At 41.6% G+C, this 57,671-nt stretch carries 57 protein-coding genes and 2 other annotated features (2 of these 59 cut by a window edge); of the genes, 49 read left to right on the forward strand and 8 right to left on the reverse strand.

Annotated elements, in window-relative coordinates; genetic code table 11:
• Window positions 1-111: the 5' portion of a hypothetical protein gene (locus tag BK139_RS05330; protein WP_019380294.1), read on the reverse strand. Its footprint begins 81 nt before the window's first position; 111 of the gene's 192 nt are visible here — the first part of the coding sequence; the start codon lies at window positions 109-111; its stop codon lies off the left edge, out of view.
• Between the two features lie 227 nt (window positions 112-338).
• Window positions 339-594 (forward strand) — a binding site (T-box leader).
• 55 nt (window positions 595-649) lie between these two features.
• On the opposite strand from BK139_RS05330, the gene BK139_RS05335 reads away from it, so the two are divergent.
• From BK139_RS05335 to BK139_RS05350, 4 genes are all read left to right on the forward strand, one after another.
• Entirely contained in the window at window positions 650-3,295 is a 2,646-nt protein-coding gene (locus BK139_RS05335) for a valine--tRNA ligase (RefSeq protein WP_076257339.1), read from the forward strand.
• Window positions 3,296-3,364: 69 nt separating this feature from the next.
• Entirely contained in the window at window positions 3,365-4,678 is a 1,314-nt protein-coding gene (locus BK139_RS05340; protein ID WP_076257340.1) for a bifunctional folylpolyglutamate synthase/dihydrofolate synthase, read from the forward strand.
• A 149-nt stretch (window positions 4,679-4,827) separates the two neighbouring features.
• Window positions 4,828-6,477: a sensor domain-containing diguanylate cyclase gene (locus BK139_RS05345; protein WP_076257461.1), complete on the forward strand. Its 1,650-nt coding sequence runs from the start codon at window positions 4,828-4,830 to the stop codon at window positions 6,475-6,477.
• A 132-nt stretch (window positions 6,478-6,609) separates the two neighbouring features.
• On the forward strand, window positions 6,610-9,477 hold the full coding sequence (locus BK139_RS05350; protein WP_076257341.1) for a vWA domain-containing protein: 2,868 nt from the start codon (window positions 6,610-6,612) through the stop codon (window positions 9,475-9,477).
• Window positions 9,478-9,509: 32 nt separating this feature from the next.
• Here BK139_RS05350 and BK139_RS05355 read toward each other — a convergent pair whose 3' ends face one another.
• Genes BK139_RS05355 through BK139_RS05365 form a run of 3 tightly spaced genes read right to left on the reverse strand, consistent with a single transcriptional unit; the run spans window position 9,510 to window position 12,590 of the window.
• Window positions 9,510-11,504 (reverse strand): hypothetical protein, encoded by a 1,995-nt coding sequence (locus BK139_RS05355; protein ID WP_076257342.1) that lies wholly within the window; start codon window positions 11,502-11,504, stop codon window positions 9,510-9,512.
• Between the two features lie 11 nt (window positions 11,505-11,515).
• Entirely contained in the window at window positions 11,516-12,094 is a 579-nt protein-coding gene (locus tag BK139_RS05360) for a hypothetical protein (RefSeq protein ID WP_076257343.1), read from the reverse strand.
• Window positions 12,078-12,590, reverse strand: coding sequence for a type IV pilus modification PilV family protein (locus tag BK139_RS05365; protein WP_076257344.1), 513 nt, complete (start codon window positions 12,588-12,590; stop codon window positions 12,078-12,080). Before BK139_RS05365 ends, BK139_RS05360 begins: the two co-directional genes overlap by 17 nt.
• Window positions 12,591-12,721: 131 nt before the next feature.
• On the opposite strand from BK139_RS05365, the gene BK139_RS05370 reads away from it, so the two are divergent.
• The 30 genes from BK139_RS05370 to pheA all read left to right on the forward strand — a co-directional run bounded on the left by BK139_RS05370 (window position 12,722) and on the right by pheA (window position 40,158).
• A complete protein-coding gene (locus BK139_RS05370; protein ID WP_076257345.1) occupies window positions 12,722-14,002 on the forward strand; it encodes a hypothetical protein in 1,281 nt (426 codons plus the stop codon).
• Window positions 14,003-14,014: 12 nt separating this feature from the next.
• Window positions 14,015-14,749 (forward strand): PRC-barrel domain-containing protein, encoded by a 735-nt coding sequence (locus BK139_RS05375; RefSeq protein WP_076257346.1) that lies wholly within the window; start codon window positions 14,015-14,017, stop codon window positions 14,747-14,749.
• A 19-nt stretch (window positions 14,750-14,768) separates the two neighbouring features.
• Window positions 14,769-16,142, forward strand: a complete 1,374-nt coding sequence (locus BK139_RS05380) for a VanW family protein (protein ID WP_076257347.1) — start codon at window positions 14,769-14,771, stop codon at window positions 16,140-16,142.
• Between the two features lie 21 nt (window positions 16,143-16,163).
• Window positions 16,164-17,825 (forward strand): GspE/PulE family protein, encoded by a 1,662-nt coding sequence (locus BK139_RS05385; RefSeq protein WP_076257348.1) that lies wholly within the window; start codon window positions 16,164-16,166, stop codon window positions 17,823-17,825.
• A 9-nt stretch (window positions 17,826-17,834) separates the two neighbouring features.
• Entirely contained in the window at window positions 17,835-18,890 is a 1,056-nt protein-coding gene (locus BK139_RS05390) for a type IV pilus twitching motility protein PilT (RefSeq protein WP_076257349.1), read from the forward strand.
• Complete coding sequence (locus BK139_RS05395) at window positions 18,877-20,082, forward strand: type II secretion system F family protein (protein ID WP_076257350.1); 1,206 nt, start codon at window positions 18,877-18,879, stop codon at window positions 20,080-20,082. Before BK139_RS05390 ends, BK139_RS05395 begins: the two co-directional genes overlap by 14 nt.
• A gap of 105 nt (window positions 20,083-20,187) precedes the next feature.
• Window positions 20,188-20,604: a prepilin-type N-terminal cleavage/methylation domain-containing protein gene (locus BK139_RS05400; protein ID WP_076257351.1), complete on the forward strand. Its 417-nt coding sequence runs from the start codon at window positions 20,188-20,190 to the stop codon at window positions 20,602-20,604.
• A gap of 6 nt (window positions 20,605-20,610) precedes the next feature.
• On the forward strand, window positions 20,611-21,354 hold the full coding sequence (locus BK139_RS05405; RefSeq protein WP_076257352.1) for a prepilin peptidase: 744 nt from the start codon (window positions 20,611-20,613) through the stop codon (window positions 21,352-21,354).
• Between the two features lie 88 nt (window positions 21,355-21,442).
• Window positions 21,443-22,438 carry a type IV pilus biogenesis protein PilM gene (gene pilM / locus BK139_RS05410; protein WP_076257353.1) on the forward strand — a complete coding sequence of 332 codons (996 nt, stop codon included), beginning with the start codon at window positions 21,443-21,445 and terminating at the stop codon, window positions 22,436-22,438.
• Between the two features lie 3 nt (window positions 22,439-22,441).
• Window positions 22,442-23,101, forward strand: coding sequence for a PilN domain-containing protein (locus tag BK139_RS05415; protein ID WP_076257354.1), 660 nt, complete (start codon window positions 22,442-22,444; stop codon window positions 23,099-23,101).
• Window positions 23,098-23,877, forward strand: a complete 780-nt coding sequence (locus tag BK139_RS05420; RefSeq protein ID WP_076257355.1) for a pilus assembly protein PilO — start codon at window positions 23,098-23,100, stop codon at window positions 23,875-23,877. Before BK139_RS05415 ends, BK139_RS05420 begins: the two co-directional genes overlap by 4 nt.
• 26 nt (window positions 23,878-23,903) lie before the next feature.
• Window positions 23,904-24,350, forward strand: coding sequence for a type II secretion system protein (locus tag BK139_RS05425; protein ID WP_076257356.1), 447 nt, complete (start codon window positions 23,904-23,906; stop codon window positions 24,348-24,350).
• Between the two features lie 128 nt (window positions 24,351-24,478).
• Window positions 24,479-25,561 carry a hypothetical protein gene (locus tag BK139_RS05430; protein WP_076257357.1) on the forward strand — a complete coding sequence of 361 codons (1,083 nt, stop codon included), beginning with the start codon at window positions 24,479-24,481 and terminating at the stop codon, window positions 25,559-25,561.
• Between the two features lie 223 nt (window positions 25,562-25,784).
• Complete coding sequence (locus BK139_RS05435; protein ID WP_076257358.1) at window positions 25,785-26,357, forward strand: Maf family protein; 573 nt, start codon at window positions 25,785-25,787, stop codon at window positions 26,355-26,357.
• Between the two features lie 51 nt (window positions 26,358-26,408).
• The gene (radC, locus tag BK139_RS05440) at window positions 26,409-27,098 is read left to right on the forward strand and encodes a RadC family protein (RefSeq protein WP_076257359.1); all 690 of its coding nucleotides are present in this window, start codon (window positions 26,409-26,411) and stop codon (window positions 27,096-27,098) included.
• A 161-nt stretch (window positions 27,099-27,259) separates the two neighbouring features.
• Window positions 27,260-28,282 (forward strand): rod shape-determining protein, encoded by a 1,023-nt coding sequence (locus BK139_RS05445; RefSeq protein ID WP_076257360.1) that lies wholly within the window; start codon window positions 27,260-27,262, stop codon window positions 28,280-28,282.
• Between the two features lie 331 nt (window positions 28,283-28,613).
• On the forward strand, window positions 28,614-29,498 hold the full coding sequence (gene mreC, locus BK139_RS05450; RefSeq protein WP_076257361.1) for a rod shape-determining protein MreC: 885 nt from the start codon (window positions 28,614-28,616) through the stop codon (window positions 29,496-29,498).
• Window positions 29,495-30,010, forward strand: coding sequence for a rod shape-determining protein MreD (mreD, locus tag BK139_RS05455; protein WP_076257362.1), 516 nt, complete (start codon window positions 29,495-29,497; stop codon window positions 30,008-30,010). Before mreC ends, mreD begins: the two co-directional genes overlap by 4 nt.
• A gap of 257 nt (window positions 30,011-30,267) precedes the next feature.
• Window positions 30,268-30,945, forward strand: coding sequence for a septum site-determining protein MinC (gene minC, locus BK139_RS05460; RefSeq protein WP_048010999.1), 678 nt, complete (start codon window positions 30,268-30,270; stop codon window positions 30,943-30,945).
• A gap of 1 nt (window position 30,946) precedes the next feature.
• Window positions 30,947-31,750: a septum site-determining protein MinD gene (minD, locus tag BK139_RS05465; protein WP_076257363.1), complete on the forward strand. Its 804-nt coding sequence runs from the start codon at window positions 30,947-30,949 to the stop codon at window positions 31,748-31,750.
• A 135-nt stretch (window positions 31,751-31,885) separates the two neighbouring features.
• The gene (locus BK139_RS05470; RefSeq protein ID WP_076257364.1) at window positions 31,886-32,662 is read left to right on the forward strand and encodes a M23 family metallopeptidase; all 777 of its coding nucleotides are present in this window, start codon (window positions 31,886-31,888) and stop codon (window positions 32,660-32,662) included.
• A complete protein-coding gene (locus BK139_RS05475) occupies window positions 32,655-33,521 on the forward strand; it encodes a M50 family metallopeptidase (RefSeq protein ID WP_061791436.1) in 867 nt (288 codons plus the stop codon). Before BK139_RS05470 ends, BK139_RS05475 begins: the two co-directional genes overlap by 8 nt.
• Window positions 33,522-33,575: 54 nt before the next feature.
• Window positions 33,576-35,030 carry an Rne/Rng family ribonuclease gene (locus BK139_RS05480; RefSeq protein WP_076257365.1) on the forward strand — a complete coding sequence of 485 codons (1,455 nt, stop codon included), beginning with the start codon at window positions 33,576-33,578 and terminating at the stop codon, window positions 35,028-35,030.
• 363 nt (window positions 35,031-35,393) lie between these two features.
• Window positions 35,394-35,473, forward strand: a sequence feature (ribosomal protein L21 leader region).
• A gap of 13 nt (window positions 35,474-35,486) precedes the next feature.
• Window positions 35,487-35,795, forward strand: coding sequence for a 50S ribosomal protein L21 (rplU, locus tag BK139_RS05485; protein WP_076257366.1), 309 nt, complete (start codon window positions 35,487-35,489; stop codon window positions 35,793-35,795).
• A 14-nt stretch (window positions 35,796-35,809) separates the two neighbouring features.
• Entirely contained in the window at window positions 35,810-36,148 is a 339-nt protein-coding gene (locus BK139_RS05490) for a ribosomal-processing cysteine protease Prp (protein WP_076257367.1), read from the forward strand.
• Window positions 36,149-36,442, forward strand: coding sequence for a 50S ribosomal protein L27 (gene rpmA, locus BK139_RS05495; RefSeq protein ID WP_009333115.1), 294 nt, complete (start codon window positions 36,149-36,151; stop codon window positions 36,440-36,442).
• A 237-nt stretch (window positions 36,443-36,679) separates the two neighbouring features.
• Window positions 36,680-37,231 carry a sporulation initiation phosphotransferase B gene (locus BK139_RS05500; RefSeq protein WP_076257368.1) on the forward strand — a complete coding sequence of 184 codons (552 nt, stop codon included), beginning with the start codon at window positions 36,680-36,682 and terminating at the stop codon, window positions 37,229-37,231.
• A gap of 142 nt (window positions 37,232-37,373) precedes the next feature.
• A complete protein-coding gene (obgE, locus tag BK139_RS05505) occupies window positions 37,374-38,666 on the forward strand; it encodes a GTPase ObgE (RefSeq protein ID WP_076257369.1) in 1,293 nt (430 codons plus the stop codon).
• A gap of 25 nt (window positions 38,667-38,691) precedes the next feature.
• A complete protein-coding gene (locus BK139_RS05510) occupies window positions 38,692-39,147 on the forward strand; it encodes an ACT domain-containing protein (protein ID WP_053434259.1) in 456 nt (151 codons plus the stop codon).
• 132 nt (window positions 39,148-39,279) lie between these two features.
• Entirely contained in the window at window positions 39,280-40,158 is an 879-nt protein-coding gene (pheA, locus tag BK139_RS05515; RefSeq protein WP_076257370.1) for a prephenate dehydratase, read from the forward strand.
• 49 nt (window positions 40,159-40,207) lie between these two features.
• On the opposite strand, the gene BK139_RS05520 is transcribed toward pheA, so the two are convergent.
• Both BK139_RS05520 and BK139_RS05525 read right to left on the reverse strand, forming a co-directional pair.
• Window positions 40,208-40,750, reverse strand: a complete 543-nt coding sequence (locus tag BK139_RS05520; RefSeq protein WP_076257371.1) for a transcription repressor NadR — start codon at window positions 40,748-40,750, stop codon at window positions 40,208-40,210.
• 63 nt (window positions 40,751-40,813) lie between these two features.
• Window positions 40,814-41,965 carry an IscS subfamily cysteine desulfurase gene (locus BK139_RS05525; protein WP_286147998.1) on the reverse strand — a complete coding sequence of 384 codons (1,152 nt, stop codon included), beginning with the start codon at window positions 41,963-41,965 and terminating at the stop codon, window positions 40,814-40,816.
• Window positions 41,966-42,098: 133 nt separating this feature from the next.
• Here BK139_RS05525 and nadB point away from each other — a divergent pair, with 133 nt between their 5' ends.
• From nadB to yajC, 14 genes are all read left to right on the forward strand, one after another.
• Window positions 42,099-43,676 carry an L-aspartate oxidase gene (gene nadB, locus BK139_RS05530; RefSeq protein WP_076257372.1) on the forward strand — a complete coding sequence of 526 codons (1,578 nt, stop codon included), beginning with the start codon at window positions 42,099-42,101 and terminating at the stop codon, window positions 43,674-43,676.
• Window positions 43,645-44,481, forward strand: a complete 837-nt coding sequence (gene nadC, locus BK139_RS05535) for a carboxylating nicotinate-nucleotide diphosphorylase (protein ID WP_076257373.1) — start codon at window positions 43,645-43,647, stop codon at window positions 44,479-44,481. Before nadB ends, nadC begins: the two co-directional genes overlap by 32 nt.
• 26 nt (window positions 44,482-44,507) lie before the next feature.
• Window positions 44,508-45,614, forward strand: coding sequence for a quinolinate synthase NadA (gene nadA / locus BK139_RS05540; RefSeq protein ID WP_076257374.1), 1,107 nt, complete (start codon window positions 44,508-44,510; stop codon window positions 45,612-45,614).
• A 428-nt stretch (window positions 45,615-46,042) separates the two neighbouring features.
• Entirely contained in the window at window positions 46,043-47,914 is a 1,872-nt protein-coding gene (gene safA / locus BK139_RS05545) for a SafA/ExsA family spore coat assembly protein (protein ID WP_076257375.1), read from the forward strand.
• Window positions 47,898-48,890 carry a phosphotransferase gene (locus BK139_RS05550; protein WP_076257376.1) on the forward strand — a complete coding sequence of 331 codons (993 nt, stop codon included), beginning with the start codon at window positions 47,898-47,900 and terminating at the stop codon, window positions 48,888-48,890. Before safA ends, BK139_RS05550 begins: the two co-directional genes overlap by 17 nt.
• A gap of 114 nt (window positions 48,891-49,004) precedes the next feature.
• Window positions 49,005-49,748 (forward strand): YhcN/YlaJ family sporulation lipoprotein, encoded by a 744-nt coding sequence (locus tag BK139_RS05555; RefSeq protein ID WP_076257377.1) that lies wholly within the window; start codon window positions 49,005-49,007, stop codon window positions 49,746-49,748.
• Window positions 49,749-49,912: 164 nt separating this feature from the next.
• Window positions 49,913-50,461: an intercompartmental signaling factor BofC gene (locus tag BK139_RS05560; protein WP_076257378.1), complete on the forward strand. Its 549-nt coding sequence runs from the start codon at window positions 49,913-49,915 to the stop codon at window positions 50,459-50,461.
• A gap of 235 nt (window positions 50,462-50,696) precedes the next feature.
• Window positions 50,697-51,260, forward strand: a complete 564-nt coding sequence (locus tag BK139_RS05565; protein ID WP_076257379.1) for a tyrosine-type recombinase/integrase — start codon at window positions 50,697-50,699, stop codon at window positions 51,258-51,260.
• 161 nt (window positions 51,261-51,421) lie between these two features.
• Entirely contained in the window at window positions 51,422-52,033 is a 612-nt protein-coding gene (ruvA, locus tag BK139_RS05570) for a Holliday junction branch migration protein RuvA (RefSeq protein WP_076257380.1), read from the forward strand.
• Between the two features lie 52 nt (window positions 52,034-52,085).
• Window positions 52,086-53,087, forward strand: coding sequence for a Holliday junction branch migration DNA helicase RuvB (gene ruvB, locus BK139_RS05575; protein WP_076257381.1), 1,002 nt, complete (start codon window positions 52,086-52,088; stop codon window positions 53,085-53,087).
• Window positions 53,084-53,290 (forward strand): DUF2905 domain-containing protein, encoded by a 207-nt coding sequence (locus BK139_RS05580; RefSeq protein ID WP_048011596.1) that lies wholly within the window; start codon window positions 53,084-53,086, stop codon window positions 53,288-53,290. The genes ruvB and BK139_RS05580 overlap by 4 nt, the downstream gene beginning before the upstream one ends.
• Window positions 53,291-53,318: 28 nt before the next feature.
• Complete coding sequence (gene queA / locus BK139_RS05585; protein ID WP_076257382.1) at window positions 53,319-54,347, forward strand: tRNA preQ1(34) S-adenosylmethionine ribosyltransferase-isomerase QueA; 1,029 nt, start codon at window positions 53,319-53,321, stop codon at window positions 54,345-54,347.
• 60 nt (window positions 54,348-54,407) lie between these two features.
• Window positions 54,408-55,547, forward strand: a complete 1,140-nt coding sequence (tgt, locus tag BK139_RS05590) for a tRNA guanosine(34) transglycosylase Tgt (protein ID WP_048011594.1) — start codon at window positions 54,408-54,410, stop codon at window positions 55,545-55,547.
• 62 nt (window positions 55,548-55,609) lie between these two features.
• Window positions 55,610-55,894, forward strand: a complete 285-nt coding sequence (gene yajC / locus BK139_RS05595) for a preprotein translocase subunit YajC (RefSeq protein ID WP_009333093.1) — start codon at window positions 55,610-55,612, stop codon at window positions 55,892-55,894.
• A 36-nt stretch (window positions 55,895-55,930) separates the two neighbouring features.
• On the opposite strand, the gene BK139_RS05600 is transcribed toward yajC, so the two are convergent.
• On the reverse strand, window positions 55,931-56,317 hold the full coding sequence (locus BK139_RS05600; protein WP_076257463.1) for a TIGR04086 family membrane protein: 387 nt from the start codon (window positions 56,315-56,317) through the stop codon (window positions 55,931-55,933).
• Window positions 56,318-56,515: 198 nt separating this feature from the next.
• On the opposite strand from BK139_RS05600, the gene BK139_RS05605 reads away from it, so the two are divergent.
• Window positions 56,516-57,166 carry a DUF421 domain-containing protein gene (locus BK139_RS05605; protein WP_076257383.1) on the forward strand — a complete coding sequence of 217 codons (651 nt, stop codon included), beginning with the start codon at window positions 56,516-56,518 and terminating at the stop codon, window positions 57,164-57,166.
• Window positions 57,167-57,198: 32 nt separating this feature from the next.
• Here BK139_RS05605 and spoVB read toward each other — a convergent pair whose 3' ends face one another.
• Window positions 57,199-57,671: the 3' portion of a stage V sporulation protein B gene (spoVB, locus tag BK139_RS05610; RefSeq protein WP_076257384.1), read on the reverse strand. Its footprint extends 1,093 nt past the window's final position; the window shows 473 of its 1,566 coding nt (coding positions 1,094-1,566); the start codon falls outside the window, past its right edge; it ends in the stop codon at window positions 57,199-57,201.

The following is a 57,671-nucleotide window of genomic DNA, read 5'->3' on the forward strand; positions in this document are numbered from 1 at the left end:
TATGGTTCTTATGCCTTGAAAAACACAGAACGGGATAATGAATTGTGCACATACATTCCTGAAAGTTCTTAACCAGGGAGGCAGTGTGTATGGATTATATTTTCTTCTCATTTGTGCATACCCCTTTTCCCAATGTTCTTATATATATCCTATGATTCTTTTTTCCGTAAAGTGCCTATTTTCATTTTTTCCCCTATAACGTTCCAGCACCCCGTCAATGAATAAGGGCTGATTTATCAGCACTTCAATGGAGACAGTGAATAATATATAAAAAATTGGGTTATCCTTATTGACTATAACAGTATTTTTTCGGTAGTATATTTTATATATAACTTTATATCGATGCTAAGACAGGGAAGAGTACAATGGCCATTTGCCTTTTAGAGAGGAAAACCAGCAGCTGAAAGGTTATCCAGGCAGAACCGTTGGAAGGTCGCCCCAGAGCATCTTTTGCGAAAGGCTTAAGCCAAGTAGTAAAAGACGGGAAATCCGTTATCTGCATAAGTGTCAATTACTATAAGAATGTCTTTTGGGCTTTTCTATAGTGGTTGAAAAAAAGGTGGTACCGCGAAACAAACTCCATTCGTCCTTTTATGGCGAATGGAGTTTTTTATTTTTGCTGATTGCTTTTAGAAAGGAAGAATGACATATGGATAACAATGAATTAACAATGCCGACGAAATATGATCCGCTGGCGATTGAAAAAGGAAGATATGACTGGTGGCTGGAAGGGAAGTTCTTTGAAGCAAAAGATGACGAAACGAAGCAGCCGTATACAATTGTAATCCCGCCTCCGAACGTAACAGGAAAGCTTCATCTCGGCCATGCATGGGATACGACGCTGCAGGATATCCTCACCCGAATGAAGCGTATGCAGGGTTACGATGTTTTATGGCTTCCTGGAATGGACCATGCAGGTATCGCCACGCAGGCAAAGGTTGAAGAAAAACTTCGCAATGATGGAAAAAGCCGTTATGATCTAGGCCGTGAAAAATTTGTGGAAGAAACATGGAAATGGAAAGAGGAATATGCCAGCCATATCCGCCAGCAATGGTCAAAGCTTGGATTAGGGCTTGATTACAGCCGTGAACGCTTCACCCTTGATGAAGGCTTATCAAAAGCTGTTAGAGATGTTTTCGTTTCACTTTATAATAAAGGACTGATTTACCGCGGCGAGTACATTATCAACTGGGATCCGTCTACGAAAACAGCCCTTTCTGATATTGAAGTTATATATAAGGATGTTCAAGGCGCTTTCTACCATATGAGATATCCGCTGACAGACGGTTCGGGACATATCGAAATTGCCACTACGCGCCCTGAAACGATGCTTGGCGATACTGCTGTTGCAGTACATCCGGAAGACGAGCGCTATAAGCATTTAATCGGCAAGACAGTTAAATTGCCGATCACAGGACGGGAAATTCCGATTGTTGCGGATGATTATGTAGAAATGGATTTCGGATCAGGTGCAGTAAAAATTACACCGGCTCATGACCCAAATGATTTCGAAATCGGAAACCGCCACAATCTTGAAAGAATCCTTGTAATGAATGAAGACGGCACGATGAACACGCGAGCAGGTATTTACCAGGGGATGGACCGCTTTGAATGCCGCAAGCAGATCGTAAAGGACCTTCAGGAAGAAGGAGTTCTTTTCAAAATTGAAGAGCATATGCATTCTGTGGGCCATTCAGAGCGCAGCGGTGCAGTAGTCGAACCATACCTTTCAACACAATGGTTTGTAAAAATGCAGCCTCTTGCAGATGAAGCCATTGCGCTTCAAAATAAAGAGGAAAAAGTGAACTTTGTTCCGGAGCGATTTGAAAAAACGTATCTGCGCTGGATGGAAAATATCCGCGACTGGTGTATTTCACGCCAGCTTTGGTGGGGACACCGCATCCCGGCCTGGTATCACAAGGAGACTGGTGAGGTTTACGTAGGTCATGAAGCTCCTGAAGATAGTGAAAACTGGGAACAGGATAAAGATGTATTAGATACATGGTTCAGTTCTGCATTATGGCCGTTTTCAACGATGGGCTGGCCGGATACTGACTCAGCTGACTTTAAGAGATACTATCCGACAGCAGCTCTTGTAACAGGCTATGACATCATTTTCTTCTGGGTATCAAGAATGATTTTCCAGGGTCTCGAATTTACAGGAGAGCGTCCATTCCAGGATGTATTAATTCATGGTCTTGTTCGTGACTCACAGGGACGCAAGATGAGTAAGTCCCTTGGAAATGGCGTTGATCCAATGGATGTAATCGACCAGTATGGTGCCGATTCACTCCGTTATTTCCTTTCTACAGGAAGCTCGCCGGGACAGGATCTTCGCTTCAGTATGGAAAAGGTAGAGGCAACCTGGAACTTTGCCAATAAAATCTGGAATGCATCCCGCTTTGCCTTAATGAATATGGATGGATTAAAATTCGAAGAAATTGATTTAAGCGGTGAAAAGTCTGTTGCTGATAAGTGGATATTAACCCGTTTGAATGAAACAATCGAGACAGTTACAAGATTGTCTGACCGCTATGAGTTTGGAGAGGTTGGCCGAGTGCTCTACAACTTCATCTGGGATGACTTCTGCGACTGGTATATTGAAATGGCGAAGCTTCCGCTTTATGGAGAAGATGAAGCTGCCAAGAAAACGACGCGCTCCATTTTGGCATATGTTCTGGATAACACAATGCGCCTGCTTCATCCATTTATGCCATTCATTACGGAGGAAATCTGGCAGAACCTTCCTCATTCAGGCGAATCTATCACAGTTGCCCAGTGGCCGGCTGTGAACGATGAATACACAGACAACCAGGCTGCAAATGAAATGAAGCTGCTTGTTGAAATCATCCGTTCTGTCCGCAACAGCCGTGCTGAAGTGAACACGCCAATGAGCAAGAAGATTAAAATGATGGTTAGGGCTAAAGACCAGGAAATTCTTTCTATACTGGAAAATAACCGTGCCTATATTGAACGCTTCTGTAACCCTGAGGAACTGGTGCTGGCTTTAGAGGTTGAAACCCCTGATAAGGCAATGACAGCAGTTGTGACTGGTGCAGAAATTATCCTGCCGCTTGAGGGCCTGATTAATATTGAAGAAGAAGTGGCCAGACTGCAGAAAGAATGGGATAAATTAAATAAAGAAGTAGAACGTGTTCAGAAGAAACTTTCAAACGAAGGCTTTATTAAAAAAGCGCCGGAAAAAGTAATTGAAGAAGAAAAAGCAAAAGAACAAGACTACAGCGAGAAGAGAGCAGCTGTAGAAGCTCGCATTAGAGAGCTAAAAGGAGAATAATAAAAGTTTGGGAAGGCGGGTCCATATCAGGGATTCGTCTTCCTTCCTGTATAACGGAGGTGCATATATATGTTTTCTGCTTATGAGGAAGCACTGGAGTGGATTCATTCAAGTCTGAGGCTGGGGATGAAGCCGGGACTTCAGAGAATGGAATGGATGATGGAAAAACTCGGCCATCCCGAGAGAAGAATTAAGTCTGTTCATATTGGCGGAACGAACGGAAAAGGCTCAACAGTTACATTTTTAAGATCCATTCTTCAAGAGGCGGGTTATTCGGTCGGGACTTTTACATCGCCATATTTTGAGAATTTTAATGAACGTATTTCCCTAAACGGAACTCCAATTGCAGATAAAGATCTTGTTCAGCTTGCCAATGATATATATCCGCTGGCTGTTGAATTGGAACAGACGGAACTTGGCGGACCAACTGAGTTTGAAATCATTACTGCCATGGCTTTTCAATATTTTGGTCATGTAAGACCGGTGGATCTTGTATTGTTTGAAGTGGGGCTTGGCGGCAGATATGACTCCACTAACATCATTTATCCCGTGTTATCAATCATAACAAGCATCGGGCTCGATCATACAGCCATACTGGGGGATACTTATGAGAAAATCGCTTTTGAAAAAGCGGGAATCATAAAACCTGGAATCAGTGTTATTACCGCTGTCAAACAGGAAGAAGCACTCGCTGTTATCCAAGATAAAGCTTCAGGCTTAAAGTCCCCGGTTTATCAGCTGGGGAAGGAATTTGCTATTTCGGATCATAAACCCCTGGTTCAGGGTGAGTTTTTCTCCCTTGAGACAGTCTTTCAGGAGTTCCATGATCTTGAGACAGGGATGAGCGGGAAACACCAGACTGAAAATGCATCCCTGGCTGTAATGGCAGCAGAGTTATTAAATAAGTATTATTCTTTCATTATTGAGGAAAAACACATTAGAGCCGGATTGAAAACTGCCTTCTGGCCCGGCAGATTTGAAATTGTGTCTCATGACCCGCTGGTGGTAATAGATGGGGCACATAATGAAGAAGGGATATCTGCTTTAACTGCTGAGCTGGAGAAGCGTTTTGGAGATCGAAACAAAAAGATTATATTTGCTGCTCTGGCTGATAAAAAGCTTGATAAAATGATCAATAAGCTTGACTCTGCTGCAGACTCCATCACCTTTACAGAATTTCACTTTCCGAGAGCAGCATCAGCTGAAGATTTATATAATCTCAGTGAAAACAGCAGGAAACAATTTCATACAGATTGGAAAGAGCTATTGAAGACTGAAGTGTGCGAAGCAGGAAAAAACAGCGTCCTTGTCATAACCGGATCCCTTTACTTCCTATCAGAAGTGAAGCCAGCTCTTTTGAAACTTTTGGAAAACAAACAATGAAAATATGACAAAAGTTAGAAAATTTGATAAAATATTTTTATTATCAGACTATTTTCCTGAATAAATTGGAGGAGGGGAAAAAGATAGTTAGTTCACGAGCCAAAAAAATAATATGGTTATTATGGATACTGTTATTTCCCGCAGGTTCCATGCTAACCTATCATTTTTACCCTCCCGATCTTTCAGGACAGGGAATCAGCTTATTTGCCTTTTTTATTTTAATGTTTCTCGTTTCTTCCATGCCGATGGTTGTCAATAATACACCAATCTTTTTGATTCAATGGGTTTCCATGGCAGTCTTCTTAACCTTTGGTCTTCTTGCCGAAATGATTATGGTTCAGGTGGGTGTCCTGGTACTTCTTATAAGACTTAAAGTACAAAAAGACCAGCTGTTTCGTCTGCCGCTTAACTCACTTTTATTCTTTACGGTCTCTTTATTGAGCGGGCTGGCTTATTTTGCAATGGGAGGCAAGACAGGCATAGATTTGATTGCTGAACCCCAGTATTTCTGGGTTGCGGCCGCCTATCCGGTCATTCATTTTACACTAAATCAGATATTAATCAGTGTAATTCAGGCTGCATTGTATGGCAGGAGAATATCCTTTCTGGAAAAAGACCTGATTTGGGAAACAGTCACTTCACTCATAACATTCCCGATTGGCCTTATCCTTTACATTCTTTATGCTGAAGTGGGGATTATTGCACTCCTGATTGTAGGTGTGCCATTTGTAAGTCTTTCAATCATACTTCATCTTTATTACTCAAGTGAGAAGGTGATTGATTACCTTCAAAAAGCCTCAGAAATAAGTCATAAAATGGCCGAGCACCTTGATGTTAATGAGGTTATGGAGCTTTTCATTTTGAAATTGAGCGAAATGGTTCCTGTTGATTATGCCTGCATCCTTGATATCAAAGACAATGATGAACTTCACTCCATTTACCGGAAAGAGCATGAACTAATAAAGCCGAATGATCTTATGCCAACAAATAAAAATGAGGGAATCAGCGGATTGGTTTTGGAAACCAGAAAATCCGTCCTTTTTCACTCGAAAAATAAATGGAAAAGCATTGCTAAGGAATTTTTGCCTGAAGATGCTGAGAGCATCATTTGTGTTCCAATCATCCGAAATAATGAAATATTGGGGATTCTGCTGCTTTCATCCACGAAAAAAAGGGCATATGAAAAGTCGCAGCTCATGATTGTCGATATATTATGTTCGCATTTTGCAATAGCCATTGAGAATGCCAGGCACTATGAAGAAACAAAAGCCAAAAGCGAGCGCTGTGCGCTAACGAAACTATATAATTACCGCTATATCGAAGCGAAGCTAAATGAAGAGTTTAGCAGATTGCAAAATGGTTCAAGGGATCTCCTCTCGCTTATCATACTCGATATCGATCATTTTAAAAAAGTGAACGATACGTATGGACATCAGAGCGGAAATGAAATCCTCTGCGAACTGGCTGATCGGCTGACAAATCTGATTGATACGGCTGGAATTACTGCCCGATATGGCGGCGAGGAATTTATTGTCTTAATGCCTGATACCAGCAAGGAAGATGCAATAGGCTGGGCCGAGCTTATCAGACAGACTATTGCCAATCGTCCATTCCTGCTCAAACAGACCATCGATGGAAGAAGCAGCAGTACAAAAGTTTATATTACCGCTTCGATTGGGGTAGCTGCTGCACCGGAAGATGCCGATGATTCACTGGCCCTCATACGCCATGCTGACAGAGCGTTATATGTTGGAGCTAAGCAGGCTGGGAGGAATAGGGTTGCGGAATATGTAAAGTAAAATCCTTTTGCCTGTCAAAAGGATTTTTTTATGAAAAAACAAATCTTTGGACCTATTAAATATATGGTTTTTATAGGTGAATTGGTATAATGGGAGTAATGCATAATACTGGTAAAGGAGGGATTTAACTATATGGCAAAGAAAATACTGCTTAGTTTATTAACCGCTCTTATTATATGCTCCCTATCTGTTCAACCTTCAATGGCATCTGGATTAAATGATGCCAAGTTAAACTTCACCGTTCAGCCTTCCCAGAATATAATCGTTAAACCAGCCGGCAAGCCGGCAGCAGCCAATCTGGATTTCAGAGTAAAGCAGAGCGGAACTGCATCTGATAGTAATAGAGAACCAATGGATATTGTCTTTATTATGGATATTTCCGGTTCAATGAATGATGCAGGTAAACTTGACAGCGCTAAAGCCGCAATGAAAAATGCTCTCGACCACTTTTTAGAGACTGCAAATTCCAAAGACCGATACTATTTAATCCCCTTCAATAAAAAAATCAGCGAGCAAGAGGGATTCTTTTACCCAACGGGAAATGCACTAAATGATCTTGGCATGATAAAAGAAAAAGTCAGGACTCTATCAGCAATCAATGGAACAAATTATAAGGATCCGATAAAAAAAGCGGAAGAGCTATTAAAAGGCGGGAATACGAATAATAATATTATCTTCCTGACTGATGGTGTACCTACATATTCGGAGAATAAACAAATAAGAACTTTTAATAAAAAATCCTGTTTTTTAATATTTTGCGAGACAAATAAAGTAACAGAAGAAGTAACGTATATCGAAGAACTTCTAACGAAAGGCTACACAAAAAATGGGACTTTTTATCCTTATATCCCTTATCAATACTTGGCCGATGAATATTTTCTAGATAATAATAATAGGAGTTATTATCTGAAAAATAATAATGAAAACTATGCATCGACTCAAACTTCTATTAGAAAAGCTATTATTGATGAAGTAAGAAAACTTACTGTTAGTAATATAAAACTATATTCGATCGGATTTGGCAGTGATAATGATATCGATATGAACTTTCTAAACGAGATGTCCAACTATACTGGAGAAACAGCCATTCAGGCGGGCACAGGAAATATTGGGGATATACTCGAACGAATTTCAAGCAGTGTCCTGAAACCTTCAATTACTGCAGAGATACAAATTGACTTAAATCGCTTTAATGGAAAGGTTTCTCTGGCAGAAGGCTCGAATGCCATCCAAACTGAAAATAACATTATAACCAAACAGGTCAATTTCAAATATGATATTGGGAAAGAAACAATAAGCGAACTGGATTTCAGTATTCCACTAAATTTTGCGGAAGAGGGAAAGTATCTTTTTAAAGATAATATTAAGTTAAAATACAAGGATTTGAATAATAAAGAACAAGTATTGGTCCATCCTGAACTGCAGATTGAAGTGAAAGATGATGCCCCTGCATCATTTAAAGGAACCATGCTGCTGGAAAAAGTGCAAAATGATTTACGTGAATTAGTCAAGGAAATGAATTCAAATACTCAATCTAATCATTTCAATATAAAGTATAATTTGGAGCCAACAGGCATTCCTGATAGCAGAGTGGAAGGAAGCCTCAGCGATGTAGTGATTAAACAGCCGCTTCCTGATGGGATTCTCATTGCGGATCCTTCTGTGAAAGAAGTGATGATTAATGGACAAAGATATGCAGTCCTTATTCTGGCAAATCAGCAAACCAGCTATAAAAATGGTGCTTTCACACCGGATCATCTTTCTGCAAAACTAGCATTAAAAGCAGATAGAGCTTTCTATGGATTAACAATGCCGCGTGCACAAGTGTTTTACACTGACAGCAGATTCCCGAACAAGCCTCAATCAACCAGCATCGCTGCTTCCAGCCAAGTAATTGATGCAAAGGTGAGATTATATAGTTTTAATAACATTGCTTATGATGGAGATGCATCAGGCATCATTTCAAAAATTGATTTAAATAATCACGGCAGAAAACTGACGCAGACGGAGTTTCCGAATAATTATGATCTGAAGAATAAACCTGTAAAGAATTTGTATTTTCTTACAGAAACTCAAGCATCAGGCATTAAAATTGAGTACAGCGATGATAGTGTGGCAATGCTTTATTTTGAACCGGATTTTGAGATGAAAGGTCAGGTTTCCGGGAAGGTCCTGTCCCATAGGGATGTTGTTTACGAACCGATTGCCTTCAACTTAAGTAAACTGGTTGCAGGTAAAGATGTAAGTTATTACTACAAAGTTGAGAAAGACGGGGAAAAAGAAGAATGGAAGCCTTTTGCCGCTAAGGACAGTGTGCTTTTAAATGCTCCAGGAACTTATATAATTAAGGTTAAAGCAACTGGAGGATTCGCGTTTGGAAATGAAATCTCAAAGACAATTACAGTTAATAGAAGAATTGAAAGGATATCAGTAGCTCCAGATCCAATTGAATTGGATGTCGAAAAGTCAATATCATTTAAAGTGGAAATTTCGCCAGCTGATGCATCCAATAAAGAACTCGAGGTGCTCATTGAAGATACATCTATAGCTGCATTAACCGATGGTTATTCAATTTTTGGAAAATCTGCGGGTGAAACGTATTTAATTGTAAGAACCAAGGACGGCTCGAACATTGAAAAGAAAATAAAAGTGATCGTAACCGATCCTTACATTGCTTTAGATGAAATAAAGTTTAATAAAGCTGTATATAAAATTGCCAGGGGAGACAGTATCGCATTAAAAAGACTGCTGATTTTTAATCCTTTTAATGCCACAGATCAGGAAATTGCTGAAGTACTCTCAGAGATGCCTGATAAAGTCCGTGCTGTTCAGAGGGGGGCTGAATGGTACATTGAGGGTGTGGAAATAGGTTACTCCAAGGTAACTGCAGCTGCTGAAACGCAAAAAGACGGAAAGCAGCCGAAAGCATCAGCTCTTTTTGAAGTAGTGAATGAGGATGAACAAACTGATGATGGTCCCTCTGGGGAGGGTAAATGGTAAAAGAAAAAGGTGCTTATGTCAGCACCTTTTTCTCATTCTATTAATAGTTCATCAGAAAATATTTGAAGATGTTTTACAATTGGAAGGGTATCTATTCGCTGCAGAAGTACATTTTGATCGTAGTTCACAATAAAACGGGAATACTTATCCAGTTGAGATGATCTTGAGGGCAGCTCTTCGATGGACTTTACTTCACCGCGAATAGCGTTAATTATCAGCTTTTCTTTGGCAAAAATGCCTCCATTGATATAAAACAGCGAACCTACCCCATATAATTCTGCATCTTTTTCTGTATAGAAAAATCCTTTTAAAGGTTTTATCCTTTCATCTTCAGGGACATATGGCATTCCAGCTTCATCATCAGGATCGAAATTGCCGAATTCATTTATGCGTGTGAGCAGTAAATCATCTTTAGCCATCAGAACAAGCTGTTTTGTGTTGTTTTCCGATCCTAAAACATTTACATTCGATATTATTGCACGCTTGCCTGCGTATACAACAGAATCAAAGATTACCTGATCATTTTCTGAAGGTTCTCCAGTTTCATCACCATTTATTGTAAAGGATTCGTTGGAGATTATGGTTCCTGTCATTTCAATCGAAGTATTAAGAGCATTAATAGCTGTGTTTTTGCCTGACAATATATCACCGTTGACCTTAATGCCTTTACTGAAAAGTTCGTCACTATTCTGAGCATAGGATTCTATAATAATATCCTTTGCCGAAATAATATTTTCATTCACCTCAAGCTTGCCATTAAAATTGACTAGGTGAGTTCTCCCGGTTACAAATATATCCTCGTTTATCGTTAAATCTGTAAAATTCACGAGATAAAGGTCACCATAAACAATCAGCTTTTCATTCAATTCAAGAGAAGTATCCTCTGCCATAATCACCACATCCCCCTGAATAAGGCCGTTTAGCAGGGAAGCATCTTTGGGTGTGTTTATAAGGTAACTTTTAAAATCTGATTCATTATTAGTGCCTATTTCCTGCAAGATCTCGGGAAGCCCGGATTGCTTTTTTACTTGTTCCTTAATCAGAGTATTTATAGCGAAAGAAGAAAGAATTCCGGATTTTATCTCTTCTGAAAACGTATGGCCATTTCCGGTTCTGAAGGCAGGAATCCCCTTTGATGATAGTAATTCATTGGCTTCTTCATTCATCGTTTTTTCAAAATCGATATTAATAAACTGGCTGTCATGCTTAAGCTCAGGTACATGGTCTTTATAAAAATTCTTTTTTTCGAGCAGCGGAAGAAGGTTCGCTGTTGAACTATATAAATCCCCATTAATTGAGGACATATTCGTATCCTGTTTCTGATTCCTTCCATCACGCAATTCGTATTCAGCATCATCATTTAATGTTAATCGGTTAGCATACACATTTCCGGAGAAGTTTGCTGAACCATTTAAAAATAGACCGGAGCCATTATCATCAGAAAAAGAGCCGGCAGCATATTTCAAAAAACTAGGAAGGGGAGACAGGATGAGCCTCTTCCTGAGAGTCCGTGTAATCTTACCTTCTGTTTCAACAGGATTTTTAGTAACTATAATGATGTCTAATACTCTTGTAAAATCATTTTCCAGTTCAATATTAAATGTATCATAATCAGATATGTCATCCATGCAAGGTGTGGAGGAATCGATAAAGCTTGCACTGCTTCCTGACAGGTCAATAATATTCAAACAGCTTATATTTTCCTTTGTACTATAACGCAGAATTAAGTCATCTTTCAGCTTATTCTTCAGGTCTATATCAAAGTCACTCCGCACATAAAGTTTTCCTTCAATGTCCTTTCTCCGGTAATCTTCAAGTGGAAGGTTCGGCAGAATTCCTGCCAATTCGGAGGTCAATTGGTCGATTACCTTTACAGAATCATATGTTATGGTGATATCACTCTCCCTCGTTTCCGTTCTTTTGGCCCCTCCCAGAGAAGCTGCCAGAATACTCATTCCCAAAACGGTAAATATAAGGGACATTAACAAAACAGTAATAAGGGTATTGCCCCGCTCATTTTTCAGCAAATGATCACCTCTTAAAATCCAAACTTACTATTAAGCTCTAATTTTTCTTCAAGCCTTTCATGATCGAGCTTTAGCATTAAATCAATCATTCCCTGCGTACATTCTTCCTCATTTTTATCAGTAGACTCAGAACATGAAATTCCTAATGCGGATTCGCTGAAATCAGCTGCAGAAGTAATCTCTGCGCTATCAATTGAGATTGCTTTCCGGCTGCTGTCATTTTCAGAATCAGTTATTTCAATCCTGATCACCTGCTCCTCTTTATTTTCAGTGTTTTGATTTATGGTATAAAAAGTCTGCTGTTCTTTCTCTTGTTTAGTTAAAGATGTACTTGATGAATTTACCAGCTCAATGCAATTTTTTTCGCCGCATTCTCTGACATAGTCAAAAGGAAAAGAATAAAATGTGTTCATGATCATTGTTGCTGTATAATCGGCATCATCCCTAAGCTGCCCTTCAATGCCAATCTTATTGTAGAGCTTGTACCCAGAAGTGAATACTCCATAAATAATCGGAAGGATAATGCTGCTGATAACCAAAACGGCAAGCAATTCATAAAGAGTGGCACCGCGCTCATCGAAGATCTTCACTTTTTATTTCTCCTTCTATTTCTGTAGATTCTTCTTTTCCGTTGATCTCCCAGGTCACTGTCGCTTCCAGAGGCACAAAAAAGGAAGAATGTTCCCCTTTGGCGGGATTAGTATTCTCAACTTCGTTTTTTGGTAAATTAATAGTTATATTGTACTCAATATTATTTACTATAATTGGACTGCAGTTTGGTTCAGGAGTTTCACCATTCCAAAATATTTTATAAGAACGATCACAAATTAGAAGATTAAGGTAATGATCTTTGTCATTTCTAAACTCTTCCCTTACTTCTATAAAACTTTCTTTCTCAATATGCATTAGTGCATTTCTTGCAACATTGACAGCTGCCGTTTTCTTTTCATTCATATTGGTATAAGTGTAAGCCTGAGAAAAAAACTTCATGGTACCCATTAAAACTATCCCTAATATTGTTAGTGAAACAAGTACTTCCACAAGAGTTAAGCCTTTTGAACTAGTAAGTAATTTTTTAAATTTCATAGCCCACTCCTTCTTTCAAAATACCTATTTGTATTATACAATATTTAATAGCAAGATTTGTATTTATAGGTCGAATTATGCATTTTTTGATAGGTTTAGCTGTTAAGTCTTAAAAAGAAAGGAGAGATGGAATGGTCACCCTTGCATTTGCTTTGGCATCTTTAGTTTTCATTATTCCTGCTGTTTATTTCATTCCTTCGGGCTTAACTAAAAAAGGAAAAATGTATGTCATTGTGGTTTCCATTTTGCTGGGCATGTTTGGGCTGACAGCAAAAGAATTGTTTTCTGAATGGCAGGCAGCACTTATTCTTTTGCTGCTTTTATTGACAGGTACCTATCTGGCCCATAATAAAATCACAGGATTATTTCATACAGATGAAGAAACAGGTGCTTTTTCCGCAGTCATTATGGAAACAGGAAATGTAAATGAGAATTTGAATGAAAAACATGCATCTGAGGAGTCTGATAAACCTGCTTTGCGTACCCTTGTTCAGCAGGAATCAGAAGAAGGTACTGCAGAATTAAACTTAATAGATTTTAGCAGCGAAGAGAATACAAATAGTCAATTTGACTTAGTTATAGAAAGTATTATTGCAGATCCTTCAGAAGAAGAAAGTCATCAATATGATCTAAATCTGGATGGAATTGAAATTATGCTGTTTGAAGGAGCAAATGAGGATAATGCTCCGCAAATAGATGAAAAAGATACAGAGGAGAACACGTTGGATCCAGCCATGCCGGAGATCGATTATCTGGCAGAACTGGAAGATATGATAAATGAAGAAATAGGAAGTTCCGTTTATTCTGATGTGGTAATTAATGGAACAGAAGATCTGGCTGTTCAAGATGAGATAAAGGTTTCCGATAATGTACTTGAAGAATACTTTGAAAGTCTTAATCCGATGGACGATTCAGATGATTCCAGATCTGTAAATCCGGCTGGAGAGCATGAATTCGATTCGGAGGATCCTGTTGAATATGACTCTTCCTTATATACTGATGAAGCGGCGTCTGCTGCTGAAACTGAAATCGGAGTAGACGGTGAAGATGAGCAGGATACGGCACTGGAAGAGAAAATGCAGGCTGCCGAACATGAAAACAGAGCAGGATTCCAGAGTCAGATGTTCCAGCTGATTGCACCACAGCTTGAGCTGGCACGGAATAACCTGGATAAAGATAGTTACGAAATGTTAGTGATTGGCTGCCTTAACCCTAATATGCAGCCCTCTGATTATTACACATTTGCGAGATTACTATTTGATCACTATATCATTCATAAAGAGTTTGATAAATTACTGGAATTTGCCGAAGGTCTTGAAGCCAGATTTTCTGCTTATCCTGTCCTTGTTGAGGAAATCAGGTTTATCCAGAAATCCTTTGCTGCTGCAGCCAAGAGAAAAAACTATAGATAAGGTGATGTTAAGATGAAAAAAAGTACGGAAATTACAGGTCTTCCTATTATCTCTATTCAGGAAGGCCAGGAAATTGGGACAGTGAAAACATTAGTCATAAATCCTGAAAAAGGTTCAATCGATTTCTTAACAATCGAGCACGAAGATTGGCAAGTCAGTGTAAAGGCCATTCCATTCAAAAAAATTATTGGTATTGGAGAATACGCGGTAACAGTGGAAAGTGACCGTGCGGTAATTGATTTAAATGAAATCCCAATTGCAAATCAGCTGGTAAACAAAAAGATTCGCATTACCCAGACTAAGGTAATGACACGAAAAGGCCAATTATTGGGGGAAACAGCGGAGTTTTACACAGATGAAGATACAGGAAACATTTTAGGTGTTGAAATTCAGCTTTCAGATGCTTCTGCAGTATTAGCTGCTGAAGAAATCTTAACATACGGTAAAGATATTCTTATTGTAAAAGAAGACGCATCTGAAAGATTTCTAAACAGTGTATCATTGCTTGACCCTGTAATGAGCAATGAAGCTCTTCCAGGTGATGGAGAAAACATGGATCAGCTTCAATCATTGAAAAACAAACAAATGGAATTATTAGTCGGCAAAGAATTAGAAGCGGATATCTATGACTTAAATGGAAACATATTGTTCCCTTCCGGCCGGATTTTATCCGAACAGGATGTACAGATTGCTCAAGAAGAAGGCCCAAATGTGGTTGTAAACCTGTCAATGAATGTGAACGCATAATTGAAGGAGGAAGCTCAATGTGAGGAATCCTCAGATTATAAAGCTGTTTTTGATTACGGCACTCTGTACCTCGTTTATATTTAGCTTTTCATATTTTGGAACTGCAGCATACGGAAAGATTTTTTCTGATCAAAGCGAATTTGCTTCCGGAACTTTTATCGGAAACGAAGATGTAACAGGTATGGACAAGCCCCGGGCATTATCCTATATATCTGAAAAGCAGGCCCAATGGGTTAATGAAATGGTTCTGTCAATGCAATTTCAGGAAGTAACAAAAGAGGTCAAGGACATCCCGTCTTTTTATCAATTTGATGTAGAACAAAGTATTTCTCTGGCAGTGTCAGGCAAAAAAAATCATCTTATCGCAAAAATAGATGAAGAAAAACTCAATGCTACTCTGGAAGAAATACTGCCGGAGCTTTATGCAGAAGGCATCGATCAGGATACTCTCATAGCAGACCTTCTTATGTATGCAAACCTGCTTGAAAGCGGGAATCATACGATAAAACTGCAAAACTATTTACCCGGAGACCTTATTGAGGATGAGGTGATTGCTGAATCATCAACTAAAATCTCCGGAAAAGAAAGTGTTATCAATATGTGGACTGGCAATGAGGCCAGCATCGAAGTTGGTCCGCATTCGCAGATTTCTTTTCTTGATCTGGCTGAAGAAAGAGGAAGTCAGCAGTTCGAGGCAGACGAAATGAGCATCATCTCATCTGCTCTATACAAAGCCCTGCTGAACACCAACTTTATGATTACAGAAAGGCATATAGGAAGGCTGCTTCCGGGATATATTGAACCGGGTTTTGAGGCCAGAGTCGACTCTGAGAAACAAATGGATTTCATTTTTACTAATCCAAATGATCATAAATATGTGATTAATTTTCAGCAGCTTGATAAGCTTTTGTATGTTTCTGTTAAGGGGCCTAAGACGATTTACACGTATCAGCCTTCTCTTAAAGATAAGCAGACCTTTAAGCCAAAAACAATAATTCAAATAGATGCCAAGCTGCCATTTGGACAAAAACGAATCGGAGCTGAAGGCAAAGAGGGCATCCTGGTACATGTATTCCGCGATCAGGTGGATGAAGCCGGAAAAATAATAAGCTCCGAGAAAATAGCGGAAGACTTCTATCCGCCAGTACATGAGGTTCTTATATACAGTCTGGCTATTAAAAAAGATAAGGCGAACACTGATAAGGCGGAAATTGAGCCTGAAAACAGTGGAAGCATTGACGATAAGAAATCAGAATCAGATGATGAAAAACCGTCAGCTGAACAGAAACCTGACAATAAGCAAAATGAAACAGACAGCAACAAAGGAACCAGCAAGAATGCAAATAAAAATGATGAAGATCTTTGGGGACTAGATAATGAAGCCGTCAAATAAAAAGGTAAGGCAGTGGTGGGTATGAAGCAGATGCGCAAGAGACTGGGAGATTTGCTGGTTGACGCCGGCCTTATCACCGGGGAACAGCTTCAAACATCTCTAAGAGAAAAGGATTCCAATCAAAAGCTCGGTGATGTATTGCTTCAAAAAGGATTTATTACAGAACAGCAGCTGATTGAGGTTCTTGAATTTCAGCTTGGAATTCCCCATGTCAGCTTGTATCGCTATCCCTTTGATACAAAGCTTTTCAGCATTGTGCCAAAAGATGTGGCGAAGCGGAATCTTCTCATTCCATTAAAGAAAGACGGAGAGAAGCTATTTGTAGCTATGGCAGATCCTATGGACTTTTACACAATTGATGATTTGCGGTTATCAACAGGCTTTCAAATTGAAGCAGCCATTGCCACAAAAGATGACATTCTCCGGGCAATTAATAAATATTACGATATGAATGAAGGGTTCGAGGAACTGCTGGGAACAGCGGGGAATCTGGATGCAGCAGAAGATAAGCAGATGGCGGATGAAGATTCGCCTGTCGTCCGGCTTGTCAATCAGATTATTGCCAGTGCAGCTGCTTTAAAGGCAAGTGATATCCATCTTGATCCCCAGGAAACAAAGGTGCTGATCAGATACCGGATTGATGGCGTTTTAAGAACGGAGCGTGTTCTTCCTAAGCATATGCAAAGTGTGCTTTCAGCCCGCATTAAAATCATGTCCAATCTGGATATTACTGAGCACAGAATTCCTCAGGATGGAAGAATAAAGATTAATATTGATTTTCATCCGGTAGACTTGAGGGTTTCCACATTGCCCACGGTGTACGGAGAAAAAATTGTGCTGCGTTTGCTGGATTTAAGCAGTGCTTTGAACGACATCCATAAACTTGGCTTCAATAAATTAAATCTTCAGAGATTCATAGAAATGATTGAAAAGCCTACAGGCATTGTTTTAATAACCGGTCCTACCGGTTCCGGGAAATCTTCTACTTTATATGCGGCTTTAAATCGCCTGAACAGTGAAGAAGTAAATATTATAACGGTTGAAGATCCGGTTGAGTATCAGCTTGAAGGAATTAATCAGATTCAGGTAAATTCCAATGTCGGGATGACGTTTGCAAAAGGTTTACGGGCCATTCTGCGCCAGGATCCCAATATCATTATGGTAGGGGAAATCCGGGATAGGGAAACGGCGGAAGTTTCCATTAGAGCATCACTGACTGGACATCTTGTGCTCAGTACCCTTCACACAAATGATTCATTAGGCTCCATCACCCGTCTTCTGGATATGGGTGTTGAACCATTCCTTGTTGCATCGTCTTTGAGCGGAATTGTGGCACAGCGGCTCGTAAGGAAAGTCTGCCGTGATTGTTCAGAGGAACAGCAGCCGGCTAAGCGGGAAATCGAGATCTTTGCAAAAAGAGGCATAAAACTTGAGAAGGTTGTGCGGGGGAAAGGCTGTTCCTCCTGCAACATGACTGGATATAAAGGAAGAATTGCCATTCATGAAGTGCTGGTTATTAATGATGAGATGCGAAAAATCATTATGAATGGTGAATCATTTTCAAAGCTTCGGGATTACGCAATTAGAAATAAAACAGTTTTTCTTATTGATGATGGACTGCTAAAAGTAAAACAGGGCATTACAACTACTGAAGAAGTATTACGGGTAGCTATACCTGATTAGGAGAACGGTATGAAGACAAAAATAGACTATCTGTTGAGGGCTGCATATGAGCTGAAGGCGTCGGATCTGCATTTGACTGTTGGGGTACCTCCTGTCATACGGATTAATGGTGATTTAAAAAGATATGGGAAAGAAAGTTTGCGTCCGGAAGATACCGAGGGTATGGCTAAAGCCATCATTCCTGCGAACATATGGAAAAAGTTTGAGGAGAATGGCGAGCTGGATTTCTCTTATGGAATACCCGGGCTGTCCCGTTTCAGAGTCAACGCTTATTTTCAGCGGTCATGCATCTCACTGGCCATCCGTGTTGTTCCTACACGAATTCCTGCTTTAGAAGAACTGGGGCTTCCTCCTGTCTTAAAGAAAGTGGCGGAAAAGCCTCAGGGGCTGGTCCTGGTGACAGGGCCGACGGGAAGCGGAAAATCAACGACATTGGCTTCAATGATTCATTACATGAATGAGACAATGAGGAAGCATATTATTACGCTTGAAGACCCGATTGAATATCTTCATAAGCATGGAAATTGCATTATTGACCAGCGGGAAGTGGGATTTGATACAAAGCATTTCGCAAATGGTTTAAGAGCGGCTTTGCGTCAGGACCCGGATGTGATACTTGTAGGGGAAATGCGTGACCTGGAAACCATCCAAACAGCCATAACAGCGGCCGAAACGGGCCATTTAGTGCTTGGTACACTGCATACCTCAAGTGCTCCAGCTACGATTAACCGAATTATCGATGTATTTCCGTCCTCCCAGCAGGCGCAAATCAGAATACAGCTTGCCTCTGTATTAGTGTCGATTATATCGCAGCGCCTTTTTCTCACAGCAGACAGGAAGGGCCGTCATGCAGCTACAGAAGTGCTTATGAATAATTCTGCTGTGTCAAACCTGATCAGAAATGAAAAGATCTACCAGATCGTTAATGTGATGCAAACGTCACGCGCCCAGGGAATGCATACACTCGAGACAAGTATTACTTCTCTATTGGAGAGCGGAAAAATCGCCAAAGAATCAGCATTGCCTTACATACAGGAAAAGGTGACTGATCATGCCCCGCTATAAATACAGCGGGCGTGACCGCAAAGGGAAGAAGTCTGGAATCGTGACAGCTGTTTCTAAAAGGGAAGCCATGCTTCAGCTGAAGGAAAGCGGTATAAGGATTCAGGATGTTCAGGAAGTGCCGGAGACGTTTTTAACAAAAGAAATAACAATTGGCAATCCGGTCAAGCTCCAGGACTTTGTCATCTATCTGCGCCAGTTTGCCACTTTGCTGAAAGCGGGGGTCACAGTTGTAGAATCAACCGCTATACTTGCGAAGCAAACTGAAAGCAAAGCACTCAAGAGGGCATTAATAGCTGTCGAACAGGATTTACGTGATGGGCTTCCGCTTTCAGATGCTGCATCAAGGCATAAAAAAATCTTCAGCGGAATGTTCGTCAATATGATCAAAGCAGGAGAAGCAGGCGGAAACATGGACGAAACGCTCGAAAGGCTTGCGGTCCATTTTGAAAAACAGCATTACACAAAGCAGAAAATCATATCAGCACTTGCCTACCCGATAACTGTCGGCATAATAGCTATTGCAGTAGTTATCTTTCTGCTTGTTTCTGTTGTGCCTACTTTTGTGGAAATGTTTAAGGACTTCGGAGGAGAGCTCCCTGCCATTACACAATTTGTTCTCAGTTCCAGTGAGTTTATGCAGCAATACTGGTGGTTTGTCATCATCTTATTCTTGGCATTCTTTATGAGCATTGTGTTTATTCGCAACAATAAAGCCAGTAAATATTATCTTGATTATTTCCTGCTGAGAATGCCGATCTTCGGGAAGATCCTTCAGAAAGCAGCCATAGCAAGAATGACAAGAACCTTAAGCTCATTATTTTCCAGCTCTGTGCCGATTCTGCAGGCTCTCAGCATTGTTGAAAGCATTGTAGAGAATGAGGTAATGGCAAAGGTGATTGCAAAATCCAGAGATTCACTGGAGCAGGGGAAGTCTCTGACGGAACCGATGAAAAAACACTGGGTATTCCCGCCGCTTGTATCGCAAATGATTGCGATCGGGGAAGAATCAGGATCGCTGGATGCGATGCTTGGGAAGGTAGCTGACTTTTACGAAAAAGAAGTAGAAAGTGCTACCGACAGATTAAAATCACTCATTGAACCGCTCATGATTGTCTTCCTGGCCAGCGTCGTCGGGACTATAGTCACATCTATTATGGTGCCAATGTTTGAAATCTTCCAGCATGTTGGATAAAAATTTACAAAATATTAAAAAATTCGACTGTTCACAGTTATAGTATTTAGTATAATAGTACCATAACAGGAAAAATAAACTAATAGTTTGAGAGGGAGAGAAAAAATGCTTAAGAATCTAAGAAAACGACTTAAAGATCAAAAAGGATTAACTTTGATTGAATTGCTTGCGGTTATTGTTATTTTGGGGATTATTGCGGCGATTGCGATTCCTAGTATTGGGGGATTAATTGATAAAACTCGTGATGATGCATTAAAGGCAGATGCAGTTCAAGTATTAAATGCAGCGAAATTATATTCCTCAACGAATAACATTACGGACGAGATAACTTTAAGTAATACCAAGGGAGAGTTAAATCAATATTTAGATAATGCACCAGAAGAATACTCTATAACGATCGATGTTGGTACTGGGAATAAATATGAATATACTAATATTATGGTTAAAAAAGGTGGTAAAACTAAGACTTTTGCAACAGAAAAAGATGCCTTAGATGGAAAAGAAAAAACTACTACAAAGTAAGAATCGATGATTATTATAATATTTTGTATTGGACTTCTCCTAGGCTCCTTCTACAACGTAGCAGGCCTAAGAATCCCGCAAAACCAGTCTATCTCAATACCGCGGTCCCATTGTCCGCACTGTAAGCATACCCTATCACCTTTGGAGCTTGTTCCAGTCTTATCGTATATATTTCTTGGCGGAAAGTGCCGGCGCTGCAAGGCGCCGGTTTCAGCCATATATCCGGGTGTTGAGCTTTCAACAGGAATCTTGTTTGCCGCTGCACCAATGATTATGGGCTGGACTGCTGAATTATTTGTTGCCTGGACGCTGATTTCTCTTGTAATTATTGTGTTTGTATCTGATTTTAAATATATGATTATTCCAGATAAAGTTTTGCTGTTTTTTACTGCTGTCTTAATAGCAGAACGCATTTTTATACCGCTTTCTCCATGGTGGGACAGCATAGCCGGTGCAGGACTCGGTTTTTTCCTTCTCCTGCTGATAGCTGTAATCAGCAAAGGCGGCATGGGCGGCGGGGATATAAAGCTGTATGCTGTCATTGGTATTGCTTTAGGTGTAAAGCTTGTTTTGCTTTCATTTTTCCTGGCTACATTATTCGGAGCCGCCATTGGCGGCCTTGGCATGATAGTAGGAATTGTCCAAAAAGGCAAGCCCATACCCTTTGGGCCATTCATTGGGATTGGGACTTTACTGGCTTATTTTTATGGCAGAGAAATAATTGTGTGGTACTTTCATTCATTCCTATAAAGGGCATGGCATTTTGAAATAAGAGCTGGACTATTCCGGCTCTTATTTTTCCCTAGGCCAATCTAACATAATTAAGGAGTTTTTCATCATGGCAATGCGATTTCTTCCCGGAAAAAAGAAGCATGTAAATTTAATTATCAAAGACCATGTAATTCGATATGCAGAACTGAAAAGTCAGCGTGATTTGGATCTGGCAAGATGGGATGAACGGTTTTTGCCGCCGGGGATTATCAAGGATGGGAAGATCCTGGATTATGATACACTTGCTCTTATCCTTGAAGAATGCGTCAATGAGTGGAAAATAAAAAGCAGGCAGGTATATTTTACTGTACCTGATCCTTTTATTGTATTAAGAAAGCTGACCATACCAGGGGATGTCCAGGAGGATGAGATTAAAGGCTATTTATATATGGAACTCGGCACCAGCATACATCTGCCTTTTGAAGAGCCTGTTTTTGATTATCATGTTCTCAGTTCAAATCAGAAGGGTTCATCCGAAATCCTGCTGTTCGCTGCTCCTGAAGAGATTGTCATGGAATATACAGAGCTATTCGAGGGTGTCAAACTCCGTCCCGCAGCTGCAGATATCTCTTCTCTCGCACTGTATCGTCTTTATTGCAGCTATTTTGAAGAACAGCAATCAGAAGCTATTATGCTCATTCAGATTGACCTGAATTCTGCAGTGTGCAGCATTTTTGAATCAGAAATCCCGGTATTTATGAGAAACATTGCGATTGAGACAGACTTAACCAAGTGGGTAACAGCAGCAATGCCTAATGGAGAAAAGAAGCTGGAATACAGCGGTAAAGAAGAAGAAGTGCTGCATCCTCTATTGGATATCTACAATGACATTGAAAAAGTAATGAATTTTTACAGATATTCATTAAATCAGGGACAGCGCCAAATTAGCAGAATCATCGTAACCGGCGACCACCCATGGCTTGAGAATATTTATAGGGATATAAAAAACAGAATGGAAGTGCCAGTTGCTTCTTTCCAGGACTGCCTGAACAGCGGACAGTATGAGCTGCTGAAGCAATCAGCTTTCCATGTGAATATCGGACTTGGCTTAAAAGAGGGATAGCGCATGCAGGTTGACATTAATCTTCTTCCTCAAAGGGAAAAAAGAACCAAAAACATCTATATTATTTTAGGTACTATTGCTGTCTTGCTTATTGCTGCATTCTTGTTTGTATATCTAACAGTTGAAAAGAAGAACACTGAGCTTCTTCAAATTGAGAAAAGAATAACCCAGACAAATGAAATTCTTGAAGCTCAGCAGGCAAAGCTTGCAGAATATCAATCTTCCAATGCGGCAGAAGAGCTGAAAATTGCTATTGAATGGGCAGAAAAGCAGCCATTTGAATTAGTCTATCTTATGGAACAGATCACAAGGCTTCTTCCTGAACGAGGATTCGTGATTGAGTTTGAGCTGGATGAAGAAAATAGAGTCAAACAGATTGTTCAATTTGACGCGAAAAGCGAGGCCGCCTATTATTTGCATAGTCTGACAGAATTGCCGTGGATTGATGAAGCGATTATAAGCGAAGCTAAAACTGCAGACATCTTAAAAGACGAAGCAGCTGAACTTAGAAAACAGGCAAACATACAGCCGAGATATTATGCAGAATTTGAATTAAGAATTAACCCGGCATTGCTTAATGAGGCCGCCGAAATGGATGAAACCCAAAGTACAGAGGAGAAGGATTCCTCCGCGCAGCAAGGGGAAGGAGCTGATTCTCCGTGAACCGGGAAATTTCCAAAAAGCAGCTTGTATTTGTTTTGCTTGCATTGGTTTTTATAGCGGGAATAGCATTTGGAAGTAATTATCTCTTTATCAAACCGGTGAACGAAAAAATGGCCAGGAAGCAGTCTGAACTGCAAATGGCCACTCAGCAATTAACCATTATTGAGAATAATCTTCAGCAGCTGAATGAGCAGACCGTATTGAGTACGGTAGAGCTTCAAAAGCAGGTTCCTGTCAAAAGGCTTCTGGATCAGCTTCTTTTGGATATCGAAAAATCTGAAATTATTTCAGATGTTAATATCATAGAAATGAAGATGAATGGTACTGAAAGTGATGAAGAAATCGACCTTTCTGAAGAAGAAGGGAATCAGCCTCAGGAAGAAAATTCTGAAACGGAGGGTTCGAAAGAAACCTCAGAAACAGATCCATTGATAGAAGAGAAGCTTCCAAATGGTATTAAAAAGGTTTCGATTGTCCTAAACGGGCAGGCAGATACTTATTTTGAAATGGAAAGTTTCATTAAAAATTTATTGGATTTAAAGAGGATTCTTAGGGTGGAAAGTTTGAAATATACGGGCTTTGATGAAATTGTGAGTGTCCTGCAGGAAGACCAGATGGTTGAATTTGAATTGGCGATAGCGGCCTATTACTACCCTGAATTGACAGAGTTGCAGAAGGAGCTCCCGCCTTTGGATACTCCGAGAATATCAAATAAAAGGAATCCATTAAGCAGCTTCTCTGAACTGGAGGCTGAGGAGGATAATCAGACACCTTAACCAAAAAACGAAGAGAGGTCTAGTATATGATAACTGCTGCTAGACTAAACCATAAAGGGTTTACATTGATTGAAGTGCTGGCCGTCATAGTCATATTGGGCATCATTTCTTTAATTGCCGTCATTTCAGTTAATAATGTCGTTCAAAGAGTGAAGGATCAGGCATTTGTGGGAAATGCTCTTGCATTAAAGGAATCAGCGGAGCTTTATATAAGAAATGAAATCATCAGCGGAGGTATGCTGCCGGAAAAAGTAACATATTCAATGCTCGCTGATGCTGACTTCATTGAACCGATCAGAGATCCTGATACAAAAAATCTGCTGCAGCCTTCGGAGAGTACCTATGCTGTTGTCAGCGGAAAATCGATAACAGCTGTTTGCTTTATAGGAGAAAAGCGGAGTTTATGCTACTCAAATGGCAATGAAGGTATTCCCATAAATAAATTGGATCCAGAATTCATTACTGAGAATTAGCCAAAAATCCGAATGAAAAATTTGACGAAATCCTTCCGTAACAAGACGACAAAAGTCTTGTTATTTTTTTTTTTCATTATGTTAGGATGGAAACAATTCAGGAAACGGTACGGAAGGGAGGATGAGATGTGGACAAGCCTAAAAGCGAAAAAACAATCACGATAAAGATTAATGGCAAGGACCGTCCGTTTCAGGAGAAAAAGGAAGAAATGAAGGAAAAATCATGGGATCCGAGACAGCTGGATAGACAGAAAAAGCAGGATCAAACTGAATTTTTCGCTTCCATACAAACAGCGGCCGGCAAAGAGGCGGATGACAGCTTTGACTGGATTCTGCCTGAGGAAACGGAAGATGCGGATATAAAGGAATATAAAATAGCAGCTCCTCCTAAATTACCAGCTAAAAATGGTCTGAGTACACTGGCCAGGAAATTCCGGGGAAGAAATAAGCAAGGATTCTTAACATCCATTTTTCTCGCTGTCTTTTTTGCGGTCCTTCTTGGGACAAGCTTCGGATTCATCATGCTGAAGCTGGTATTCACAGATCAGGCAGCTGAAACTGTGGAGGCGCCTCCAATTAATGAAAAGCCGGCAGAAGCAAGTCTGCAGACTCCTGCAGGATCTGCGGGTTTAGAAACAATTGCAACATATGTAGTTCAAGGGGGCGTTTTTTCAAACAGCGAAGCTGCTCAGCAAATCAAGGATGCCAACTCTCAAAAAGGGGTTTATAGCCAATCCATAACAATGGGAGAGCAGACTTTTCTTTTCTTAGGGGTATCAGGCAGCCTTGATAAGGCGAAGGAAATAGGAGCTGATCTTAAAAGCAAGGGAATTGATGTATTTGCTAAAGAAGTAACCTTTGAAGGCAAAGCAATTGAAGGAGTAAATGCCGAAGAGAAAAAACTGGCTGAAATTGCTCCTGTTTTATTTCAAAGCCTGTCAGAAGGTGCAGCCAGTGCAACTCTCGGCAGCTCCATAACCCCTGAAACGGCTGAAAAAATAGAAAGCCACATCAAGTCAGTGAATGAACTTCAGGCCGATAAAATTCAAAATAAAAGCCTGATTTCGGTTAGAGAAGAACTATTGAATGCTTCAAAGCAACTGGAAACCTACCAGCAGTCAGGTGATGCTGCAGCAGCAGGTAAAATTCAGGAGCACCTGCTTGGGTTTCTTGCGGCTTATCAGTTACTTCTTCAGTCAGGCGGGCAGTAAGGACCCGGCATATTGTGCCATAAGGTTATAAGATTCGAATATTTTCTGGGAAATATCACATATTAAGCGGAGTCTGTTCGGGAAATTTAGACAGACTCTTTCTTTTTGTCATTATTTGATATGAAAATACCGTAAATTTCTTCTTTAAAATTGTTTGTCTGGCAATTTTTTGATACGATAAACCTGTATCTCCCAATATGATACATAAAGGTAAGGTGATTACATGCAAAACCTCATTTTAGCCTCTTCTTCCCCGCGGCGAAAAGAACTTCTTGAAAATCTTCATTTGCAATTTGAAGTCTCCAGCAGTGATGTCGATGAAAGTTTTGATCCAGTGCTGACACCAGGAGAGATCGTGAAGGAGCTTGCCCATAGAAAGGCAAAGGCTGTATTTAATAAGCACCCTGATTCATATGTAATTGGATCAGATACAGTGGTTGTTAAGGACGGCGCTGTTTTAGGAAAGCCAGACAGCAGCAAGGCAGCCTTCATTATGCTGAAAAGTCTGTCTGGAACCACTCATTCTGTTTACACAGGTGTATCTATCATGACGCCTGGAAAAAATGCCATTACATTTTATGAAAAAACTGATGTGGTGTTCTGGGAGTTAACAGATGAAGAAATTAACTCTTATATTGGCACCGGTGAACCGTTTGACAAGGCAGGGGCATATGGGATACAAGGCATTGGCAGCATGCTTGTAAAAAGTATAAGCGGAGATTATTTCTCTGTTGTCGGTCTTCCTGTCTCCAGAACGGTTCGTGAACTGAGGAAAGCGGGATATTCGCTTCCTTAATATACTTCATTCATCTTCAGCTCCCTGAGCCCAGAGTTTAGGGAGGACAATATGCAAACAGATTCTCTTTTAATTAAAGATTTTCCTCAGGATGAGCGCCCTCGTGAGCGCTTTGTCCAAAATGGTCCAGAGAGCTTGTCCAATCACGAACTGATAGCAATATTACTCAGAACAGGCACGAAAGATGAATCAGTTCTGCAATTAGCGAATAGGCTTCTTACCCAATTTGAAGGACTTCGGCTGTTAAAGGATGCATCCCTGGATGAAATAACGGCCATTAAAGGAATAGGATCGGCAAAGGCAATTCAGTTGCTGGCAGCAGTTGAAATTGGCCGGAGAATTTCAAAGCTCACATATGATGACAGGTATATTATCCGTTCGCCTGAGGATGGGGCAAATTATGTCATGCATGAAATGCGATTTTTGTCTCAGGAGCATTTTGTATGCCTTTATTTAAATACAAAAAATCAGGTGCTTCATAAGCAGACCATCTTTATTGGAAGCCTGAACGCTTCAATCGTACATCCCAGAGAGGTCTTTAAGGAGGCATTTCGCAGGTCGGCTGCGTCCATCATCTGCATTCATAATCATCCGAGCGGCGATCCGACTCCAAGCAGGGAAGACATTGAAGTAACCAAAAGACTTGCAGAGTCCGGAAAAATAATCGGCATCGATGTGCTGGACCATCTGATCATCGGTGAAAATAAATTTGTCAGTTTAAAGGAAAAAGGGTATTTATAACACTATGTTTTTGTTTGACGTTAAGATATAATATTGGTTATGATTTTTGAGATGCCTTGCATTTTTGGAGGCGGATTGTACTAGAAAAATAAAAGAAAATTCCATTAAAAAACCTTACTTAGGAAAATGAGCAATTTGTATCAGAAAGGGAGATACCATTTATGTTTGGAATCGGTACTAGAGACCTTGGAATAGATTTAGGAACAGCTAATACACTTGTCTATGTTAAAGGAAAAGGAATTGTTGTCAGAGAGCCGTCAGTAGTTGCACTGCAGACAGATACTAAAAATATTGTAGCCGTCGGTAATGACGCTAAAAATATGATCGGTCGTACTCCCGGCAATATTGTTGCGCTGCGTCCAATGAAGGATGGCGTTATTGCCGATTATGAGACCACCGCTGTCATGATGAAATATTATATTAAACAAGCCAATAAAAATAAGGGCTTTTTCTCAGGGAAGCCGTATGTAATGGTTTGTGTACCATCAGGTATTACAGCCGTTGAAGAGCGCGCGGTTGTCGATGCAACCCGCCAGGCAGGCGCTCGCGATGCTTATACCATCGAAGAGCCGTTCGCCGCAGCAATCGGAGCTAATCTTCCTGTTTGGGAACCTACAGGAAGCATGGTGGTTGATATAGGTGGAGGAACTACGGAAGTAGCCATCATTTCCTTGGGCGGAATTGTTACAAGCCAATCGATCCGCATTGCCGGTGATGAAATGGATGATGCGATTATCAATTATATCCGCAAAAATTACAACCTGATGATCGGTGACCGTACAGCAGAAACAATTAAAGTGGAGGTAGGCTCTGCCGGTGATCCGGATGGCGTCGAAAACATGGAAATTCGCGGACGCGATCTGTTGACAGGTTTGCCAAAAACAATTGAAATTACTGCTGATGAAATCTCGAAAGCATTGAATGATACAGTATATGCGATTGTGGATGCAGTAAAAAACACTCTTGAAAAAACTCCTCCTGAACTGGCAGCAGATATTATGGACCGGGGTATTGTCCTGACTGGCGGTGGAGCGCTTCTTCGAAATCTGGACAAGGTAATCAGTGAAGAAACGAAAATGCCTGTCCTTATTGCAGAAAATCCATTGGACTGTGTTGCAATTGGGACCGGAAAAGCTCTTGATCATATCGATTTATTCAAAACAAAAGCTAAAGAATCCAGATAAAGTGAAACTTCAATCAGTGGGGGAGGTTTTTTATCCACACTGATTGTTAGTTGAACCAATCGGGCCTTTATGGGCAGTTTGACCCAACTTATCCTCCTGTGATTTTCCGATAAATAATTGAAATGAGGGTACTACTGCCCGTTAGACTGCGATAATAGAGTTCTGAATAAGTAAAATAATAAAGCCCATTCACTTCTTTAAAGTGCATGGGCTCAAATTTGGTTTTTTATTGAGCTTCAAATGATATCTCTGCAGATATATGTTATATTTTGTTGAGCAGTGCCTAAATGGCGCAGGATTTCCTGAAAAAATACTATTCGAGGTGTAAAGAATGCCACAGTTCTTTCTGAACAAACGCCTGATTATTTTGCTTGTCAGCATTATTATTCTCGTGGCATTGATTGGATTTTCTTTAAAGGATAGAGAAAATTTGACCTGGCCTGAACAATTTTTAAAAGATACTACCGGGTTTATACAAAATGCTGTTTCCAGCCCCGTGAATTATGTGGCAGGATTCTTTGAAAATGTCGAAGACTTGCAAAATACATACAAAGAAAATAAAGATCTGAAAAAAAGGCTGGATGAACTTGCAAGACTTGAGTCTGAGGTTCAGAGGCTGAAAAAGGATAATACGGAACTTCAAGAGATTTTGGATAAGAAAGATTCTTTAAGTGAATTTGAGCCAAAGCAGGCAACAGTAATAGGAAGAAATCCCGACAGATGGCATGAGTTGCTTATTATCAATAAGGGGAAAAATGCCGGAATTGAACCGGACATGGCGGTCATTACCTCAAAAGGCCTGATTGGCAAAGTAAAAAGCAGCAATACATTTACTTCAACCGTCCAGCTTCTTAGTTCAATGGATCCGACCAATCGCATCTCAGCTAAGATTCAGGCAGGCGAGAAAAACTTTTTCGGTCTGATTGAAGGCTATGATGATGATAAAGGTCTTCTTTTGCTTAAGAAGATTCCTTATGATGCGAAGGTTGAAAAGGATCAAAACGTTATTACATCAGGTCTGGGCGGTGTTTTCCCTGAGAGTCTGCCGATTGGGAAGGTTGTAGATGTTGTTCCGGATGAATTTGGTCTGACTCAAACTGCATATGTTAAGCCAGGAGCAGACTTTTATGATATCGGACATGTAATGGTCGTTAAAAGAGGGGCATCACAGCCTGAACTATTGGAAATGGTTGATGAGAAGGAGGAGGAACTGTGAGAAGATTCCTTCTTCCTCTCATTCTCCTGGCCTTATTTATTGGTGAAAGCATATTTGTTCAAGTAACTCCGCATGATTTATTAGGCAGCGGAAAAATAGCAGTTCCCCGCTTTCTGATGGCTGCATTGCTTTTTTTGACCATTTTTGGCTCGAAAAAGCATGGAATTCTTTACGGCCTATTATTCGGGATGCTTTTTGATATTGTATATGTTGAAATTATCGGCATTTATTTGTTTCTATTTCCGGTCATTGCTTTTATTACAACCAAACTAATGAGAATTCTTCAGACGAATATAGCGATGGCTTCCATAATTGTGCTTTTGGGCATCACCCTCCTTGAGGCCGGTGTTTACCAGATGAACTTACTAATTCACCATACTGATATGGAATTTGCAGTCTTTCTTTCGTCCCGTCTCCTGCCTACTCTGATATTGAATGCCATTTTTATTATTATAGCTGTCTACCCATTTAAAAGACTTTCTGAAAAATTTGCAGATAGCTTAAACGAATAATTGTCTGAAGTGATATAATTTCACAATGAGAGAAAGAAACCGGATTACTCCGGTTTCTTTTAAATGAATAATTTTCAGTAAAAAAGGGATTTAGAAGGTTTCTGTCGAATTCTACCTTTATGTGCAAATAAGGATAAGGAAAATCGACATACTTTTTATAAAATCTCTCGGCGGGCTGTATTTGAAGTAAAAGTCTGCTTAAAAATAGAGTGCATCAGCACGAATGTGTTTCTTATCATTGAGGTGAACATCTTGAAATGAAAAAAAACCAAAACGTTACTATAAAAGGCACGAAAGATGGACTGACTTTGCATCTTGATGATTCCTGCTCTTATGGAGAGCTTAAGAAAGAGCTTGACAGAAAGCTTTCAGAAAACTCCAGATCTGTTGAAGACCGGCTTCTTTCCGTTAGGGTACAAGTCGGCAACCGTTATCTCACAGAAGAGCAGCAGGAAGAATTGAAGGAGTTAATCAGGCAAAAGAAGAACCTGATTGTTGAGTCTATAAGCTCCAATGTCATTACCAAAGAAGAAGCTGAAAAACAGAAGGAAGAAAACGAAATTGTATCTGTGGCGAAGGTGATTCGTTCGGGGCAGGTTCTCGAAACTCCTGGAGATTTGCTTCTTATCGGAGACGTAAATCCAGGAGGCACTGTTATGGCAGGAGGAAACATCTTTGTTATGGGGGCTCTAAAAGGCATAGCCCATGCCGGATGCCATGGAAATAATGAAGCCGTGGTGGTAGCTTCTCTTATGAAGCCGTCCCAGTTAAGAATCAGCAATTGTATTAACCGTGCCCCTGACAATGATCAGGAGGAAGAAAAACGGGAAATGGAATGTGCTTACATTGATGAAAATGATCAAATTACAGTAGATCGATTACAAGTTTTGATGCATCTAAGACCTAATATAACTAGATTGCAAGGGGGAAGCTAGGATGGGAGAAGCGATTGTCATTACGTCCGGAAAAGGCGGAGTCGGAAAAACGACTACTTCCGCAAATGTAGGTACTGCTCTGGCCCTTCAGGGAAAAAGAGTGTGCCTGGTGGATACAGACATTGGCCTTCGAAATCTTGATGTGGTAATGGGGCTTGAAAACCGCATTATTTATGATCTGGTCGATGTAGTGGAAGGCCGGTGCAAAATACATCAGGCTGTGGTTAAAGACAAACGATTTGAAGATCTGCTGTATTTGCTTCCTGCTGCTCAAACAAGTGATAAGACAGCTGTTACACCCGAACAAATGAAAAAGCTGGTCGATGAATTAAAGCAGGATTATGATTATATTGTTATAGACTGCCCTGCCGGAATAGAGCAGGGGTACAAGAATGCGGTTGCCGGTGCAGATAAAGCAATTGTTGTAACCACTCCGGAAGTTTCAGCTGTGCGTGATGCCGACCGGATTATCGGCTTGCTTGAAAAAGAAGAAAATGTAGAGGCTCCTAAACTGGTAATAAATAGAATTAGAAGCCATATGATGAAAAATGGCGACATGCTTGATGTTGATGAAGTAACTGCGCATTTGTCGATTGATTTAATCGGAATTGTGGCAGATGATGATGAAGTAATCAAGGCATCAAATCATGGTGAGCCCATTGCTTTAAACCCTAACAGCAAAGCTTCGGTTTCCTACCGTAATATCGCCCGCAGAATCCTTGGTGAAGCTGTACCCCTTCAGCCTCTTGAAGAAGAGAATAAAGGTGTATTTTCAAAACTGAAAAAGTTTTTTGGAGTAAAGTAATAATATCAATTGAACCAAAGCCGGGGAGCCATCTCCGGTTTATTTTTTTATTCAGGACACCACTTCAAGTCATACTCTATTTGGACAACTCATAAACTTGTACAAATAGAGTTATATAGAAATGGTGGGGATATCATGAATTCAAGAGCGGATGAAATACGCAAGAGAATCGAGCGGAGAAAAAAGGACAAAGAAAGATTCTCGAAAAAGAAAGACTCAACGGTTCTGTGGACAGAAGACGAAGAGCGGTACGGGTTTAATAAGCTGCCCTCATACGAAAGCAAGCTTGAAGAGGGACACCACCCTTTATTTCGCAAAGAACTATTTTTTTTCAAATTGCTTGCTTCTGCCTGTGTTTTTTTATTCGCTGCCATTCTTTTTAAAAACCAGGCAGCGACTTTTGATCCTGCAAGAGATTTTGTAAAGACAGCAATGGAGAAGGATTTTCAATTCGCCGCTGTTTCCGGCTGGTATGAAGAACAATTTGGTAAACCGCTTGCTCTGCTGCCATTTTCAGATGGCAAAAGTGATGAGAAGAACGTTGAAGAAAACAGCGAATATGCATTGCCTGCTTCTGCAAAGATCCTGGAAGAATTTGATGATAATGGACAGAGAATAACAATCGAAACAGGAAAGGAAGCTTCCATTGAAGCAATGAGTGAAGGGCTTGTGCGGTTCGCCGGAAAGAAGGATGGTTTCGGAAATACGGTCATTATTCAGCATGGTGATAAAAGTGAGTCCTGGTATGGCAATTTGGCTGAAATTAATGTGAATTTATATCAATACGTCGAAAAAGGAACAGGTATTGGTACGGCAGGTGACGCCGGTAATGCTGAAAAAGGCTCTTTTTATTTCGCGATTAAAAAAGATGATGATTTTATAGATCCGATCCAGGTGATCCCATTTGAATAAAATAACAGGGTTAATTACACATATTCATATACATCCTTTGTTATGGGCGATTATCGGACTATCTGTTGCGACTGCTCATTTTATGGAATTATGCATGCTGCTGCTGATTATCTTTGTTCATGAAATGGGCCATGCCGCAGCTGCATCCTTCTATTCCTGGAGAATAAAAAAGATTGCCCTCCTGCCATTTGGCGGTGTAGCGGAAATGGATGAACACGGGAACCGGCCGCTGAAAGAGGAGATTATAGTCATTATAGCAGGGCCGCTTCAGCATATATGGATGATGGGGGCGGCGCTGCTATTTTATGAGCTTTCCTGGCTGTCTGCTGATATCTTTCATCTGTTTATTCAATTTAATTTAATGATTTTAATTTTTAACCTGCTCCCTGTCTGGCCATTGGATGGAGGAAAGCTTGTTTTCTTATGGCTTTCTCTTAATCAGGCATTTCCGGAAGCGCACAGAAAAACACTTTTCATTTCGGCTGCGGGTCTAATCAGTTTTATTATACTAACTTTGCTGACCTCTCCGGTTAACTTGAATATTTGGGTAATCCTCGCTTTTTTGGTGTTTTCGCTATATCATGAATGGAAGCAGAGCCGGTTCGTGTTTATCCGTTTTCTTCTCGAAAGGTATTATGGGAAGCACAGCGACTTTCGGACATTGAAGCCAATCGTTGTCCGGGAAGAGGAATTGGTTATTGACGTGCTGGAAAGATTTCAGCGAGGATGCAAGCACCCCATCATTGTTGAAAAGGACGGGAAAGAAAAGGGTGCATTAGATGAAAATGAACTGCTGCATGCATGCTTTGCGGAAAAAGTGCTGACAGCTAAAATAGGGGATTTACTTTATGTTTACTGAAGAGCAAATTTTGATTAACATGAATAAATAATGTTTTAAAGTGAGGAAATCGTTTTGGATAAGTTAGTTGTAAATTATGCATCAAGAGAGCGCCGGTTTGTGCATTTAAAAGATAATAGAGTCGAAAAGCTATTTATTGACCAGCCGAAGCATCGTTCAGCAGTTGGGGATATATACTTGGGCACCGTTGCAAAAGTAATGCCTGGATTGAATGCAGCTTTTGTAGAGATAGGTGAAGATCAAAGCGGATTCCTTCACCGGGACAAACTGGCATCTTATGTTTGTTCTGCCGAGGATTTGCAAGTGAAGGAAAAACGGAGCATTTCTTCTTTTGTCCATCAGGGAGAAAGGATACTTGTTCAAGTTGAAAAGGACGCTGCGGGCACGAAAGGACCAAGATTGTCTGGTTTAATTGAATTTTCAGGAGAGTCACTGATATACATGCCAAACGGCCGTTATGTTGCTGTTTCCAAGAAAATTGAGGATAGTAAAGCAAGAGAAAACTGGCGTCAATTTGGCTATCGTGCTAAAGAAGAGAATGAAGGTCTGATTTTCAGAACATCCTGCGTCAGCAGGAAAGAGTATGAGCTAATGGATGAACTGGAGAAGCTCAGGCTGGAGTACAGTGACCTTTTAAGAGAAGCGGAAATGAAAAAGAAGCCGGGAAAAGTGTATGAAGCGGATTCTTTTATTAAGGAAATTATCGAAGAGGCGAAGAAAATGGCTGACGGTGAAATCACTGTGGACGATTTATCACTGAAGAATGTGCTCGTGAAAAACACGGGCCTGCCAGTTCAGCTGTACACGGGCAAGGAAAATATCTTTTCTGCTTTTAATGCCGAAGCTGAAATTGATAAGGCGCTGAAACGAATTGTCTGGCTTGAAAATGGGGCATATCTTATTTTTGATGAAGCAGAAGCTTTAACAGTCATCGATGTCAATACCGGGAAGTTCGCCGGTAAACAGGACCGCAGGGACACTGTGCTAAAAACCAATGAAATGGCGGCGGAAGAAGCTGCAAGACAGATCAGGCTCCGTGATATTGGCGGCATGATCCTAATCGATTTTATTGATATGAAAGAAGCATCCGACAGGAAACATATTCTTGCCATAATGGAAAACGCGCTGAAAAAAGATGAAAGACGCACGAATCTTGTTGGATTCTCCCCTCTAGGGATCCTTCAGATGACCCGCAAGAAAACGAGACCGGCCATTTCAGAATCACTTACTAAAAGGTGCCAAGTATGCGAGGGCACCGGAAGAGTGCTGAGTGCTGAGACCATTGCCTTCAGGCTGGAAAGAGAACTGTGGGAACATCGGGGCAATGACCATGAAGCTGTCCTGATCGAAACCACCACAGACACAGCAGCGGTATTCTCAGGGGAAGATGATGACCACAAAAAAAGAATCGAAGACAGCATTGGCTTAAAAATTATTTTTTCCATTAAGGAAAATAGCAGGCCGTTTTATGAAATCCGAAAGTTTGGCAGTGCTAATGAGCTCGGATAGTTCAAAGCAGGCTGGGTTAAGCGACCCGCCTGCTTTTTTTACAGATAAGAAAGTATAACTTTGACTTCGATAACTGTCTAGCGCAAGCAGCCTGCCCCCTCGAGGTGAGGCCCGCAGGATGCGGGTCATGCAGACTAAGATTGCCACAGGACGTGGCAATCTTAGTCTGCGTTCCTTCGTGACCAAGGCACTTGCGCTTTTCTTAGTGCAGTATTTCCCACTTCCCTAATAGCCCCATTAGCATTATAATTGTATAGGCACGCAAAATAGTGACTTTTAGGTGCAAACAAAGAGAATCATATAATTCTTATTGACATGATTAATCATTCTATGATAGGATTTTTATGTTATGTTTGTAGCGCACCCGTGCTACAACCGCACAGAACAGGTACATAAGCCCGCATTTCGTGTCGGCGCCTGGGATGGCGAGTCTTAGTCTAAGAGGAGGTGCAGTTCATGTACGCGATTATCGAAACTGGCGGTAAGCAATTACGTGTAGAAGAAGGTCAAGCTATCTACATCGAAAAGCTTAACGCTGAAGCAGGCGAAACAGTTACTTTTGAAAAGGTTCTTTTCGTTGGCGGAGACAGCGTAAAAGTAGGAAGCCCTGTAGTTGATGGTGCTACTGTTACAGCTAAAGTTGAAAAACAAGGCCGTCAAAAGAAAATCACTGTATTCAAATACAAAGCGAAGAAAAACTATCGTAAGAAGCAAGGTCATCGTCAGCCTTATACTAAAGTTGTGATTGAAAAAATCAACGCTTAATCAGGCGATTTAAGATGATTGAAGTAACGATTATTCGTAAAGATTCCGAAAGTATTCATTCGTTTGAAATAAGCGGTCATGCATTCTTCGCAAACAGAGGCAAGGATATTGTCTGTGCAGGCGTATCTGCCGTTTCCATCGGTGCCATTAATGCTGTCCATGCCCTAACCGGCGTGACACCAGAGATCAGCCATGGAGAAGGTTTTCTCCGCTGTGTCCTTCCTGGTCTTCAGGATGACATGAAGGAGAAAGTGCAGCTTCTGCTTGAAGGCATGGTTGTTTCATTGCAGACGATTGAAGAGGACTACGGAAAGTATATAAAAATTACCTTCAAAAAGCAGGAGGTGGAATAAATGCTATTAAAATTAGATCTTCAGTTGTTCGCTTCTAAAAAGGGAGTAGGTTCTACTAAGAACGGCCGTGATTCAATCTCTAAGCGTCTTGGCGCTAAGCGTGCGGACGGACAATTCGTTACTGGCGGCTCAATCCTGTACCGTCAGCGCGGTACTAAGATCTACCCAGGTGTAAACGTGGGTAAAGGCGGCGATGACACACTTTTCGCGAAAGTTGACGGTGTGGTTAAATTCGAGCGTCTTGGACGTGACCGCAAGCAAGTGAGCGTATATCCTGCAGCTCAAGAGGCGTAAGCCTTTTCGAGAAAACCCTAGCCCCACAAGGTTAGGGTTTTCTTTTTTTGGCAAAAACCCGCTGGTGCACTTCAAATATTATCTGATGAATTTATAGCAGCTGAAGACTGCAGCTCTTCATCGCATAAGCAATATTTTCTTATTTATCATAAATTTGCTTACTGTACCTATGTTTTTTGATATACTTACAGCAAGCACAGTCTTCTGACAGCCTAATAACCATACAGGAGTGCATATATGGAAAAAGACTGGAATATGATTGAAGTGCTGCGTCATGCCCGGCATGACTGGCTGAATAAAATACAATTAATTAAAGGCAACCTTTCCCTTAATAAGATAGACAGGGCTAAGGAAATCATAGATGAAATTGTGGTGGAAGCACAGCAGGAGGCAAGACTTTCGAATTTGAATCTTCCTGGTTTTGCTTCGCTTTTATTAACTTATAATTGGGAGAACCACTACTTTCTGCTTGAATATGAGGTGCTCGATGATCCCATTGCCGGACGGTTGGATGACTCTGTCCTTTCTGAGTGGACAGGCTCTTTTTTGGCCATTTTGGACTCATCAGTAAAGCCTTACCATGATAATCATTTATCTGTATCCATCAGGCATGAAAAAGAAGGAGCTCGTTTCTTTTTTGATTTTAGCGGAATACTAACAGATATGGATCAATTGGAGAAGTTCTTTAAAAAGAAGAACACTGTCATAACGGCTGCTGTTCAGGAATTAGCTGAAGAGGAGCTTGCACTGGAATTATTTGTGCCATTCATTGCGAATGGCAGAGAGTGATTTCCGTCAAAAAAAGCAATACTAAGTGTGAAACTCTGCAGGCTGGGCATTTCTTAAGTGAAAGAAGCGGATCCGGTCAGTGCCGATAATCTGGCTGAATGCCAGACAATCGGGACATACTGCAGACGGGAGGAATTTATATATGTTTGTCGATCAAGTCAAAGTTTATGTTAAAGGCGGGGACGGGGGCAACGGAATGGTTGCTTTCCGCCGGGAAAAATATGTGCCGAACGGAGGCCCGGCCGGCGGAGATGGCGGCAAGGGTGCCAATGTTGTTTTTGAAGTGAATGAAGGATTGCGCACGTTAATGGATTTCCGTTATCAGCGCCACTTTAAAGCTCCCCGCGGTGAGCATGGCATGTCCAAGAACCAGCATGGAAGAAATTCAAAAGACATGATTGTTAAAGTACCGCCGGGAACAGTCGTAACAGATGCTGAGTCAGGGGAAGTAATCGCAGATCTGACTGAGCACGGGCAAAGAGCCGTCATAGCACGCGGAGGCCGCGGAGGCAGGGGTAATACCCGATTTGCGACACCTGCTAACCCTGCTCCTGAATTGTCCGAACATGGCGAACCAGGCCAGGAACGGGATGTTGTGCTGGAGCTCAAGCTTTTAGCGGATGTTGGTTTAGTAGGCTTTCCAAGCGTCGGAAAATCGACTTTGCTATCCGTTGTATCATCGGCAAGACCGAAGATTGCAGAATACCACTTTACGACAATTGCTCCGAATCTGGGAATGGTTGAGACTGAAGATGGACGCAGCTTTGTTATGGCAGACTTGCCTGGATTAATTGAAGGCGCCCATTCGGGAGTAGGACTTGGCCATCAGTTTTTGCGGCATATTGAAAGAACAAGGGTTATTGTTCATGTTATCGATATGGCTGCTGTTGAGGGCAGAGATCCTTTTCAAGACTATCTAACGATCAATAAAGAATTAAAAGAATATAACCTGCGTCTCACAGAAAGGCCACAAATCATTGTGGCTAATAAAATGGACATGCCTGATGCAGAGGAAAATCTAAAAAAATTCAAGGAACAGCTTGATGAAGATTATCCGATTTTCCCGATATCCGCTTTAACAAGACAAGGGTTAAGAGATTTATTATTTGCCGTTGCAGATAAGGTTGAAGAAACCCCTGAATTCCCGCTGTCACATGAAGAAGAGGAAGATACAGGTGTCCACCGCGTTCTTTACAAGCATGAAGCTGAGCAGACTGAATTTGTCATCACGAGAGACCCTGCAGGAGTATTCGTGGTATCAGGCGATGCTATTGAAAAACTCTTTAAGATGACAGACTTCTCAAGAGATGAATCTGTCCGCAGGTTTGCCAGACAGCTGCGCGGCATGGGTGTGGATGATGCTCTTCGTGAAAAAGGAGCAAAAGACGGTGATATCGTTAAGCTGCTTGATTATGAATTCGAGTTTATTGACTAACCTTCTCGATTGACGGGGTGGAGAAATGAGAAAAGATAGATTCGATAAGAAATTTTATTTGGTTCGCGAAGATGTTTTGCCTGAAGCCATGAAGAAAACGTTGGATGCGAAGGAAATGATCGAAAGGGGAAAAGCCGAATCGGTTTGGGATGCTGTCCAGAAAGTTGATTTGAGCAGAAGTGCTTTTTATAAATATAGAGACACTGTGTTCCCTTTTCATACTGTTGTTAAAGAACGGCTGATCACTTTATTCTTTCACCTGGAAGACAGGTCCGGGACTTTATCACATTTATTGGGCGTTGTGGCTTCATCGGGGTGCAATGTCTTAACCATTCACCAGACCATTCCCCTTCAGGGAAGGGCAAATGTCACGCTTTCCCTGAATGTAACTGAAATGGGCATCGAGATTGAGGAACTATTGGCAAGGCTTCGAAAATTGGAGTTTGTAGAAAAAGTAGAGGTGCTGGGAACGGGTGCATGAAAAAATGTGCTCTGTACCCTGCCCTTTTTTCATTTTTCATTTTGCAAATCACATACATATGTTAAAGTAATAAAGTATAAAGAAAATTTTCAGTGATTTATAATAAGTCTGAATAGTAAGGAGGTAATTACCGTGAAGTTAGGATTTTTAGGACCTAAAGCCACTTTTACAGATATTGCAGCCAGGAGCTTGTTCCCTAATGAGACAGCCGTTGCCTACCCAACAATACCTGCCTGTTTTGATGCTTTAAATGAGAATGAAATAGAGCTGGCGGTAGTTCCTCTTGAAAACGCATTGGAAGGCTCAGTGAACATTACATTGGACTATTTAATCCATGAAGTAGATTTTCCGATAATCGGCGAACTGACAGCTCCTATTCGCCAGCATTTTATGGTTCATCCAGCTCATGTTAAGGAGTGGGATAAAACAGATGTGGTTTATAGTCATTCCCATGCAATTGCACAATGCCATAAATTTCTGCATAAAGAGCTGAAAGGTATCCCTTGTGAAAGCACTACTTCCACCGCAGCCGCAGCTCAATTTGTAAAAGAAAATCCAGATATGCGGGCAGGCGCAATAGCTAATGAATTAGCTGCAGAAGTATATGGATTGGCGATCGTTAGAGAAGATATCCATGATTTTGATTATAACCATACAAAGTTCATTGTTTTAGCCAATAAAGAACTGTCAATCAGCGAAGACCGCAAGGAATTTGCAGGGCACAAGACGACTGTTATGGTGACGCTGCCGGCTGACCGATCAGGGGCTCTTCATCAGGTGCTTTCGGCATTTGCCTGGAGGAAGCTCAACTTGACTAAGATTGAATCAAGGCCGATGAAAACTGGATTAGGGAATTATTTCTTTATCATTGATGTGGATATGAAACTGGATGACGTCCTGATCCCTGGGGCAGCAGCTGAATTGGAGGCATTGGGCTGCAGTGTTAAGGTTTTGGGCAGCTATCCGTATTTTCAGCTTCGGAATAAGAACAGCAGAGTTCTGCAGGAATAAACAAAAAGGATCCGGCAAATACATATCCGGGTCCTTTTTGTATTTAGAGCTATTCCAGGTTAATAAGAAATCCCGCTTCTTTTAATAATTTCTCAGCTTCATCGAGTTTCCGTTCTGAGGCTGCGGATAGAGTATGGAGGTGGATGCCGTCTGTTAATTCTGATAAGAAAGCAGCCTTTGTGGAAGTAATTTTCTCCATAAATTGCTTGACTTCCTGGCGGGTAGATACCATAACCGATGCTGTTAAGTCACCATAGACGGGATGTTCAATTCTTACATCTTTTACTGTAACTCCATGATCGACAAGCAGATTCAATTCCTCTTCAGTCCTCGCGGGGTCATGATGACAGGCAATGACCCGCTCCGCTGCTGATGCAGGAGAAGCCTGATGAAGATACATATAACCCTGGCTCGTGGCAATGATTGGCTCTTTTCTTGCTTTTAAAAGAGTGATATCCCCAACAATTACCTGTCTGCTTACATTTGTTTTTGCTGCAAGCTCGCCTCCTGTAATGGGCTGCCCGCTTTCTTTCAGCAGCTGAAGCAGAAAGGTCCTCCGCTCTTCTCCGAGCACCTTTTTTTGTTCATTCATATTTTCTCACCCTTATAATCCGATAATGTCTCATTCTAACATAAGGAACGGCAGAAGAAAAAATTAGAGCGGTACGAGTTCCCTGGCCATGATAGCAAGCTTTTCCCCCAATGCCTTGGCGTCCTCAGCAGATGTATTCCATCCGAAAGAAATCCTGATAAATTCTTTGCCTTTTTTATCTGCAATACCCAGTGCCTCCATCGTTTTAGAAACTGTTTGCAGGCCTGTACTGCATGCACTTCCAGTAGATATGGCAAATCCAAGCCTATTGCATTCGAGCATGATGTATTGACCTTCCACCCCTTTTAGCCGAAGTCCCAAAGTAGATGAAAGCTGGTAAGAGCCTGAAAAATCGTATATTATGAATTTCTCCTGTGCAGGTTCAAGTTCCTTCAGGAGTATTTCTCGCAGCATTTGGAAATGGCTGTTATGCTTGCTCAAATTTATATAAGCTTTCTGAGCAGCCACTGTCATCCCGACAATCCCCGGAAGATTTACAGTGCCAGGCCTGAATCCCTTTTCATGTGAAATTCCGGGTAAGAAGGAACTCCACCGCATGCCTGGTTTTAAGTAAACCCCTCCGACCCCTTTTGGCCCGTAAAATTTATGTGCAGAAAAGGACAGGCTATCAGCGCAGCGGGCGACTTCTTTTAAATCTGATTTGCCAAACGTATGGACACAATCACTATGCAGCATTATTTGTCTTTCCCTGCAGAGCTCGCTGATCTCATGGAGAGGCTGCAATGTTCCGATTTCAGAATTACCGTGCTGTATGGTAACTAAGACGGTGTCATCCCTGATGGCGGAACTTAATTTTTTCAGGTCTATACGGCCATCTGAGCCAAAGGGAATTTTTGTAATTTCATACCCTTTCTCAAGGCGCAATTTTTCTAAAACACTATGAATGGATGAATGTTCCGCGATTCCAGTTATGATATGTTTTCCTGATTTTTCAGAGGCGGACAGCAACGCAGCTATTGCAAGAAAATTGCTTTCCGTACCTCCGCTGGTAAAATAGATTCCTTCACTCTTAACGCCTAAAATGCCTGCCAATTCCATCCTGCAATTTTCAAGAAGCCCTTCTGCTGCGCTCCCGGTATCGTGAAGGCTGCGGGAATTGCCAAAGTATTCAGTTGAGGCTTTTATATAGGCATCTGCCGCTTCCTTGTCAAGCGGACAAGATGCTGCGTAATCGAAATATTTAATGTTCCCCACCTGCTTTCTCTTCTTAATTAAATCGTTCAAAAAGTCAGAAGTTCCTCTTAAACTATGAAAATCTCTTGTCATAATTCTAAATCTGTGTAAATATAGGTGTCAAGACACCTGTAAAAACAGGAGGTAAAAAATAATGAATGCCGACGTTTTAATTATTGGAAGCGGGGTAGCCGCTCTGCAGTTGGCAAAGAAGCTGCGCCAGGATTTGAATGTGATTATTCTCACAAAGTCGACTGTGAAAAATGGAAACTCATATATGGCGCAGGGCGGTATTGCTGCTGCCCTGGGGGAAAATGATCACCCATCAAAGCACTACATGGATACACTCGAAGCAGGAAGGTTTCATAATGATTCTGATGCAGTGCTGTCCCTGACCAGTGAGGCGCCATCCCTTATAAAAGAGCTGAATCAGGAGGGATGCCTGTTTGATATGGATTCTGATGGATCCATTGCGTTAGGAAGGGAAGGGGCTCATTCAGAAAATAGAATTGTTCATGGGGGAGGAGACAGCACAGGAAAAACAGTCATCGATTTTATGCTGTTAAAGCAAAATCCCAACGTTCGAATCTTAGAGGATATTCTTGTATTCCAATTGCTCATAAAAGACGGCAGGTGTATAGGGATAAAAGGAAAAGACTCTGCTGGTGCTATTCATCGATTCTTTTCCTCTCATGTTGTGCTCGCTACGGGGGGCTGCGGCCAGCTGTATGAATATACCTCCAATGCCGACACCGTAACTGGGGATGGGATTGCCTTAGCATACAGGGCCGGGGCAGAGATAGCAGATATGGAGTTCATCCAATTTCACCCCACACTTCTTTATAAAGATGGCAAAGCATTGGGACTGATTTCTGAAGCTGTAAGGGGAGAGGGCGGCCGTCTTATTACAGAAGACGGCCAGCCTTTAATGAAAGGTCTTCACCCACAGGGTGATTTAGCGCCAAGACATATAGTGTCGCAGGCCATCTATCATTCGCTGGAGAAGGGGAAAAGCGTGTTCCTGGATATCTCTTCAATTGAAAACTTTAAATCCCGATTTCCGACCATAACAAAATTATGTGAAGAAAACGGTGTAGATTTAGGTCTTGGGAAAATTCCTGTTTCTCCCGGCAGTCATTTTTTAATGGGGGGAATAAAAACTGATTTATTGGGCCGTACCAGCATTCCCGGCCTGTATGCAATTGGTGAAGCTGCCTGCACAGGTATACATGGTGCTAACCGGCTTGCAAGCAATTCCCTGCTGGAAGGACTGTATTGTGGCATGAGGCTTGCGGAGTGGCTAGATAAACAGCCTTATAGTAAACCTGCTGAAGAACAGCAAAGTCATAACCCTGAACTAAGGCGGCCATTTAAAGAAGATTTGCCTTCCGTTGAAGAAATTAAAATGAACATGATGAAAAATGCCGGGATTGTCAAAACGAAGAAAGGGCTTTTCGCTCAGATGGCCTGGCTCGAAGGCTGCAATATTGAAGAATGGATAAAAGCAGATCTTGAACCTTTTTCAATAGAGGAAATAACCCGGGCTTTTATGCTGATTGCAGCCTATCTGATCACAGACTCTGCATTAAGGCGAACAGAGAGCCGGGGTGGTCATTTCCGGCAGGATTATCCTTTCGAAAGCCCGGAATGGCTTGGAAAAAGGATTATTCACTGCCGAAAAGCTGAAAGGAATGGTGAAAATGAACAAATTAAAGCTGCGATTGCAACTTGAACAATATTTTCTCGAGGACATTGGTGACCGCGACCTGACAAGTGAACTTATTTTTGGAGAGGGCCAGATAGGAAAAGTCATTTTTCTGGCAAAAGACAATGGGATTTTTTGCGGTGAAGAAATAGTCAGGTCAGGATTTAAGGTGCTGAATCCTGCGGCTGAAGTCAATATAAAAGTAAAGGACGGAGAATGGATCGAGAAAGGTCAAATCCTTGCTGAAGTCTCAGGGCCAGTATCGGATTTATTAAAAGGAGAAAGAGTTATTTTGAATCTGGTCCAAAGAATGAGCGGAATAGCAACAAAAACAAATGAGGCTGTCCGGGTTCTTAACAGTTCACACACAAAAATCTGTGATACAAGAAAAACTACTCCAGGACTGAGAATGCTTGAAAAATATGCAGTCAGGTCCGGAGGGGGATTTAATCATCGATATGGCCTCTATGATGCAGTCATGATTAAAGACAACCATATTTCTTTTGCCGGCTCAATTGCGAAAGCTGTGGAAGAATTGCGTTCAAAAATAGGGCATATGGTTAAAGTCGAAGTCGAAACGGAAACAAAAGAACAAGTCCTGGAAGCAGCTGAGGCAGGTGCAGATGTAATCATGTTTGATAACAGGAGTCCTGAAGAGATAAAAGAGTGGATCAGAAGCGTGCCGAATGGGATAGTGACTGAAGCCTCCGGAGGAATAACCCTCGATAACCTGCAGGCTTACAGCGATACAGGAGTTGATTTCATTTCCCTCGGCTTTCTTACCCATTCTGTGAAATCACTTGATATAAGCGTGAAGGTTATTGTGGAATAAATTGTTGACAAAGGGGTTTGGGGCATATGAATATTTTTCAGACAGCAGAAAAACAAGCAAATATCCTACCGGAAAAATATCGGATGATGACTGTGAAGGAACTGGAGGATCGGGCAAGAGAGATAAAAAATAAGTTTGGGAATAAGCTGTTCATTCCGGGTCATCATTATCAGAAGGATGAGGTCATCCAATTTGCGGACGCTACAGGTGATTCACTCAAGCTTGCACAGCTTTCACAGGAAAATACCGAGGCAGAATATATTGTATTTTGCGGAGTGCACTTTATGGCTGAAACGGCGGATATATTAACATCTCCACATCAAAAGGTGATTTTGCCTGATATGCGTGCAGGCTGTTCCATGGCTGATATGGCTGATATCAGCCAAACAGAAAGAGCCTGGACGAAGCTGCAGAATATGTTTGGCGATACTATGCTTCCTCTAACATATGTAAACTCTACTGCGTCCATAAAGGCTTTTGTTGGCCGTTACGGGGGAGCGACAGTTACTTCTTCGAATGCTGAAAAAATGGTGAGCTGGGCCTTTGAGCAGAAGCCGAGAATTCTTTTTCTGCCTGATCAGCATCTTGGAAGAAATACAGCATATAACCTGGGGATAGCCCTTGAAGAAATGGCTGTTTGGAACCCTATTACAGATCAGCTGGAACATGAAGGGCAGCTGGAGGACATAAAAGTGATTCTTTGGAAAGGACATTGTTCTGTTCATGAAAACTTTACTATAGAAAATGTCCAAGAGGTTCGCGAACAATATCCCGATATGAAAATCATTGTCCATCCCGAATGCAGGAGAGAAGTGGTGGAGCTTTCCGATATGGCAGGGTCAACCAATTACATTATCGAAGCAATTGAACACTCAGAGCCTGGATCTTCCTGGGCGATCGGTACAGAGATGAATTTAGTTAAAAGAATTATCGCACGGCATCGGGATAAGAAAATTATCTCACTTAACCCGCATATGTGTCCTTGCCTGACCATGAATCGAATCGATTTGCCGCACCTGGTTTGGTCTCTTGAAGCAATCGGGGAGGGTGAAAGCCAAAATCTGATTCAGGTTGAAGAACCAACTGCGGCATATGCTAAACTGGCACTTGGCAGGATGCTTGAACGTCCATAAATGCGGCAAAAAGTTTTCAGGCTGCTAAAATTGAAAAATAGCCCGCAGGGTAAAATATACTTCGCGGAAGCTATGCCGGAATAAAAAAATTCTCCACTTCAGGAGGATTTTTTTATTGCCTTACTGCCCATTGCTGTGATTGGTCTCTGAATGAAACGATGAATCATAATTCCCGGAAAAAAAGCATATCTTTTTGTGTAGATTGTTAGCAATTTGCCCAATCCTTCATACACTATATGGACTCATCGAGATTAACGGGCACTAATCTGCACCTTTCACATAAATGGATGAAATGCCCGTAAATGCTGATTAGGGCACAGACTGAGAAAGCCGCGCCTGCGGCACATTCTGTGTGACCCACATCATGTGGACCTAAGGCCAGCCATCACAGATGGAAGCATCACCTTAAGCATAGGAGGGAATTCAGAGTGAAAATCCATATCGTACAGAAAGGGGATACTCTTTGGAAGATTGCCAAAAAGTACGGCGTGAATTTTGAAGAGCTGAAAAAGATGAATACACAGCTCAGCAACCCTGATATGATTATGCCCGGTATGAAAATAAAAGTTCCTGCAAGTGGAGGCTCTATAAAAAAAGAAGCTCCTATTGGAGGAAAACCGGAAGCAAAAATAAATTTGGGTGCCAAAAAGGAAATGCCAAAAGCAGAACAGCCTTTTGCCAAAGAGAAACCTATTACCATGCCGAAAGCTGAAGCACCAAAAAAGGAAATGCCAAAAGTAACGGCACCGAAGGTTGAAATTCCGAAAGAAGTGCCTAAGACTGCACCAAAAGCAGAGGCCCCGAAGGAAGTTCCAAAAAAACCTTATAAGCCCAAAATGCCAACACCTATTATGCCGGAAATTGATATAAATAATTATTACATGATGAATATTCAGCAGCCGGCACCGCAGCAAAAGCCGCTGCCGGCAAAAGAGGTTAAGCCGCAGCAGCAGAAACCTCTGCCCGCAAAAGAAGTTAAAGCAAAGGAAAAACCAGTGAAGCCTGCAGAAACAAAACCGCAGCAAAAACCATTGCCAATTTCAGAATCTAAGCCGCAGCCCCAGCTCCCGCCTAAACCAGTTAATATCCTTCCGCAGGTAAAGCCGTCATCAAATCAAGAAAGCCCAGAATCGCCTGAAAGCGAATCATCTATTTATACACATCAAGGAGGTCAATATCAGCCGATGTTTCCTTATAATCCATGTTACCCGCAAATGCCATTCCCACAAGTACAGGGAGCAATGATGCCGCAGATGCCGCACCAGATGCCACAGGTACAGGGAGCAATGATGCCGCAAATGCCGCACCAGATGCCACAGGTACAAGGGGCGATGATGCCGCAGATGCCCCACCAAATGCCGCAGGTGCAGGGAGCAATGATGCCGCAAATGCCGCACCAGATGCCACAGGTGCAGGGAGCGATGATGCCGCAAATGCCGCACCAGATGCCGCAGGTACAAGGGGCAATGATGCCGCAGATGCCGCACCAAGTGCAGGGAGCAATGATGCCTGGGCATCAAATGCCACATATGGGTATGATGGCCGGAGTGGAAAGTCCGGATTATGATGAATCTTCGCCGTTTATGCCAATGGCTCAAATGCCATCGGGTGTGATGGGCGCGGAAGATATGGGACAGCAGATGCCGCACCAGATGCCGCAGGTACAGGGAGCAATGATGCCGCAGATGCCGCACCAGATGCCGCAGGTACAAGGGGCGATGATGCCGCAGATGCCGCACCAGATGCCGCAGGTACAAGGGGCAATGATGCCGCAGATGCCGCACCAGATGCCGCAGGTACAGGGGGCAATGATGCCGCAGATGCCGCACCAGATGCCGCAGGTACAAGGGGCAATGATGCCGCAGATGCCGCACCAAATGCCGCAGGTACAAGGGGCAATGATGCCGCAGATGCCGCACCAGATGCCGCAGGTACAAGGGGCAATGATGCCGCAAATGCCGCACCAAATGCCACCGGGTGTGATGGGAGCAGAAGATATGGGAATGCAAATGCCGCATCAGATGCCACAGGTGCAGGGAATGGAAGAATCCCCAGGCATGTCTCAAAAGCCATTGATGCCTGGCTCGGTGATGGGAGCTTCCGATGATTGCGGCTGTGGAGGACCTCAATTTGCTCCTGGAGGCTACGGACCAGGACCAGGATTTGGTCCAGGGCAGGGATATGGTCCGGGATTCGGCTATGGTCCGGGACCAGGTTTCGGTCAGGGTTTTGGCCCAATGGGCGGAGCGGCTTTCGGAATGCCAAGAAACATAGACGAAAGCAGTGAATACGACGGTTAATAATGGAGGAGACGATTTAGTTCAAAATCGTCTCCTCTCCTATTTGCAGGATCAGCTGCCATTTAAAATTGTAGAATTAAAGCCAATTCGAAAGAAGGTTTATTTGCTTAGGACACAGGAAAGGTCCTTTATACTAAAAGGGTTTTCATCCTATCACCGTTTAAAGCTTCAGGAAGCATTCACCTCTTCATTAATGAAAGAAGGATTTTCAAAAACATATATTTTTTACGAAGTTGCCAAAGAACCGCCTTTGTTTTTTGATAGGACTTATTATGGCTGTATGGAGTATTTACCGCCTTCGAAAGAAGTTTTTACTTATTACCTGAAGAAAGATCGTTTAGAAGGGCTGGAGCTGCTGAAGAAATTCCATGTTACTACAGAGAAGCTGGTCAGCCGCTATCAAACGGTTGTGCCGGCATACAGGCAGGCTGAGAAGTGGAGAGAAAGAGCAACCCTTTTCCTTAATAATCTCCCTGTAGTAAGATATTTTGTCCAAAAAGAAATTATTAATGAGCTATTAGCCTGGGCAGATTGGTCCTTAAAAGGCTTGGAAGACGAAGCCTGGCTTTTTCAGTCGGGGAAGCAGGTCATTCTGCACGGTGATGTAGCACATCATAATTTTCTCAGAGCAAAAGATCAATCATTATATTTGCTCGATTTTGACCTGGTAGCAATAGGGGCTCCTCATTCCGATTATCTGCAGTATGCAAATCGCATCCTTCCTTATATGAATTGGTCCTTTGAAGATTTGAGAAAATATCCAATCTTAAAATCCAATCTTGAAGAAAAGGGCTTTCTTCATGCTTTGGCATTTCCAACTGATATATTCAGGGAATGGAATCGTGTAATTAGGGATAGATCGTATCTTGATTCTGTGAAAATTCGCCCTGTTCTGGACTTAACTGTAGGTCAGTTTGCTGAAAGACAGCGTTTTATTAAAGCTCTTAAATATGCTGCCAATGACAAAAACAAATAATGCTCATTAAAAAATTGGACGTAAATGGACAGAATGAAAGCCTCTCTCCGCTCACAAGCTAAATAAGAGCAGAAATGCTCAGGGCTTGTAATATTAGCGAGGGGGGTTTTTCGCTTGCACAAGAAACTGCTTGCAGTGCCGATGGCTGCCATCTTATCAATGGGATTGACAGGATGTGGAACGAACGAAGATGCAGGTGTTGAACGGAACAATGAAATTGGTCAGCCCATGGGATATTACTCGAATGAGAATCATGGAAACCGCGGCGGCAATGCCCGGGTGGAAGATGGAACCGATAATGATGGGCCTCTGACAGAAATGATGGATCATACGCTTGGAGGCGAGGGGAAAAGTACCCGCTATAACCAGGTGGACAATAATGGCCGGAGAGTCCGGAACGAAAATACCGGAAACCCTACTATTCCTATTGCAGACAGAGATCGCAGCTTTTTCATGAAAGATAATCGTTTTAGCCATAGCGATGCAAATTATCACGGGCATCTGGATGATAATACGCGACAAGCTAAAAATTCCTATTATCAGGCTTATGAAGGTGAGCTTGCTGAAAAAATCGGCGACGTTGCAGCATCTGTTCCAAATGTTGAAGACGTCAGGTCAGTTACCTATGGAAGCAATGTTTTGATTGCTGTAGATCTGACTGATTACGATAAGGAAGAAGAAACGAAAGAAGCGATTCATGAAGCTGTCGAGCCATATCTGCGAGGAAGATCTGCAAAGGTTGTAACAGACGAAGGAACATTCAGCCGTTTAAGAAACATTGATAATAATCTTCGTGATGGGGGCCCAAGAGAGCAAATTGATTGGGATTTAAAAAACTTATTTCGCAGGGAAAAATAACGAATTAGCATTAGGGGCAAAGGCAGCTGAGCTTTGCCCCTTTTTACATATAAAATTATTTCAGGATAAACATGAAAATTTTGGCCACACTAATCATAAAGATCTGGGAAAAACAGGCTCAGGCAGATAGTGAAGAAGTTACTATTTAATCGAGGTGATCGATCATGAGAACCGTATGGGGCTTGCTGGCAGTAGGAGCTGCTTCCTTTTATCTCTTCTTCCAGATGGACGCATTCATTTTTTTATCTAACGGTACTTCTTTATATGCTAAGGCAGCAGAAGAACAAATTGAAGGTCCGCTTAAGATGGAGGTCATTTTGGAAAGGGAGTATCTGGATGGGGAAGTGAGTCAGGAAACGATAGAGGAAACCATATGGACCCTTGAAGATTTCTGGGCTAAATATGATCAATGGCAGCTTGTTGATATGGATATAGATTATATAGTATTCCGAAGAAAAGTGGATGATATATCACCATTATTAAAAGCAAATGGGTACTTCGGTGTAACAGAGGATGGAACCCTGACCATTTTCAATGGAAAGCCGCAAAAAACGAATATTATTCAGTCATTCTTTCAAATTGATTTAGGAAAATTAGAAAGCACAAAATGTGAAGAATTAAAAAAAGGCATACCTATTGTTTCAAAAGATCGATATGTGGAAGTTCTGGAAACCTTTAAAAGCTATACTGCCGGTGAAAAGCAGGCGAATTGAAAAAGCGGTGAAACATGCAAGGGAACATACTTCTCTTGCATGTTTCTGTTTTTAAAACGGTAAGATAATCTTCTTTTAAACGTTGAAAATTGTCTGGCTCAGCCCCTTCCCCCTCAAGGAATCAAGGGTAAATAAAGCGCCTTTTTATTTCGTATAAACGTCATCCGATCATTGTAATGTTACTTATTTTTTGATAGCTTATACTTATGTAACATTAGTTGCAGGAGGGAATCTTGTGGAATATGTTGATCCTATTAAGGACATCAAAAGCATAAATAAAATTAAAGAGATATTAAGGCAGCAGTCACAGCGTGATCTTTTGCTTTTTGTATTAGGGATTAATACGGGCATAAGGGTCAGTGATTTGCTATCTCTGAAAATCAGTGATGTTTGGGATGGGACCGAGATAAAAGAGTTTATTTATTTAACCAATATAAATAACGATGAAAATAAAGCATTTTACTTAAATAACAGCGTGAAAAAAGAACTGAAAAAGTATTTTACTCAGCATGATTTCTCTGAATGTGATTATCTCTTTAAATCGAAAAAGAATAATCAGCCCATCACCCGCCAGCAAGCCTATCGGATCATTAATAATGCTGCAAAGGAAGCTGGAATTCCTGGAAAGATCGGCACACATACACTTCGAAAAACATTTGGCTATCATGCATATAGAAAAGGGATTGCCATTTCAATTATTATGTCCATCTATAATCACCATTCTTCCGCTGAAACTTTGCGTTATCTCGGTATTGAAAGAGGCGGGAAGCAATTGATAAAAGTCGATGTTAATTTATAGAATGAGTTTAATGCATTAGGTGAAACAAAGTATCTTGTGTATATTAAGGATTTTTGTCAACAGGCAATATATCTATCCCCAGCCTGTTCAGCATTTTATTCTTCGTGCCAAAATAGTTTATGGTACAATGAGGTACAGTTGAATCAGAGGAGAGAAAGGCATTGTTTGAATTTGTAAGAGGCAGGCTCGATTTTATCGGACCTGAATATGTAGTTGTTGAAAACAATGGAATTGGATACCAGATACTAACGCCTAATCCATTTAGCTATACACCGGAGTACGGCCAGGAAGTCAGGATATTTACATATCATTATGTACGGGAAGATATCATGGCATTGTACGGCTTTCAGACTCGTGAGGAGAAGACGCTGTTTACCAGACTGCTCAATGTTACCGGCATTGGGCCGAAGGGAGCTCTTGCAATTCTTGCTTCTGGTGAACCTGAACAGGTGGTGCAGGCGATTGAAAATGAAGATGAAGCATTTCTCGTTAAGTTTCCTGGAGTCGGAAAGAAAACAGCCAGACAAATGATTCTTGATCTGAAAGGGAAGCTTCCGGATATTGTACCTGACTTTTTCCCTAATCTGTTTTCAGCGGAAAAACTTCAGGCTGAAAGCGGGCCTGCGGGAGATTTGGAAGAAGCCTTGCTTGCATTAAAAGCACTGGGATATTCGGATAAGGAACTGAAAAAGATTACACCGGAATTGAAAAAGGAAAAGCTTACAACGGACCAATACATAAAGAAGGCTCTGCAAAAGCTTTTAAAACTATAATTTATTTGAAAAGGCCGTTTCGTTTTATGCTGAATTAAGAAGGTGATTAAGTATGGAAGAGCGGATAATATCCGGTGAAGCTGATCTTCAGGATCTTTCATTTGAACAGAGTCTGCGCCCGCAGACATTAAAGCAGTATATTGGTCAGGATAAAGTAAAGGAGAACCTCGAGATCTTTATTAAAGCTGCAAGAATTCGCGAGGAGACCTTGGATCATGTCCTTCTATATGGGCCGCCGGGTTTGGGTAAGACCACTCTGGCTGCTATTATTGCCAATGAAATGGGTGTAAATATCAGAACTACTGCAGGCCCTGCAATTGAAAGACCAGGTGATTTGGCTGCGATCCTGACTGCATTGGAACCGGGTGACGTCCTGTTTATTGATGAAATTCATCGCTTGCCGCGGTCTATAGAAGAAGTTCTTTATCCGGCAATGGAAGACTTCTGTCTGGATATTGTTATCGGCAAAGGGCCAAGTGCCAGATCAGTAAGGCTGGATTTGCCGCCTTTTACACTGGTTGGCGCGACAACAAGGGCAGGGTCGCTATCGGCTCCGTTAAGAGACCGGTTTGGCGTGCTAAGCAGGCTTGAATACTATACAGAAGAGCAGCTGACGAATATTGTTGTCCGTACAGCTGAGGTGCTGGATACAGGCATAGATCAAAAAGCATCCATTGAAGTGGCGAGAAGGTCAAGAGGCACGCCCAGAATTGCAAACAGGCTCCTCCGGAGAGTCAGGGATTTCGCCCAGGTCAAAGCAGATGGCCAAATTGATGAAACACTGGCCAAGGAGGCTCTTGAGCTTTTGCAGGTTGACCGTTTAGGCCTTGATCATATTGACCATAAATTATTAAGAGGGATAATCGAAAAATTCCGCGGCGGACCTGTAGGTCTTGAAACCATTGCAGCGACCATTGGGGAAGAAGCGCATACGATTGAAGATGTTTATGAACCCTATTTATTGCAGATTGGGTTTCTTCAGCGGACACCAAGAGGAAGAATTGTAACAGACCTGGTGTACCGCCATTTTCAAATGGAGGTGCCTGCTGATTGAGCGGCATATCAAAGTGGCTGATGGTCATTGGTGCGATCATTTTTGCCATAGGATTTATAAGCCAGTTTATTAATATTGGCAAGCTGCCTGGAGATATAGTGATCAGGAAAGGCAATACGACTTTTTATTTTCCAGTCGTTACGTCGATTTTGCTGAGCATTATTCTATCTGCCATCTTTTATTTTATTGGCAGGTTCCGGTAGTCTATATGAATAACAGAAGGGTGACATCATGAAAGTAGATTGGTTTGATTTTCATTTGCCTGAAGAATTAATTGCACAGACGCCTTTGGCTGATCGGACAAGCAGCAGGCTGATGGTCCTTGATAAGAAAACCGGGGATATTCAGCATAGTGTTTTTAAAAATATTAAGAATTACCTTCAAGCGGGAGATTGCCTTGTATTAAATGACACAAAGGTGCTTCTTGCGAGGCTGTTTGGAGAAAAGACGGGCACTGGTGCGAAAATAGAGGTGCTTCTTCTCAAACAGCTTGAAGGGGACTCCTGGAAAACACTGGTTAAACCAGCCAAAAGAGTAAAAGAAGGAACTGTGATAACTTTCGGAGACGGCAAATTGACTGCTGTCTGCACTGGAACCTCAGATCATGGCGGCAGAGTACTTGAGTTCAGGTACGACGGGATATTCTATGAGGTGCTTGAACAATTGGGAGAAATGCCTTTGCCTCCTTATATTAAAGAGCAGCTTGATGATCGGGACCGTTATCAGACTGTGTTTGCCCGTGAGCGCGGTTCTGCTGCAGCTCCGACAGCAGGCCTGCATTTTACTGAACAGCTTCTTGAAGAAATAAAAGAAATGGGTGTGCATATTGCTTTTATTACTCTGCATGTCGGTCTTGGAACCTTCAGGCCTGTTAGTGTGGAGGATTTAAATGAGCATGAAATGCATGCTGAATTTTACCAGGTAACTGAAGGAACTGCACGGCTTTTAAATGAAGTGCGTGAACAGGGAGGAAGAATCATCAGTGTGGGGACTACTTCCACGCGGACTTTAGAAACCATTGCTTCTGCGCATAACGGCCGTTTTGAGGAAGCAAGCGGCTGGACTGATATTTTCATTTACCCTGGCTATGATTTTAAAGCGATTGATGGCATGATTACGAATTTTCACCTGCCTAAATCAACTTTAATTATGCTTGTGAGTGCACTGGCTGGCCGTAAGAATGTTCTGAATGCCTATAATCAGGCAGTTGAAGAGCGCTACCGGTTCTTCAGCTTTGGAGATGCTATGCTCATTTTGTAATATTATTCTGCCTTTCCCTGGCAGGAATAATGTGCTTTTAAATGGAAGGAGAACTGCAACTTGACTGCAATTCGTTATGAATTAATTAAAACATGTAAGCAAACAGGTGCCCGTCTGGGACGGGTGCATACGCCGCATGGTTCTTTTGAAACCCCTGTGTTCATGCCCGTTGGAACACTCGCTACAGTAAAAACCATGTCCCCGGAAGAATTGGTGGAAATGGGAGCGGGCATCATTCTGAGCAATACTTATCATCTCTGGCTCCGGCCGGGTCAGGAAATCGTGGAAGAAGCAGGCGGCCTTCATAAATTTATGAATTGGGACCGGGCCATTCTGACCGATTCCGGCGGGTTTCAGGTGTTCAGCCTTAGCGAATTCCGCAAAATTGAAGAAGAAGGCGTTCATTTCAGGAACCACTTGAATGGTGACAAACTGTTTTTATCTCCTGAAAAAGCAATGGATATTCAAAATTCACTTGGATCTGATATTATGATGGCATTTGATGAGTGCCCGCCTTATCCAGCTTCTTTTGAATATATGAAGAAGTCAGTTGAAAGGACTTCCCGATGGGCTGAGCGCTGCTTAAAAGCTCACAAGCGCCCGAATGACCAGGGACTCTTTGGTATTATACAGGGCGGAGAATATGAGGAGCTGCGCAAACAGAGTGCGAGAGACTTAACATCTCTTGATTTCCCGGGGTATGCTGTGGGCGGATTATCGGTAGGCGAGCCTAAGGATGTTATGAATCGTGTGCTTGAATTCACAACACCGCTAATGCCGTCAGATAAGCCAAGATATCTTATGGGAGTGGGATCCCCGGATTCTTTGATTGATGGTTCGATTAGAGGAATCGATATGTTTGACTGTGTTCTTCCTACCAGGATTGCGAGGAACGGAACATTGATGACAAGTAATGGCCGGCTGGTTGTTAAAAATGCAAAATTTGCAAGAGATTTTGGTCCTATAGATGAAAATTGCGATTGCTACACATGCCGAAACTACAGCCGTGCTTATATCAGGCATTTGATCCGCTGTGATGAAACATTTGGAATCAGGCTTACAACTTACCATAATCTTTATTTTCTGTTAAAATTAATGGAGCAGGTAAGACAGGCTATCAGGGAAGATCGCTTGGGAGACTTTAGAGAAGAGTTTTTCGAACGGTATGGATTTAATAAGCCTAACGCGAAGAACTTTTAATCATAAAAATTAGGGGCAGCTTTTTCCTTGAATCGGGCTGATCTTTGAAAGGGGGGAAAACTATGGAGCTTTTAGGAACATTAGGACCATTATTGCTGATGTTTGTTTTATTCTATTTCCTGTTAATTCGTCCGCAGCAGAAACGCCAAAAGGCAGTTCAGCAAATGCAGAGTGATTTGAAAAAGGGAGATAAGGTTGTTACAATCGGCGGCCTTCATGGATTCGTTGATGCTATCGACGAAGACAAAGTGGTTATTAAATGTGGTGACGGAAGCCGTCTTACATACGATCGTGCAGCGATCCGCGAAGTAACGCAGGCAACTGGCGATGCATTAGCAAAATCTTAATACCAAAAAAGAAGGTCCTGAGCAGGACCTTCTTTTTTATGCAGTTCTTTTGGTGTTGAGATTTACACCCAATATACCGCCCATCATGGCTGTAAGTGTGAAACAGGTGTGGTATATCATTTGCTCCATATTAAATAAACTGTCATGTCCCAAATATTGAAAAAGAAAAATAACGATTGAGTAAACAAGGCCGGTTAAGCCACCGAGCAGCCAGCCTTTTTGCTTTCCTTTACCTCCGGAAATGAACCCGCCTGCAAAAAGAGAAATGAATGAAACAGCAGTAATAATATACTGCAAGGATGACTCCTGCAGTGATGTAAATCTCAGGAGCAGTGAAAAAATAAGACTGCCGGCAACGGCAATGGCAAAAATCGCAATAATACCATAAAGTACAGCGCTTCCAAAGTTCTTTGATTCTTCTATATGGACCCTCTCCCTTCTTAATAAGTGAACAGGAACGGCTTTCGACCCTTGAGGCAACCAGCCTTTTCCTTAGTACAAGCATATTCAGACAATGAAAAAATAGAATCGAAATTGTTCAAAGAAAAAACCTCCTATACTCATAAAAGTTCAAATATGCGGAAGAATAGAAAGGATTGCATCAAAAGGAGTGCTGTTGAAGTGGAAGAATATCTAATCATCGTTGTAAGAACCTTATTTCTGTATGCAGTCATTCTTCTCATTTTTAGACTAATGGGCAAAAGGGAAATTGGTGAACTCAGCATCCTGGACCTGGTCGTCTATATCATGATTGCTGAACTTGCAGTTGTCGCGATTGAAACTCCGGATTCAAATATTTTAAAAAATGTGCTTCCTATGCTCCTTTTGATGGTTGTACAAATTGTGTTGGCCATATTCTCCCTGAAGAGCAAAACATTCAGGGACATAGTTGATGGAAAGCCGACCATCATTATTAATAAAGGAAAAATAGATGAAAATGCCATGAGGAAGCAGCGCTACAACTTTGATGACCTGCTTCTGCAGTTAAGAGAAAAAGATATTGCCAAAATCTCCGATGTGGAATTTGCTATCCTTGAATCCTCCGGTACGCTGTCAGTGTTTGAAAGAAAAGACAGTAAAGAGGGAGGGATAACGATCCCTTTAATTATAGATGGCACGATTCAGAAAACTAATCTGGAAACGATAAATAAAAGTGACTTTTGGCTGCGTCAGGAACTTCGAAAAGAGGGGTATAAAGAGATATCCAAGATTTCATTCTGCAGTTATGAAAATGGCCAATTTTATGTGGACCTGCTTGATGAAAGAAAATAAAAACAAGGCCAGCTCAGCTGACCTGTGAAACATTATTTAAAGGCAAGCCTGGATATCATTTTGCCGATCCCCGGAATACGAATTAAGTCATTCTTTCTAATCAGCTTTAAGATTAATAAGAGGATGATATAGACAATTGTGATAACTGCGGATATCAGAATAACCCTTAAGGCTGTATTCATATCAGAGGCAAGGATGTCTTTTAGCATCCAGAACCCTAAGCCTCCTGATACAATCATTGCTATGAACGTTTTTAGATAATCCCTTACGAAAAAAGTAAAAGAAATAGCTTTCAGAACGGTTGCAAAGTGAAGCATTGTCACCAGGACTGTGCCTGTCAATATCCCCATCGCAACTCCATTAATCCCAAATGCAGGCTGGCTGGCAAGGAGAAAGATAACGGCCGTCTTTACAACAGCTCCAATCAAGCTGTTGATCATGGCAGCACGGGCAAGATTCAATGCCTGTAAAGTTGCCTGAAGAGGTCCCTGATAATAATAAAACA

The organism is Paenibacillus sp. FSL R5-0490, from assembly GCF_001956215.1.
In the GTDB taxonomy this organism is placed as follows: Bacteria; Bacillota; Bacilli; order Bacillales; family Cytobacillaceae; genus Cytobacillus.

Coding starts and splice junctions, on each gene's coding strand:
- BK139_RS05335 (WP_076257339.1), top strand. CDS start 650: ATGGATAACAATGAATTAACAATGCCGACGAAATATGATCCGCTGGCG.
- BK139_RS05340 (WP_076257340.1), top strand. CDS start 3,365: ATGTTTTCTGCTTATGAGGAAGCACTGGAGTGGATTCATTCAAGTCTG.
- BK139_RS05345 (WP_076257461.1), top strand. CDS start 4,828: ATGCTAACCTATCATTTTTACCCTCCCGATCTTTCAGGACAGGGAATC.
- BK139_RS05350 (WP_076257341.1), top strand. CDS start 6,610: ATGGCAAAGAAAATACTGCTTAGTTTATTAACCGCTCTTATTATATGC.
- BK139_RS05365 (WP_076257344.1), bottom strand. CDS start 12,590: ATGAAATTTAAAAAATTACTTACTAGTTCAAAAGGCTTAACTCTTGTG.
- BK139_RS05370 (WP_076257345.1), top strand. CDS start 12,722: ATGGTCACCCTTGCATTTGCTTTGGCATCTTTAGTTTTCATTATTCCT.
- BK139_RS05375 (WP_076257346.1), top strand. CDS start 14,015: ATGAAAAAAAGTACGGAAATTACAGGTCTTCCTATTATCTCTATTCAG.
- BK139_RS05385 (WP_076257348.1), top strand. CDS start 16,164: ATGAAGCAGATGCGCAAGAGACTGGGAGATTTGCTGGTTGACGCCGGC.
- BK139_RS05390 (WP_076257349.1), top strand. CDS start 17,835: ATGAAGACAAAAATAGACTATCTGTTGAGGGCTGCATATGAGCTGAAG.
- BK139_RS05395 (WP_076257350.1), top strand. CDS start 18,877: ATGCCCCGCTATAAATACAGCGGGCGTGACCGCAAAGGGAAGAAGTCT.
- BK139_RS05400 (WP_076257351.1), top strand. CDS start 20,188: ATGCTTAAGAATCTAAGAAAACGACTTAAAGATCAAAAAGGATTAACT.
- BK139_RS05405 (WP_076257352.1), top strand. CDS start 20,611: ATGATTATTATAATATTTTGTATTGGACTTCTCCTAGGCTCCTTCTAC.
- pilM (WP_076257353.1), top strand. CDS start 21,443: ATGGCAATGCGATTTCTTCCCGGAAAAAAGAAGCATGTAAATTTAATT.
- BK139_RS05415 (WP_076257354.1), top strand. CDS start 22,442: ATGCAGGTTGACATTAATCTTCTTCCTCAAAGGGAAAAAAGAACCAAA.
- BK139_RS05425 (WP_076257356.1), top strand. CDS start 23,904: ATGATAACTGCTGCTAGACTAAACCATAAAGGGTTTACATTGATTGAA.
- BK139_RS05435 (WP_076257358.1), top strand. CDS start 25,785: ATGCAAAACCTCATTTTAGCCTCTTCTTCCCCGCGGCGAAAAGAACTT.
- radC (WP_076257359.1), top strand. CDS start 26,409: ATGCAAACAGATTCTCTTTTAATTAAAGATTTTCCTCAGGATGAGCGC.
- BK139_RS05445 (WP_076257360.1), top strand. CDS start 27,260: ATGTTTGGAATCGGTACTAGAGACCTTGGAATAGATTTAGGAACAGCT.
- mreC (WP_076257361.1), top strand. CDS start 28,614: ATGCCACAGTTCTTTCTGAACAAACGCCTGATTATTTTGCTTGTCAGC.
- minC (WP_048010999.1), top strand. CDS start 30,268: ATGAAAAAAAACCAAAACGTTACTATAAAAGGCACGAAAGATGGACTG.
- minD (WP_076257363.1), top strand. CDS start 30,947: ATGGGAGAAGCGATTGTCATTACGTCCGGAAAAGGCGGAGTCGGAAAA.
- BK139_RS05470 (WP_076257364.1), top strand. CDS start 31,886: ATGAATTCAAGAGCGGATGAAATACGCAAGAGAATCGAGCGGAGAAAA.
- rplU (WP_076257366.1), top strand. CDS start 35,487: ATGTACGCGATTATCGAAACTGGCGGTAAGCAATTACGTGTAGAAGAA.
- BK139_RS05490 (WP_076257367.1), top strand. CDS start 35,810: ATGATTGAAGTAACGATTATTCGTAAAGATTCCGAAAGTATTCATTCG.
- rpmA (WP_009333115.1), top strand. CDS start 36,149: ATGCTATTAAAATTAGATCTTCAGTTGTTCGCTTCTAAAAAGGGAGTA.
- BK139_RS05500 (WP_076257368.1), top strand. CDS start 36,680: ATGGAAAAAGACTGGAATATGATTGAAGTGCTGCGTCATGCCCGGCAT.
- obgE (WP_076257369.1), top strand. CDS start 37,374: ATGTTTGTCGATCAAGTCAAAGTTTATGTTAAAGGCGGGGACGGGGGC.
- BK139_RS05510 (WP_053434259.1), top strand. CDS start 38,692: ATGAGAAAAGATAGATTCGATAAGAAATTTTATTTGGTTCGCGAAGAT.
- BK139_RS05520 (WP_076257371.1), bottom strand. CDS start 40,750: ATGAATGAACAAAAAAAGGTGCTCGGAGAAGAGCGGAGGACCTTTCTG.
- nadB (WP_076257372.1), top strand. CDS start 42,099: ATGAATGCCGACGTTTTAATTATTGGAAGCGGGGTAGCCGCTCTGCAG.
- nadC (WP_076257373.1), top strand. CDS start 43,645: ATGAACAAATTAAAGCTGCGATTGCAACTTGAACAATATTTTCTCGAG.
- nadA (WP_076257374.1), top strand. CDS start 44,508: ATGAATATTTTTCAGACAGCAGAAAAACAAGCAAATATCCTACCGGAA.
- BK139_RS05560 (WP_076257378.1), top strand. CDS start 49,913: ATGAGAACCGTATGGGGCTTGCTGGCAGTAGGAGCTGCTTCCTTTTAT.
- ruvB (WP_076257381.1), top strand. CDS start 52,086: ATGGAAGAGCGGATAATATCCGGTGAAGCTGATCTTCAGGATCTTTCA.
- queA (WP_076257382.1), top strand. CDS start 53,319: ATGAAAGTAGATTGGTTTGATTTTCATTTGCCTGAAGAATTAATTGCA.
- yajC (WP_009333093.1), top strand. CDS start 55,610: ATGGAGCTTTTAGGAACATTAGGACCATTATTGCTGATGTTTGTTTTA.